The organism is Lysobacter sp. Hz25 (assembly GCF_046097045.1).
GTDB lineage: Bacteria > Pseudomonadota > Gammaproteobacteria > Xanthomonadales > Xanthomonadaceae > Lysobacter > Lysobacter antibioticus_B.
On the sequence record NZ_CP175666.1, the window covers coordinates 4,335,715 to 4,390,403 of the forward strand.

The following is a 54,689-nucleotide window of genomic DNA, read 5'->3' on the forward strand; positions in this document are numbered from 1 at the left end:
CGCATACTTTGGCGCTCAGGCACAAGTAATATTTGAGGCTGATCATGGCATTGCGGGCAGACTGGTTACCGGCCCTGGCGGCGTTCGAAGCGGCCGCGCGGCATCAGAATTTCGCCCACGCCGCCGAAGAGCTGCATTTGACCGCCAGCGCGGTCAGTCATCACGTGCGCAAGCTCGAAAGCCGGCTAGGCGTGAGCCTGTTCCAACGTCATGCGCGCGGCGTCGCCCTGACCCCGCAAGGGCGCCAGCTCGCCGATTCGGCCGGCACCGCCCTGGCCGACATGGACGGCGTGTTGCGCAGCCTGCGGGTCAGCCGCCAGGAGACCGACCGGGTGCGCGTCACCACCCTGCATTCGCTGGCCTACACCTGGCTGCTGCCGCGGCTGAGCGAGTTCACCAGCGCGAACCCGAAGATATTGCTCAGCCTCGACACCGAGATCGCGTTGGCGCGATTCGACGAAGGCGGCCCCGACCTCGGCATCCGCCACGGCGCCGGCCATTGGCCCGGGCTGACCGCGCACCATCTGATGGACGACGCTTTGTTCCCGGTCGCTTCGCCGACCATGCCCGGCATCGAGCGGATCACCGAGCCGGCGCAGATCGCCGACCTGCCGTTGATCGCCGACCACGCCCGCCAAGGCTGGCACGACTGGTTCCGCGCCGCCGACGTGCACGGCCGCAAGCTGGAGGAGCGCTACACCTTCAGCGATACCACCGACGCCATGATGGCCGCCGCCCACGGCATCGGCGTGGCCCTGGCGCGCGAACAGATCGCCGTGCCCTATCTGCGCTCCGGCCAGTTGGTGCGCCTGCCCGGCCCGTCGATGCCGGCGCGCTGGGGCTATTACGCGATCTACCCCGCCCACCGCCGCCTGCGCCCCGCGGCGCAGACCTTCCTCGATTGGTTGTTGGCGGTGAAGAAGGATTGAGGCATCGCCTGCATCGGCGCGCCCCCCGCTTTGTGTAGGAGCGATCGCGCTCAATCGTGCGCGGCAGGTTTGCGTCGTGATGCTTTCTTCACCGTGGTTTTCTTCGCCGCGACTTTCTTCACTGCGGCCTTCTTCGCTACGGCCCTCTTCGCCTTCGCTTTTCTCGGCGGCGCGGCATTGGCTTTGCGCAAGGCGGCCTGGTAGGCCAAGGTCAGCCAGGGCTTCATGTCCTGCGGCGAATCCATCGCCGACTCGGGCACCGACCAGAAACTGAGCTCGATCGGTTTGCGCTGGCGCGTGTAGACGAAGGGCTCGCAGCCGGCCGCGCGGAAATGCGGCGCGGTCTGCGTGTCGACCTTGAGGTAGACCGCCTCATCGGCGATCAAGGCGATCATCAGGCCATCGTGATAAATGCCATGGCCGCCGAACATGCTGCGCGCCGACAAGGCGCCGAAGCCGGAGGCCAGATCGCGCAGATGGGCGATGAAGGCCTCGCTCACGCGAGCGCCTCCATCGCCGCCTTGGCCTCGATCAGAAGCGGTGCCACAGACGCACGTAATACGCCGCGCCGTTGAGACCGAACTGGACGCTGTCGAAGATGTGGCCGTTGTCGGTTTCGTCGGCGTTCTGGCGGGTCGGCTTGACGTTGAAGATGTTGGCGCCGCCCACCGTCAGCTTCGTATTCTCGGAGAACGAATAGGTCGCGCTGAGGTCGGCCGAGGTCTTGGCCTTGTAACGCGCATTCGGCACGCCGCCGGCGGTGCCCGAGAACGTGCCCAGAGTCTGCGGTCCGAAGTGGATCACCTTGACGTTGCCGGCCCAGGGGCCGCGCGACAGGTCGAAGCCGAGCACGGCCTTCGACTTCGGCGCGCCCTGCTCGATGAACAAGCGCTCGCGCTCCGACAACAGCACGTCCTCGCGGCCGATCAACGCCGGCGGCGCGTGGATGGCATTGACCTTGGTGCGGTTGAGGTTGAGGGCGAAGAAGGTGCCGAGCTTGACGTCTTCGCCGAGCTGGCGTTCGTTGTTGAAGGTGAAGTCCAGGCCTTCGGTGCGGGTGTCGACCGAGTTGACGAAGAACTGCGCCTGGCCGACGCCGAGGTCGTCGAGAATGCTGCCGATGGTCGGGTCGGTGGTGTCGAAGCGGCCGCTCAGTACGATGCGGTCGTCGATGTCGATGCGGTAAGCATCAAGGGTCAGCGACGTATCGGCGGTCGGCGACCAGGTCAGGCCGAGGGTGTAGTTACGCGATTCTTCCTTGGTCAGCAGCGGCAGGCCGGCGGCGTTGGCGATGGTGCCGCCGTTGGGCGCGATGACCACGTCGACCGGTTCGCCGTTGACGAAGTCGGTGATGGTCGAGGAGAAGAACTTCTGCTGCAGCGACGGCGCGCGGAAACCGGTGCTGGCCGAGGCGCGCAGCATCAAGGTGTCAGTGGCGCGGAAGCCGGCGGCGAGCTTGCCGGTGGTGGTCTTGCCGAAGTCGCTGTAGTCCTCGTAACGCACCGCCACGCCGGCGGTGAAGCGGTCGGTGAAGTCGGCTTCGAGGTCGACGTAGGCGGCCCAGTTGTCGCGGCTGTGCGAGCCGGCGTCGGCCGGCTGGAAGCCCGGGAAGCCCTGGCTGCCGGCGTTGCCGCCCTCGCCGACGCCGTCGGCGTCGATGTAGGAACCCGGCTCGCCGGCGAAGATCTTGTAGCGCTCGTCGCGACGCTCCAGGCCGAAGGCGACGTTGAGGCCGTTGAAGACCTGGTCGTAGAAACGGCTGACGTCGAAATTGATCGTCTTCTGCTGGAACGAGAAGCCGCCGGCATCGAAGCTGTCGGCGCTGACGCCGCGGCCGCCGTTGAGCAGGTCGAGGTTGGCGATCGAGGCGTTGAGAGTGTTGTTGATGTCGTAACGCAGCTCGTTGAAGCCGTAGGTGTAGGACAAGTCCGCGTTCCACTCGCCCATCGTCCAGCGCAGGCCGAGGATGCCGTAGCGGTCCTTGAGTTCGCCGTCGATGAAGGGCACGAAACCGTCCGGGTACATCGCCGCGGAGTTGCGCGAGGGGATGTCTTCCGAGCCCAGGCCGTCGCGCGCGAACGCCGCCGAGGACGCATCGCGGTTCTGCACGCCGCCGGTGAAGTACAGGGTCAGGTTTTCGCCGAGGGGCTTTTCGCCGTTGACGAAGATGGTCTCGTTGCGGATCTTCGAGTCGCCGATGATGCGCGGGCTGCCGGCGGGCTCAGAGCGGTCGGAACGGCCGCGGTCCTGGTACTCGCCGGTGATGCCGATGGTGCCGTCGCTGCCGAGGCCGAAACCGCAGTAGGCCGTCGCCAGCCAGTTTTCGCCGTCGCCCTTGGAATACTGGCCGTAGCCGGCGACCGCTTCGCAGCCCTTGCGCTTCTTCAACGAGATGTTCATGACGCCGGCGATGGCGTCGGAGCCGTACTGGGCCGCGGCGCCGTCGCGCAGGATCTCGACACTGTCGATCGCCATCAAGGGGATGGTATTGAGGTCGGTGCCGGTGTTGCCGCGGTTGCGCGCGCCGAACAGGTTGAGCAAGGCGGTGGTGTGGTGGCGCTTGCCGTTGACCAGGACCAGGGTCTGGTCCGAACCCAGGCCGCGCAGCGCCGCCGAGTCGACCAGGTCGGCGCCGTCGGCGCCGCTCTGGCGGGTCGAGTTGAACGAGGGCGCGGCGTATTGCAGCGACTGGGCCAGGTCGAACTGGGCGCCTTCCTCGGTGTTCTTGGCCATCGGCAGCACGTCGACCGGCGAGATCGAGGTGGTGTCGGAAGAGCGCTGGCTGCGGCGCGAACCGAGCACCGACACCGTCTCCAGGGTCCGGGCTTCGCTTTCCTGAGCCGGTGCGGCCTCGGTCTCCTGGGCGGCGGCGCTGCCGGCGAAGAGGCCGCCGGCGACCCACAGTGCGCAGTGGACGGCGCTGAACAGGCGGGCACGGCAGAGGGGACGGAGAGGACGGCGGCTGGCTTGCGTCATAGCGAGGATCCTTGGCGAGGCGGGCTGGGCATCCCCTTAGCCTAAAGCCAAGACGCCAGTTCGTGCACAGTCGGCGACGCGGAAATGCAAACAAACAGTGCTGGGGGCCGCGCAATGGATAGCGCGGCACAGGGGTTTGGGGATGGGCTGCGAGCCCGGGCCGCCGGTCCATCGCGCCCGAATGACGGCCCGGCTGGGCCGGCGCGGCGCGGCGATCGGGCGGGTGCGCGGTCGCTGCTTGTGACCGAAGGAAATCCAGTCGGACGCCGCTCCTACCCCTTGGTTACGCGGCTCCTGAGTAGGAGCGGCGCAAGCCTCCTGAGTAGGAGCGGCGCAAGCCGCGACCGCGAAACTTCGATCCGCGACGAGGGCTTCAATAGGCCCGAGAACACAGGGACGGGGCGGTTCGCACGAGAACAAGGCCGGTTCTCTTTTACCCAACGCCAGCGTTTGAAACGGCGCGGTCGCGGCTTACGCCGCTCCTACATTGGGCTGCGTCGGATGCCCTGCCGCACTCACTTCGCAGGCGCCGCCGGCTTCGCCGCGACGTCCGCCGATTCGACCCAGCGCGCGAAAAACTCGCGCAGGTCGCGGCCGCTCGCGCGTTCCATCGCCCGGCGGAAATCCGCGGTCACCACCGAATGGCCGTAGTGCGCGCGGGTGTAGGCGCGGATGCCGCCCCAGAACGCGCGCTCGCCGAGCTCTTCGCGCAGCAGGTGCAGAACGTAGGCACCCTTCTGGTACACCACGGCGCGATCGTCGGCGCTCGGCTTGGTCCAGTATTCGTAGATCAAGGCGTGGTCCTTGCCGCTCTCGCGCAGCTTGTCCAGGCGCCGCTTCCAGCCGTCGACTTGTTTGCGATAGGCCTCGTCGCCGAAACGGTGCTGCAGATAGGCCGCGGCCATGAAATTGGCGAAGCCCTCGTTGAGCCAGAAATGGCCCCAATCGCGGCAGGTGACGTAATTGCCCCACCACTGGTGCGCGGCTTCGTGCGCGATCAAGGCCTGCGCGCTCGGGTCGTCGAGCACTTCGCGGCCGTAGGCCTCCGACATCAGCGACAAGCCGGCGAGTTCCTGGCCGATGGTCTTGGCGACCAGCACCTGGCTGTAGGTGCCGTTGTAACGGATGCCGGCGCGGCGGCCGAAGAAACGCATCATGTCGGGCGTGTCGGCGAATACACGCCGCAGTTGCGGCGCCTGCAGGTCGCTCGACAGATAACGCAGCGCGGCGTTTTCGCTGGTACCGCCGGCTTCGTTGTAGCGGCCGGCGGCGAAGCCATAGACATAGCTCGGCATCGCCGCGTCCTGGCGCCAGCGATAGGCCTCGCGGCGGCCGCCGAGCGCCGACTTCGACATCAGGCGACCGTTGCCGACCGCTTTCAAGCCTTCCGGCAGGGTCACGGTGAGATCGAGCGTGGCCCGTTCCTGCGGCGCATCGATGCAGACCAGCCATTGGCTGGTCGAGAACACCGTATACAGCTCGCTACGCTCGGGATGGAATTCCAGGCCGAAACGCGGCGCGCCGCGGTAAGCGATTTCGATCTCATGGCGCGAACCGGCCGCGGCCGGCGCCGCCAGGCGTACGCTCAGGCGCTTGTCGAGCTTCTCGAAACTCAGCGGCTTCTTGTCTTCGCTGACCGCGACGATGTCGAGGTCGCCGGCGTCGAAATCGAAACGCTGCGCGCCCTGGGTGCGGACGATGAAACGGATCGCGACATGGCCGCGCAAGCTCTTGGCTGCCAGGTCCGGCTCGATGCGCGCGGTGTAATGCAATACGTCGATGTCGGCGCCGGCGCGCGCGACTTCGCTCGAGGCCTTGGTCGCTGCGGCGAGGCTGGCGAAGGCCGCACAGGCGAGGACGCCGGCCGCGATCGTGCGCCGCAGCAAGCGGCTGCGCGCACGGGATTGGCCGACCTGGTTTACTGCATCGCGCATCGCTTGCTCCATCCCTTCCCCTGCCGATCGCGGTCCTGCGATTCGTGTCCGCTCGGGCCGATCCACCGGATCGGGCGTCGATCATCGCCGATGCGGACGCTGCGCTGAACCCATCGGCCGTTCATGGTTTGTCTGCGGTTAGGGATTGCGCCGGATCTGCGCCCCCGATCACTGACAGCGCTGTCATTTACGGCCAAGGTGCGGATCGTGAGCGCAGGCGCGCGGGCGATCGCGTCGCGGGCGGTCACGCCCACCCACGCCAAGCACGCGCTTTCCCGCGGCACTGCGCCGCCCGGGCCCGCCTGGGCACGGGAAGCCGAAGGCTTGCCCCTGCTCAGGAGCCACCCAGATGGTCACTCGCCGTAGTTTCCTCAGCGCCTCCGCCGCCGCGATGGCGGCCGGCGTCGTCGCGCCCTTCGCCTCTCGCGAGGCCGTCGCGGCCGCACCGCAACGCTTCACCCTCAACCTGGTCAATGCCTCGGGGCAGAACACCGCCTATGCCTATGTGGTCGGCCTGTCGGGCGGACGCCCCTTGTTCGTGCGCGCCGACGGCGGCAGCTATTACCCGCCCTCGCCGTCGTCGCCGGTGACGCCGCTGGGCCAGGACTGCGCGATCCCGCTCGGTGGCCACGGCTCGTCGACGCGGGTCTCGATCCCGCGCATGTACGGCGCGCGCATCTACGTGGTCACCGGCAGCAAGCTCGATTTCTTCGTCAATCCGGGCCCGGCCATCGTCCACCCCAGCTTTCTCAACACTGGCGATCCGAACTTCAACAAGAACTGGACCTTCGCCGAATTCACCTTCAACGAATACGAGCTGTTCTCCAACATCAGCTACGTCGATTTCGTCGCCGCGCCCCTGGGTTTGTCGCTGCGCTCGCTGTCGGGCCGGGTCGAAACCATCCCCGGCCTGCCCGCCGGCGCGCTCGATCCGATCTGCTACGCGCTGCAACAACAGGCCAGCCGCGAGGGTTCGGCCTGGGATTCGCTGATCCAGCGCGGCAGCAACGGCCTCAACCTGCGCGCGATGAGCGCCCACTACCAGGCCGGCCGCTTCCAGAACTATCTGAGCGGCTACATCAATGCGGTCTGGAGCAAGTACGCCTCGACCACCCTGAGCGTCGACACCCAGTCCGGCTTCGGCCGCCTGACCGCGCGCGTCGGCGGCGACGGTCTATTGCGTTTCAACAACGGCGAGAGCTTCGCCCGCCCAAGCACCGCCGACGTGCTGAGCTGCGACAGCGGCCCCTTCAGCCTCGCCGGCGCCAGCGAGGCGCGCAAGGCGATCATTCCGCGCCTGGCCGCGGCCTTGAACCGCACCACCCTGCTCGACAACGCGGACCAGCCCAACGGCGAAATCGCCAGCCGCTTCTATCGCAATGCCCAGACCAATCACTACGCGCGCCTGGTGCACGAGCGCCTGCCCGACAACCGCGGTTACGCCTTTCCGTACGACGACGTCTCGCCGAGCGGCGGTCAGGACTTCAGCGGCGCGGCGCGTTCGGGCGACCCGGACACGCTGACCGTGACCTTACGCGCCCTGCGCTGACCGACCCGCTGCGACGCTCAGCGCGCCAGGCCGGCCGTGCCCCCAGCACGGCCGGCCTGGCCATACCGCAGCGCAGCAAGCGCCGCCCAGGCCTGGCCTATGATGCGGGCGACCCGCCCTCGCGGCGGCCCGCATCGGAGACGCCATGAACGCCGACAAGCACCAGGACCTGGGCAAGCTGATTCTTCGTCTCGCGCTAGGCGTGCTGATCCTCCTGCACGGCATCGCCAAGCTGCGCGGCGGCACCGCCGGCATCGTCGGTCTGGTCGAATCGCAGGGCTTGCCGGGTTTCCTCGGCTACGGCGTGTTGATCGGCGAGGTGCTTGCGCCGGTGTTGCTGATCGTCGGCTATCACGCCCGCATCGGTGCGGCCTTGATCGCGGCCAATATGTTGGTCGCGCTGGGCCTGGTGCACCTGGGCCAGATCGGCCAGCTCAACGAGCAAGGCGGTTGGGCGCTGGAACTGCAGGCGATGTTCCTGGCCAGCGCGGTCGCGCTGGCCTTGTTCGGCCCTGGCAAGTACAGCCTCAACGGCAAGTAGCGAGTGCGGCGCTGCGGCCGGTCGGCTCGACCGGCTCGCTTGCGTTCGCCCATGCCGATCGGATCGCATCGATCCGATCGCGCAGCTCGGATCAACCCGATCGAATCAACCCGATCGGCTCATCCTGCTCAGACCATCCTGACTAGATCCGGTTGACCCGGAATTTGCGGCCCTTGATCTTGCCTTCGCGCAGGCGCGCGAGCGCGGCGCCGGCCTGCGCGCGCGCCACCGCCACGTACGAGCGCGTCGCGTAGACGTTGATCTTGCCGATCGCATCGGCCTTGAGCCCGGCATCGCCGGTCAGGGCGCCGAGGATGTCGCCCGGCCGCAGCTTGTCGGTCTTGCCGGCATCGATGCGCAGGGTTTCCATCGGCGCGACCGGCGCGTTCTTGGCCTTGCCGGCCAGCGGCACGGCGCGGCGCCAGGCCAGCGGCGCGCCCTGGCGTTCCTGGATCTGCTCGGCACGCCCGCCCTCGCGCGGCCCGCACAGGCTCAGGGCGATGCCGCCGCGCCCGGCGCGGCCGGTGCGGCCGATGCGGTGCACGTATACGTCCGGGTCGGTCGGCAGGTCGTAGTTCACCACCGCCGCGAGTTCCTCGACATCGAGCCCGCGCGCGGCCACGTCGCTGGCGACCAGCACGTTGCAGCTGCGGTTGGCGAAGCGCACCAGCACCTCGTCGCGGTCGCGCTGTTCCATCTCGCCGTGCAGGGCCAGCGCGGTGAAGCCGTAGTGGCTCAGCGAGCCCACGACTTCCTCGGTGTCCTTGCGCATATTGCAGAACACCACGCAGGAATCCGGGCGGTACTCCAGCAGCAGCGCCGCCAGCAACGGGGTCTTCTTGGCCGCTTCGACTTCGTAGAAATACTGTTCGATCTGCAGCGCGGAGGCTTCGCCCTCGACCGTGACTTCGGCCGGCTCGCGCATCGCGCCGCGGGCGAGGTCGCGGATCGCATCCGGGAAAGTCGCCGAGAACAGCAGGCTCTGGCGGGTCTTCGGGGTCTTGGCGACGATCTCGCGCATCGGCTCTTCGAAGCCCATGTCGAGCATGCGGTCGGCCTCGTCGAACACCAGGGTGCGCACGCCGTCGAGCTTCAAGGCCTTCTTGCGCAGCAGTTCCTGCAAGCGGCCGGGCGTGCCGACCACCACGTGCGGCGCGTGCTCCAGCGAGGCCAGTTGCGGCCCCAAGGCCATGCCGCCGCACAGCACCGACACTTTCAGATTCGGGATCGCGAAGGCGAGTTTGCGCAGCTGCTGGCCGACCTGGTCGGCGAGTTCGCGGGTCGGGCACAGCACCAGCGCCTGGGTCTTGATCGCGGCGGGGTCGAGCCGCTGCAGCAGGCCCAGGCCGAAGGCGGCGGTCTTGCCGCTGCCGGTCGGCGCCTGCGCGATCAGGTCGCGGCCATCGAGGATCGCCGGCAGCGCGCGCGCCTGGATCGGCGTCATCGTGGTGTAGCCGAGCGCGGCCACGCCCTGCAGCAGGGCCGGCGAAAGGGAGAGGGAGTCGAAGGCCAAGGAGTCGGCAGTCGCCAAGGCCGCGGTGGGCGAGATCGGATCGTTCATGCGCCATGATCGCAGCTTCGGGCCGAGCTTGGGCTCGGCAGCACGCTTTTCCGCCGTCGCCGCACCGGATCGGGGCGGTCCGGCCTATGCTGCTGCGGTCGCCGGCGCCGCCACAGCGCCGGCCCGGCATGCTCGCCAGCTCATGCTCAGTCGAACATGCTCGCCCGCTCATGCTCACACAAACATGCTCGCCCGAGCCGGCCTGGAGGCCCGCCATGGATCAGTTCCTGCATATCCGCGTTCTGCTCGGCATCGTCCTGGGCCTGGCCATCACCACCCTGCTCAAGGGCCTGGCCCGCTTCGTCCAGCACCCGGGCCGCGACCGCGTCTACGGTGTGCACATCGCCTGGGCGATCTCGATGTTCACCCTGCTCGCGCATTTCTGGTGGTGGGAGTTCCGCCTGGTCCACCACGTGCACTGGAGCTTCGTCGCCTACGCCTTCCTGATCCTGTACGTGGTGGTGCTGTATCTGTTGTGCACCTTGCTGTTTCCCGACGATATCGGCGACTACGGCAGTTGGCGGGAGTATTTCCAGTCGCGGCGCAAATGGTTCTTCGGGATCATGGCGGTGTCCTACCTGATCGATTTCGGCGACACCCTGATCAAGGGCCGCGCCTATTTCGACAGCTTCGGCATCGAGTACCCGCTGCGCAACCTGAGCTACGTGCTGCTGTGCCTGGTCGCCATCCGCACCCGCTCGGAAACCTTCCATCGCGTCTTCGTCGCCGCCAGCCTGATTTACCAGGTGTCGTGGATCTATCGCCTGTTCGACTTCGTCCAATAAGCGCGAGTGCCGCGCTATGGAGCGCACCCGCTGTCGCGCGCTCACCCGGCGGCAACGCGGCGCCGCCTATGCTGGCCGCATGATTCCGTCTTGCGTACACCCATGAGCCGAGCTTTCGTGAAAGAAGGCGACGGCGACGAAAACGCCGGCGATCTGCCCGAACTGCCGATCAGCGAGCATCCCAACTACGTCACGCCGCGCGGCATGGCCTTGCTGCGCACGCGCCTGGACGATGCCGGCCGGCGCCTGGGCGAGATCGACGCGAACGCGGTCGGGGCCCGGCTCGAAGCCGCCCACATCGAACGCGAACTGCGCTGGCTGCAGGCGCGCATCCTCGGCGCGATCACCATCGCGCCCGAGCGCCAGCCGGCCGAACTGATCGCGTTCGGCGCGCGGGTCGAGGTGGTCGACGACGACGGCCGCGAATACCGCTACCGCATCGTCGGCGAAGACGAAGCCGACCCGGAGCTCGACCTGATCAGCTGGGTGTCGCCGCTCGCGCGCGCCCTGCACGGCGCGCGCGTCGGCGACAGCGTGGTCTGGAAGCGGCCTGCCGGCGATCTCGCGATCGAAGTGCTGGCGATCGATTACGGCTGAGCCGCGCCGCGGTATCCGCATCAGCAAGACAGCCTCGACGCAAGCCGTCGGCGACGCGTCGCCGGCATCGCGCGACGACAAGAGCACGCGATCGCGCGCCCGCTTACCCCTGCCGCCCTGCCCCGACCGCTCGTCGGCAAGCGCTTGACGCTGCCCGATGGCGGAAGAATCATTTAGCAAATTAGTTAATTGCTGAATACCTGCAGCGGTACGGGGCTCGGGCCGCAGCGGCTCTCGCCCGCTCGGCAGGCTCGGCGTCACCGCTCGATACCACCGCACGACACGTTCACCAGGGAGAGGTCATGAACGCATTGCCCGACAGCCTGCGATCGCATCGCGTCCAGTCGCAGGCCGACCGACTCGACTCGATCCGCAGCGTCAGCGACGGCCGCGTGGTCTGGGAGCCGGTGCGCTCGCTGTGGTTCACCACGATGGCGCTGGGCGCGGTGGTCGGCGGCATCGCCACCTTCAGCTGGCCGGCGTTCGCCTTGTTCGTGGTGTCGACCGCGACCGTGCTCCTGCTGGGCCATTCGCTCGGCATGCATCGCAAGCTGATCCACGACAGTTTCGGCTGCCCGAAGTGGCTGGAATATCTGCTGGTGTACTGCGGCGTGCAGGTCGGCCTGGCCGGTCCGATCGGCCTGGTGCGCACCCACGACCTGCGCGACTACGCCCAGCGCCTGCCCGGCTGTCACGACTACCTCGCCCATCGCCAGCCCTTCGCCATCGATGCCTGGTGGCAACTGCATTGCGAGCTGCGCCTGAGCGCGCCGCCGCGCATCGAGATCGAGGCGCGCATCGGCGACGATCGCTACTACCGTTTCCTGCAACGCACCTGGATGTGGCAGCACCTGCCATGGGCGCTGGCCTTCTTCGCCATCGGCGGTTGGGGCTGGGTGTTCTGGGGCGTCTGCGCCCGGGTCACCGCCGGCGTGTTCGGCCATTGGCTGGTCGGCTACTTCGCCCACAACCACGGCGGCATGCACCACGAGGTCCGCGGCGCCGCGGTGCAGGGCCGCAACGTGCGCTTCGTGTCGCTGCTGACCATGGGCGAGTGCTGGCACAACAATCACCACGCCTTTCCGGGTTCGGCGCGGCTCGGCCTGTATGCCGGCGAATGGGACCCGGGCTGGTGGTTCCTGCGCGCGTGCGAACGCATCGGCCTGGTCTGGCGCTTGCGCCTGCCCGAGGACCTGCCGCCGCGCGAGGAACTGCATCGCCTGGAACCGACCTCCGCGGCGGCATTCGCCGATACCGCGCCCACTCGACTCACCCGGACCGTCCCATGAGCACCGAACCGCCCGAACTGCCGCCGTTGCCTGCCCCGCCACCGCTGCCCAGACCTTTGCCGCAACCTGCGACTGCACCGCCGTCGCGGCGCCTGAGTCCCGGCCTTGCCGTCTTGGCCGGCATCGCGCCGGTACTGGGCGGCGCCCTGATCGGGCTGCTGCTGCGCTTGGCCTTCGATGGTGAACCCGGCAGCGCCTTCGCGACCATGCTGTGGGTGTTCATCGTGCTTGCGCCGTTCGCGATCGGCGCGGTCACCGTGTATCTGGCCGAGCGGATCAAACCGCGCGGCATCGGGTATCACTTCTTCATGCCGATGCTCAGCGTGTCGCTTTGCGTGCTCGGCAGCATGTTCATGATGCTGGAGGGGCTGATTTGCGTGCTGATGGCCCTGCCCTTGTTCGCAGTCATGGGCGGGCTGGGGGGCGTGGTGATGGGAGCGATCTGCCGCCTCAACAAACGCTCCACCACCCCGACGGTCTACAGCTTCGTCGCCCTGCCGGTGGTGCTGGCGGCGTTCGGCGTCGGCCACGAGACGCCGCAACGCTTCGAACACGTCGAGCGCAGCGCGGTGATCCAGGCGACGCCGGCCGAGGTCTGGAAGCACCTGCTCGATGCCGACCATATCCAGTCGGCCGAAGTCGATCGCGCCTGGATGTACCGCATCGGCGTGCCCACCCCGCTCGCCGGCGTCACCCATCGCACCGACACCGGCCTGGTGCGCGAGGTGCGCATGGGCAAGGGCATCCACTTCCGCCAGATGTCCAGCGACTGGCAGCCGCAACGCTACGTGCGCTGGCAGTACCTGTTCGAGGAAGATTCGGTGCCGGCCGGCGCGCTCGACGACCACGTCCGCATCGGCGGCGATTACTTCGACCTGCGCGACACCACCTACACCCTGACCCCGCGCGGCGACGCGACCGTGCTGACGATCCGCATGGACTATCGGGTCAGCACCGGCTTCAACTGGTATGCGGTGCCGCTGGCCGATTGGCTGATCGGCGATTTCAGCGAGGTCATCCTCGACTTCTACCGCCACCGCGCGCAGGCGCGGCCGGCGACCTGAGCCACCAGTCAGGGGTCAGGGGTCAGGGGTCAGCAACGAGACTCAGCCGGCCGCTTTCTTGGCGCGCCGGCTTTCGCGTTTGAGCGGCCCGCCGACCGGGCAGATCTCGAAGGCGAACTGGGTCAGGGTGTTGACCAGGTTGTCGGGCACCAGCTTGTAGACCACGAACTGGCCGCGGCGCTCGCTGCTGATCAGCCCGGCGTTGACCAGCACCGACAGATGCCGCGAGATCGCCGGCGCGCTCATCTCGAAGCGCGCCGCGATGTCGCCGGCGCTGAGTTCGCGCTCGGACAGAAAGGCCAGGATCTGCCGTCGCGGCGACGAGGCCAGGGCTTCGAAGATCTTGTCCTGCATGAGGCGGGAACCGCGGCCCCGGATATTTGTTTAATTAACTAAAATACTAATTCCGACCCACTCGAAGTCAAGCGCCGCCGGTCGGGCCGGTGCCTGGCACGGCTATCGGATCGGAAGGCAAGCAGCACGCAGGCGGCCGCACAACACGGCTCGCGAAGGCGAGCGCCGCTGGCGAGGCAGTGTCGCCAGACTTCACAGGGGTGGTATCGATCAGGCCGCTCGCGCCGCGGCATCAAGCCGGCGCTCACGCCCTGGCGACGCCTCGCGTCGCCGGGCAGCGGCCCAGACCGTGCAGCCTTGCGCTGCACGGCACCGCGGCCAGCCTCAGGCGCCGGCGGCCTGGACGCGTGCGCGCTTCGGGAAACCGACCATGCGCTTGAGCTCTTCGTCCCACAGCTTCAGCTGCGCGCACTTCAGGCTCGACCAGATGGTCAGGCGTGGTGCGGCCTGCAGCAGCGGGCTGGATTCGTACGCCTCGCGCAGGCGGTAGTTCGGGATGCGGCTGGAAAGGTGATGGATGTGGTGGTAACCGATGTTGCCGGTGAACCAATGCACGATATGCGGCAGGTCGTAGAACGAGCTGCCGGCGATCGCGGCTTCGTGCGAGTTCCAATCGTCCTTGCGGGTCCAGTACGCGTCTTCGAAGGTGTGCTGGACGTAGAACAGCCACACGCCGACCGCGCCGGCGATCAACACCACCGGCAGATGCACCATCAGCACGGTGTGCCAGCCGATCGCAAAGCCCATCGACAGCAGGATCAGGCCCAACGCCAGGTTGTTGAACAGCACGCTCGCCCACTCGCGCTTCCAGGTGAAGGGCAGATCGAACGGGAAACGGTGCTTGATGACGAACTGGTACAGCGGGCCGACGCCCAGCAGCACCGGGGTGCTGCGGTACAAGCGGTAGCACAGGCGCCCGAACCAGGAGCGCGAGCGGTATTCGGCCACGGTCAGGGTTTCGATGTCGCCCATCTCGCGGCGGTCGAGGTTGCCCGAGGTGCCGTGGTGGATGGCGTGGGTCTTCTTCCAGTAGCCGTAAGGGAACAGGGTGACCACGCCGAGGCAGCGGCCCACCAGGTCGTTGGCGCGGCTGCTGGCGAAGAACGAACCGTGGCCGCAGTCGTGCTGGATGATGAAGGTGCGCACGTACAGGCCGGCCGCCGGAATCGCCATCAGCAGGGTCCAGCCGTAGCCCCAGTTACCGACCACGCTCCAGGCCATTAGCGTCCACAGTGCAGCGAACGGCACCAGAGTGTTGACCAGTTGCCAGACGGCCCGTCCGAGGTGGGGCTTGGCGAAACGCGCGCAAAGCTGACGCAGGTTGGTGACGGTGGATTGCGGTTCGGCGTCGGCGTTCAAGCGGCAACTCCATGAAGGACGTTCCATTGTGGTGAGCGCTTCCTGACCTGGCAATGACGTTCGCAGGCGTATGGACGTGATCGCTATCGGGCTTCGGACTTTTGCCCTCCGGTTTCGGCCAGGCCGCCCCGGCCCCGGCTAGGCTATGCGGCATGTCCGCCTGGTACGTCTATCTGATCGAATGCCGCGACGGCAGCCTGTACACGGGTATTGCCGTCGATGTGGAGCGCCGCTATGCCGAACACGTCGCCGGCAAGGGCGCGCGCTACACCCGTTCGCACCCGCCGTTGCGACTGCTGGCGCAGTTTCCGCACCCGGACCGTTCGTCGGCGCTGCGTGCGGAGTACGCGATCAAGCAGCTGTCGCCGACCGCGAAACGCGCACTTTGCGCGAACGCGGCGGCCGCAACCGTCCCGGCCTGACTCAGATCGGCTCGACTCAGATCGGCTCGACTCAGAACAGCGCCCAGACCAGCTTGATCAGGCCCCACAGCGACACCGTCCACACCGCTGAACGCAGGTAGGGAATGCCGGCCGCATACACCGGCACGTAGACCAGCCGCGCCCAGAAGTAGAGCTGCGCACCCAGCGCGGTGTCGTCGTTGCCGCGGCCGGCCAGCCCGACCGCGAGCACCGCCGCGGCGAACAAAGGGAAGGTTTCGAGGAAATTGCGCCAGGCGCGGTCCACCCGCGCAGCCACGCCGGTCAGGGGCTCGGGAGTGCCGTCGCGGGCGCCGGCGTTCCAGCGCACCCCGCGTTGCTGGGTCATGAAGGTCGCCGCCGCCAGCAAATGCACGATCGCGAGCACGATCGACCAGGCCAGCATCTGCAGTTCGATGCTCATGCGCACGCCCTCATCAGACCGGGCCGTTGGGCAGGATCAGGATTTTGCCGTCGCGTTCGCCGGCGGCGGCCGCGGCGACCGCCTGTTTGATCTGGTCCAGGCCGTAGGTCGCCTGCACCCGTGCGGTCAGTTGCCCGCTCGCGACCAGGCGCCCGATCTCGCCGAACACCTCGGCGCGGCGCTGCGGCGTCGCCGCCTGGAACCAGCGCGACAGCCAGAAACCGCGCAGGGTCACGTCGCGGAACACGAAGGAGGCCGGCGAGATCGAACAGGCCTCGCCGCTCATCGCACCGTAATTGACCAGCACCCCGCCCTCGCCGAGCGATTGGGCGATGTGCTGGGTCGCGATGCCGCCGACCGCATCGATGCCGAGCCGGATCGGCACTTTCTCGGTGACTTCGCGCGCGCGCTTGGCGAGGTCGTCGCCGTCGACCAACACGACCTCGGCGCCGGCCGCGCGCACCGCCTCGACCGCCGACTCGCGCCGCACCACGTTGATGGTGCGCAGGCCGCGCAGCTTCGCCAGTTGGATCAGATAGCTGCCGACCGCGGAATTGGCTGCGTTCTGGATCACCCAGTCGCCGGGCTGCAGGTCGACGAACTCGCTCAGCATCAGCAGGGCGGTCGGCGGATTGATGGTGATCATCGCCAATTGCTTGGGATCGGCGCCGTCGGGTAAAGGCACCAGACCCTTGGCCGAGGCGACCAAGTGGGTGGCCCAGGTGCCGCCCTGGATCGGCAACAGCACGGTCTGCCCGACTTGCGGATGGACGACCTCGGGCCCGACCGCGGCGATCCGGCCCACGCCTTCGTTGCCGCCGACCGCGGGCAGCGGCGGCAGCAGACCGTACTCGCCGGTCAATGTGAGTACGTCGGAGGGGTTGATCGGCGATGCCAGCACCTCGATCAGCACCTGTCCGGCGCCCAGCGGCGGCGCCTCGAACTCGACCGCCTCGATGACGTCCTGCGGCACCGGGCCGCGCTGCGCGTACTGGGCTTTCTTCATAAAGATTAGGTCCTTCGAGGCGGTGGTCAGGGCAATGCGGCGTGGCCGGAATCCAATCCACACCGGCTCCGGCGGCCGACTGCATACGCGAGAGTACGCCCGCCACAGTGCAAACGTCTTGCGCCCAAGTCTCAGCACTGCGACCCTGCCCCACCCGCTCAGACCCCGCCCGCATGCAACCGATCCGTTTCGAACTCGACGCCCAGCACGAGCACGTCGAACTCAACCAATTGCTCAAGCTGGTCGGCCTGTGCGACAGCGGCGGCGCCGGCAAGGCGATGGTCGCCAGCGGCGTAGTCCGCGTCGACGGCCAGGTCGAGCTGCGCAAGACCTGCAAGATCCGCGCCGGTCAGACGGTGGCCTGCGAGGGCGTGACGATCGAGGTCGTCGCCGGCGCCTGAGCGCCGTTGATCAGGGCGGCCCATCGAAGGGCGGCCCATCGAGCGCGGCCGCGCCGGTCATCGCTTCAAGCCAACGGCAAGGTCGTCGTCGCTCTGCACCAATCGTCGTGGGCGCGCTGCACGCCGCGCGTGGCGGTGACGTAGTCGCTGCTGCCGAGCGCCTCGACGAAACGGCAGGAGGCGTAGCCCTCGGCCTTGCGCTCGTACTCGGCGACCCAGCGCTCGCGTTCGGGCAAGCGCTCGGCGGCGATCGGCCACACGCCGGGGCGCGGCCGCAGATAGGCGTGAATGCCGATACGCCAAGGCTTCGGGCTGACCCGTGCGCGGAAGCAATGCTGGCGCCGGCATAACAACGCGTAGTACGAATCGGCGCCGACCGCGTCGAAGAACTCGATCACCGCCGCTTCGTTCGGGTCGAACACGCGGTGCATGACCAGCAGCCGCAAGCCTTTCGGCGTGCGATACAAACGCAGATGCCAGTCCGGATGCGCGGCGACGAAGGCCTTGATGCGCGCCGTCGCGCGGCCTTCGGGTCCGCCGTCGGCGCGGTGCCTGCGCCGCGACTGCACGCTGGCGATCCAGGCGAACAGCCACAGCATCGCGATCATCGTCAGCACGCCCAAGCCCCAGTGCGTCGCCACGCCGACGCCGATGGCGAACGCGAGCGAAGTCCAGAAATAACTCTTGCGCCAGGCCGAGACCGGCTCGTCGAAATCGACGTCGGCGAACAAGACTTCGGGCGTGTTGAGGCAGCGCGCGCCGTAACTGTTGCGGGTGACGACGAGGTCGCCGTCGCGCTCGACGATCTGTTCGCGGATCGGCAGACCCTCGGCGTCGTAGGGCACGCGCGGCTCGCGCTTGAGCAGGCTCTCGCCGGCGAGGATGCGGTCGAAGGCGTCGCGCGCCCGCGCATCGGCCATCGCCTGCGCCTCGCCGAGGCTCGCGTCGGACCACCCGAAGCGACGCACCGTCAGCGCACGCCGCCCGCTCGCATGGCCTTTATCGAAGGCCTCGTGAACCCGGGCTTCGGCCCAGAACTCCGGAACGATCATCGCCATCGCTGCCTCCATGCAAAGTCGGCCGATTGTATGCGCAGCCTGCGGGCGACGCCGGCACTTGACGGCGCGCACCATCGGCGTAGCATTTTCTCCACGCCCTCGGACAGACCGGCGGCGACTCAACTCCGTGAGGGATTCTCATGGCAATCGAATTCGATTACCTCGTTTTCATCGGGCGCTTCGAGCCCTTCCATAACGGCCATGCCGCCGTCGCCCGCCACGCGCTGGGCAAGGCCCGCAAGGTCATCTTCCTGGTCGGTTCCGCCGACACCCCCCGCACCATCAAGAACCCCTTCACCGTCGCCGAGCGCGCGGTGATGATCCAGGCCACCCTGGCCGACGCCGGCGACCGTCTGATCGTGCAGCCGCTGCGCGACCATCTCTACAACGAGAGCCTGTGGATCGCCAGCGTGCAGCGTACCGTCGCCGAGGCGGTCCGCCACGACGGCGGCGGCAGCGAATCGCGGGTCGGCCTGATCGGCATGGACAAGGACGCCTCCAGCTATTACCTGCGCGAGTTTCCGCAGTGGCCGCTGGTCGACGTCAGCCACACCGCGACCTTGTCGGCGACCGAGCTGCGCCGCTATCTGTTCGAGGCCAACCAGATCGACAGCCACGGCGGCCTGATGCTGATCCGCGCCAACGTGCCCGGCCCGGTGTTCGACATGCTCGAAGCCTTCCGCAAGAGCTCGCCGGCGTTCACCCAACTGGTCGCCGAGTACCAGTTCATCGAGCAATACCGCGCGGCCTGGGCCGATGCGCCTTACCCGCCGACCTTCGTTACCACCGACGCGGTCGTGGTGCATTCCGGCCACGTGTTATTGGTGCGCCGCCGCGCCGAACCGGGCAAGGGCCTGTGGGCCTTGCCGGGCGGCTTCGTCGGCCAGGGCGAGAGCCTGCTCGATGCCTGCCTGCGCGAACTGCGCGAGGAAACCCGGCTCAAGCTGCCGCTGCCGGTATTGAAGGGTTCGCTGAAGAGCGAGCGCGTGTTCGATCACCCCGAGCGCAGTTCGCGCGGCCGCACCATCACCCACGCCTACCACTTCGATTTCCCGAGCGGCGAGCTGCCCCCGGTGCGCGGCGGCGACGACGCCGACAAGGCGCGCTGGATCGCGGTGGCCGAAGCGCTGGAGATGGGCCCGCAGCTCTACGAAGACCATCTGCACATCCTCGAATACTTTCTCGGCCGCGGCTGATCCACCCGGACCGCCCGGCTTTCCGCGCCGGTGGACAGACCGCCGGCCACCCTCGACGCGAAGGAGCTTCCCGTCATGCAATGCCTCGACAACCTGCTGCTCAACACCGACAGCTACAAAGCCAGCCACTGGCTGCAATACCCTCCCGGCACCGATGCCACCTTCTTCTATGTGGAATCGCGCGGCGGCGTGCACGACCGCACCGTGTTCTTCGGCCTGCAGGCGATCCTCAAGGAATACCTGGCCAAGCCGGTCACCCACGCCGACGTCGATGAGGCGCGCGACCTGTTCGCCGCCCACGGCGAGCCTTTCAACGAAGCCGGCTGGCGCTACATCGTCGACACCCACGGCGGCCTGTTGCCGATCCGCATCCGCGCCGTGCCCGAGGGCACGGTGGTGCCGACCCACCAGGCCCTGGTGACGATCGAATCGACCGACCCGCAGGCCTACTGGGTGCCGTCGTATCTGGAAACCCTGCTGCTGCGCCTGTGGTACCCGGTGACGGTGGCGACGATCAGCTGGCACGCCAAGCAGACCATCCGCCAGTTCCTCGAACGCACCAGCGACGACCCCGAAGGCCAGTTGCCGTTCAAGCTGCACGACTTCGGCGCGCGCGGCGTGTCGAGCACCGAATCGGCGGCGTTCGGCGGCGCCGCGCACCTGGTCAACTTCCTCGGCACCGACACCGTCTCCGGCCTGCTGTTGGCGCGCCGCTACTATCACGAGCCGATGGCGGGCTATTCGATTCCGGCGGCCGAGCACAGCACCATCACCAGTTGGGGCCGCGAGCACGAGGTCGACGCCTATCGCAACATGCTGACCCAGTTCGGCAAGCCCGGCGCGATCGTGGCCGTGGTCTCCGACAGCTACGACATCTTCCACGCGATCCGCGAGCATTGGGGCAAGACCCTGCGCGATGAAGTCATCGCCTCCGGAGCGACCCTGGTGGTGCGACCGGACTCGGGCGACCCGGTCGACGTCGTCCACCAATGCGTGAGCATGCTCGACGAAGCCTTCGGCCACACCGTCAACGGCAAGGGCTACAAGGTGCTCAACCACGTGCGGGTGATCCAGGGCGACGGCATCAACCCGACCAGCATCCGCGCGATCCTCGAACGCATCACCAGCTACGGCTATGCCACCGACAACCTCGCCTTCGGCATGGGCGGCGCGCTGCTGCAGCGCCTGGACCGCGATACGCAGAAGTTCGCGCTCAAGTGTTCGGCCGCGCGCATCGACGGCGAGTGGATCGACGTCTACAAGGACCCGATCACCGACAAGGGCAAGTCGAGCAAGCGCGGCCGCATGACCCTGGTGCGGCATCGCGAGTACGGCCATTTCAAGACCGTGCCGGTGCCGCCGGAAGCGGCTTCGCTGGAAGAAGCGGTCAAGCCGATGGGCTTCGACGATGCCATGGTAACGGTGTGGGAAGACGGTCGCATCGTCAACGACTGGACCTTCGCCCAGGTGCGCGCGCTGGCCAACGCGGCGCGGCTTTGAGGTGAGGCTTGGTTGAGTTGCTGCCGGGTGCGTCATTACAAGGCGCACTCCGTAGCCGCGCCTTCCTCGCTCTCGACCACCCGACCACGAACGCCCCAAACAGGACCCGCCCATGCCAGCCCCTCTCGAAGGGCTTGCCGCCGCCGATCCGGCCAGCCTGCCCCTCAGCGCCGCTTCGCCCTTGTTCGAGCGCCTGCGCGCCGCCACCCCGCAACTCGCCCGCCGCGCGCCCGGCGACGACGACGCTCGCTGGTATTCGCACCGCTTGAACGGCCGCGACTACCGCTTCGCCCAACCGATCACCTTCACTCCTTATGCTTCGGCGCGCGCCTGCTCGGCGCGGTGCCGGTTCTGTTCGGAAACCCTGCGTCCTCTCGACGGCGGCACGCTCGCACAAACTCTGCGGCCCGGCGCCGACTACTTCGCGAGCTTGTCGCAGGCGCTGGTGCAGCTGCGCGGCGTGCCACTGTCGTGGTCGCTGTCGGGGCTGGAAGCCAGCGACGACGAAGCCTGGTTCCTGCAATTGCTGAGCACGCTCGCCGCGGCCGAACGCGATGGCGTCGTCGTCGAGGAACGCGTGCTCTACAGCAACGGCGCCGGCTTCGCCCGCGGACGCGGCGCCGAACTGATCGCCGCGCTGCAAGCCTTCGGGCTGTCCTGGGTGGAGCTGTCGCGCCACCATCCCGACCCCTTGCGCAACCAGGCCATCATGCGTTTCCGCGAGCACGAGGCCATTGCCGATGCCGCGGTGTTCGAAGGCGTCGCGCGCGGCATCGCCGACGCCCTGCCGCTGCGTCAGGTCTGCATCCTCCAACACGGCGGCGTCGACGATGCCGCCGGCATCGACGCCTATCTGGACTGGGCGCAGCGCTGCGGAGCCGGTACGGTGATCTTCCGCGAGTTCTCGCGCCTCGGCCCGGACTATCGCGACAACGCCAGCCGCCGCTACATCGAACGCGAGCGCGTCGCCATCGAGGAGGTGCTGGCCGATTGCATGGCCGCGCCGTGGTGGCCGCGGATGATCCCGCAACGGATCACCGAGGGCTACTACTTCTGGAACCTGCGCCTGCGCGACGAGCGCCGCGGCCTGGAGGTGGTGTTCGAGTCCTCCGACTACACCGCGATGCATCGCCGCCATGCCAGCGGCGATCTCTACAAACTCGTCTTCCACGCCAACGGCCGCCTGTGCGCGGGTTGGCAGCCCGACCGCGACATTCTCTGGGAGCCCGCACATGGACAGCCGTAGTTGGTGGGTGCTCACGCCCGATCCGCCCGAGCATCGCCTGCCTGAGGATCTGCGCGAGCGCGACGGCCTGGCCGGGCGCGACTGCGGCTGGGTCAACCAGATGCGGCCGTTCGTGCGGCATTTCTCCCAACCCGGGCAATGCGTGTTCGATCCGTTCTGCGGCTTCGGCACGACCTTGCTCGCCGCCGCGCTCGAAGGCCGCAAGGGCTGCGGCACCGAAATCGACGCCGGCCGCGCCGAGCTCGCCCGCGAGCGCCTCGCGCGTCACGGCGTCGAAGCGCCGATCGCGGTCGGCGGCCTGCCGCAGGTCGAGATCCCTCGCCCGATCGACCTGTGCCTGACCAGCGTGCCCTACTTCGGCTGTCGCTGGCCGCAGGCCGGTGCAAACGCGGGCCAGCTCTACGACGAACGCGACTACGCCGCTTACCTGCAGCGTCTGCGCGACATCTTCCACGCCGTGCGCAAGGCCTTGCCCGATGGCGGCTTGTGCATCGCGATGGCCGAGAACGTGGTCGTGGAAGGGCGCATGTTGCCGCTGGCCTGGGACCTAGGCCGCGTGCTCGGCGAGTTGTTCGTGGCGCGCGAAGAACGGCTGCTGTGCTACGAACGCGACGCCGAACCGCTGCCCGCTGCCTCGACCCGCAGCAACCGCAGCCACGAGTACGCGCTGGTGTTCCAGAAAGTCGCCGAGGCGGTCTGCCTCGACAGCACCCGCAGCGAACTCGAAGCGATGCGCGCGGCCGGTTTCGAGTACACGCTGTATGGCAGCTTCGCGCGTTGGCTCGAACAGGGGCCGCAGGCCTCGCCGCGTCCGCCGGCCGATGCCGACCTGTGCCTGCCCGACGATGCGGCCGAACTCGATCGCCTGCTGTATTGGCTGCACGAACGCCATTACGAACTCACGCTGTGGGGCGAGCCGGTGCGGCCGCCGCTGCGGCTCGAACGGCTCGCGCAACATTGGTATCTGCGTGCGCAACGGCGCGATCGCCTCGGCCGTTTGGTGCGCCTGGACCTGGGATTGGCTAGCCAGCAACCAGCCGGCAACGTCTGAGTCAGCCGCCCGCTACGCCATGGGTCGCGAGGTCGAGATACCAGAACAAGGCGGTCTCGTGCCTCACCGCCGCATCGTGGCGGTAATGGAATCGGTCGAAACCGCCGAGGACGAAGCCGTGACGTTCGTAGAAGCGACAGGCGGCGACGTTATGGTCCTGGGTTTCCAGCATCAGGCCCGGGTGCCCGCGCTCGCGCGCCCAGGCGATGGCGCGATCGAGCAAGGCCGCACCCGCGCCGCTGCGCCGGCGGCCCGCGTCGACGGCGATGTCGTCGATCAAGGCATAGCCGTTCCAGTTCGTCGACACCAGCACGCGGCCGACGACCTCGCCGCGCTCGATCGCGACGAAGGCGATGCGATCCTCGGCAACGAGATAATCGTGCAGGTCGTCATCCTCGGCCTCGTCGCCGTAACGCTTGCGGTACGGCGTCAGCGGCACCGCTTCGTAAGCGATGACGCCGTCGCGCGCCTGCAGGCTCAGCCGCGAATCGACCAGGAAACTGCCGTCCAGGCTCAACGCCGCCTCGATGCGCCCGGCGCTGAGGCGCTCGACGAGGACGCTCATCGGCGCAGGTCCAGCGCCAGGATGGCGTCGCCGTAGGTGTTGCCGCCGACCTGGAAGCGGCGTTCGCCGACGTGCTCGAAACCGTTACGGGCATAGAACGCCAAAGCCCGTGCGTTGCCGGCATAGACGCCGAGCAGCAAGCGCCGCGCACCGCGCACGCGCGCCTCGGCGACCGCCTGCTCCATCAACTCGCGGCCGACGCCGCCGCCATGGAAACGCGAGAGCAGGTAGATGCGCTTGAGTTCGAGGTCGTCCTCGCTCAGATCGTGCAGCGGCAACTTCGGCGGCGCGATCACCGCATAGCCGACCGGGGCCGCGCCTTCGGCCGTTTCGGCCAGCCACAGCGCGGCGCCGGCGTCCTCCAGCCAATCGGCATAGACCTCCTGCGCGTGTTGCTTGCGGCAGTGCTCGACGATGTCGCGCCCGTGCAGGATGCCGGCGAAGGTTTCCAGGAAGGTGGCCGCACCGGCCAGCGCGAGCGCGCCGGCATCGTCGGCGCCGGCGCGGCGGATCCGCACGGCATCGCCGGTCGCGGGCGATGTGGAGGTGGAGGCGGTATTCATGCGCGATCGAGGGCTGGCGGCGATGCGCTCAAGATCGCACACCGCCCGCGCCCCGCACATCGGCGAAAAGTCGCAGTCGCGCGACAACCGCGGCGCCGCGCATGCGAACGGCGACCGCGGAATGTTCCGCGGCCGCCGCAGGTAGTCCCGAGCGGACGAGGCTTAGCCGGCGACCTGGATCACGACCTTGCCGAAATGAGCGCCGCCGTCGAGATAGTCGTAGGCCTGGCGCGCCTGGTCGAAACCGAACACGCGATCGACCACCGGGACGATGCGGTTGACGCCGACGAAGCGCGACAAATCCTCGGCCATGCCGCGACTGCCGACGTAGATGCCCGACAGGCGCTTGGCGCCGGTGATCAGCGCGAACGGATCGAACTCGCCGGCGAAGCCGCTGACCCCGCCGATGACGGCGATGGTGCCGCCCATCGCGGCGGCATCGATCGAACGCTGCAAGGTGCCCTTGCCGCCGACTTCGAGCACCGCGTCGACGCCGCGGCCGCCGGTCAGCGCGCGCACTTCGTTCTGCCATTCCGGGGTGGTGCGGTAGTTGACGGTCGCATCGGCGCCGAGCGCCTTGGCGCGGACCAGCTTTTCATCGCTCGAGGATGTGACGATCGCCTGCAGGCCGGCGGCCTTGGCCAGTTGCAGGCCCCAGATCGACACGCCGCCGGTGCCGAGCAGCAGCACGCTGGCGCCGGGCTGCAGCTTCGCTTCGACGAACATCGCGTTCCAGGCGGTGACGCCGGCGCAGGTCAGGGTCGCGGCCTGGGCGTCGTCGAGATGCGCGGGCACCGCGAACACGGACTGCTCGGAGACCACGATCTCTTCGGCCAGCACGCCATCGACGACCGCACCGAAGGCGTCACGGGTGGCGTACGGCGTCGGCGCGCCCTGCAGCCAGTGCGGGAAGAAGCTGGTGGCGACGCGATCGCCGACTTTCCACAGCGAACTCGCCGCGCCGACTTCGACGATTTCGCCGACCGCATCGGAGGCCGGCACGAACGGAGCCACCGGGCCGCTCAGGTAGGTGCCTTTGGCGATCATCAGGTCGCGGAAGTTCAGCGACACCGCGCGCACCCGGACCCGGACCTGGCCGGCGCCCAGCGGCGCGGACGCGCGCTCGAACTGCTGCAACGCGCCGATGCCGGCGCCACTGTCGATGCGATAAGCCTTCATGTCTGTCTCTGTGTGTGAGGGGAGACGATCGCCGGCGGTCGGGAACAGGTGCCGGGACGATCGAGTGGCGCTACGATATCGCTTCCACTACATCCGCAGTGCCTCTTCTTAATCCACATTCTGTAGCGCATCAGGAACCAATATGGCCGTCAACGACCGATTGCTCGGCATCGTCGCCTTCGTCCAAGCCGCCGAGGCCGGCAGTTTCGCGGTCTCGGCCGAGCGCCTGGGCGTGACTCGTTCGGCGATCGGCAAACGCATCGCCCGGCTCGAACAGCAGCTCGGCGCGCGCCTGTTCAACCGCAGCACGCGCCGGCAGAGCCTGACCGACGACGGCCAAGCCTATTACGAACGTTGCGTCAAAGCCCTGGCCGAACTCGACGCCGCCGAGGCCGCGCTGGACAGCGGCCGGCGCGAGCCGAGCGGGCGCCTGCGGGTCAGCGCATCGGTCCAGTTCGGCCGCCGTTGCGTGGCGCCGGTGATGCTGGAGCTGGCGCAGCGCCATCCGCGCCTCGACATCGATCTGTCCTTCAGCGACCGCGTCGTCGACCTGGTCGAGGACGGCTACGACCTGGCGATCCGCATCGGCCGTTTGCCCGACAGCTCGACCTTGGCGGCGCGTCAGCTGACCGAAGAACGGCTGGGCATTTGCGCTTCGCCCGATTACCTGGCGCGGTGCGGACGGCCGCGCAACGTCGACGAATTCGAGGGCCATCAGGCCGTCGTGTACGGACGCAACGGCCACACCGTGCCGTGGCGCTTGCGCGACGACGACGGCGAAGTGCGCGAACCGCGGGTCCAGACGCGCTTGCGTTTCGACGACCTGGAAGCCATCGCCGACGCCGCGGTCGCCGGTGCCGGCCTGGCCTTGCTGCCGTGCTGGATGCTGTCGCGTTACGTACGCAACGGCGAGCTGCAGATGGTGATGTACGCCGACCGCGTGATCGGCAGCCGCATCAATGCGGTCTGGCCGCACACGCATTACCTGCCGCTGCGCACGCGCGCGGCGATCGACTTGTTGGTGGAACGCATTCCGCAGTTGGTGGCGTGGGACCCGGCTAACCCGACGGTGGTTTGCGGTTAGGGCATGCGCGTCGTTGGAATACGCGATTGAGGGGGCCGTCTGCTCCGTTTTGAGCGGAACAGCAAGGGCAAATCCCCCCCTGCCCCCCCTTTTTCAAAGGGGGGGGAACAGCAAAGCCGTCTGAGCCGGCCACTCAAGCAGTCTCGTCGGATCCCACCGGCAACAGCCCAAGGACTTCCCCCCTTTGAGAAGGGGGGCCAAGGGGGGATTTGCTGTTGCTGTTGCTGTTGCTGTTGCTGTTGCTGTTGCCGTTGCTGTTGCCGTTGCCGTTGCCGTTGCCGTTGCCGCCGGCATTGCAATCGCTAACGCCACCACTTCCTACCGCTCCGGCCAATACCACGCCGGCGCATCCAGCATGCCCTGCCCCACCACTCCGGTCTGGCTGAACTGCTTTTCCAACTGGATGGTGTTGCACGCCGACTCGGCCTCCAGGGCCGCGATCAGACGCGAGGCATGCGAGACCACCCAGACCTGGGTGCGGGTCGCGGCGCGCGCGATCAGCCGCGCCAAGGCCGGCAACAGATCCGGATGCAGGCTGGTCTCGGGTTCGTTGAGCACCATCAACGGCGGCGGCCGCGGCGTGTGCAAGGCGGCGATCCACAGCAGATAACGCAAGGTGCCGTCGGACAATTCCGCCGCCGACAAGGGCCGCAACAGGCCGTGCTGGGAAAACTCCAACAGGAAACGTCCGCCATCCCCGACCACGCTCACGCGCGCGCCGGGAAACGCATCGCTCACCGCTGCGTCGAGCGCCTGCGGATCGCCGATTTCGCGAATGGTCTGCCAGGCCGCGGCCAGGTCGCGGCCGTCGTGGCTCAGCACCGGCGTGCGCGTGCCCAACTGCGGCTGCCGCGCCGGCGCTTGCGCGTCGCTGCGGAAATGGTCGTAGAAGCGCCAACCGCGGATGGTCTCGCGCAGGCTCAGCACTTCGGGCGCGGTCTGCGGGTCGGCGATCTGCCCGAACAGACTCTCGAACGGACTCAGGTGTTCGGCCGCCACGCGCCAGGCACGACCGTCGCGCACCCGCGCCATCGCCCCGCGCCGGTCGACCAGCACGCTGGCCGGACGCAGGAACGGCCCGCTCCAGATCACCTCGCGCTTGATCTCCGGGTCGTGAGCGAACAAGGAACGGCTCGGCACCGGCAGACCAAGGTCGATCGCATAACCGTATTCGTCGCCGGCGAAGCCGAGCCGCAGCGACACCGGTTCGGTGCGCGCCACGCCCTGCACCGGCACCTCGCCGCGCTTCATCCGCGGAGAGATCGTTTCCGGGCCGGCCCACAGGGTCGAGCCGAGCCCGCCCTCGCGCGCCAGCGCCGGCACCACCCCGCCCTGGGCGGTTTCGGCCAACAAGCGCAAGGCGCGATAGAGATTGGACTTGCCGCTGCCGTTGGCTCCGGTGACCAGATTCAAGCGGCCCATCGGCAGCGCGAGCTGGCGCAGGGACCGGTAATTGGCGACGGCCAGGGTGCTCAACATGGTTGGACGTGGACTCGATGGGAAACGGTGCGGCGCAAGGCGCTCGCCCTTGTAGGCCAGCCGCGTCTCGCCGGCCGCGACCGCCTGTCAGAGTAGACAGGTGGGGTGGCCTGAATAGAACGGCGATCACGTTAACATTGGCGGGCGAGTCTCCACTCGGGCGCGATCCATCGCGGCCGACTTCGTCTGGGGCCCCCGGCGACCTCCCGCTGCACGCGCAGCGCAAGCCGGGTGACGAACGGACTCCGTCAGGCGTCGCGATCATCGTGTCGCGGCAAACAGGAAAGCAGTATTAAGGAAGAAACGATGAAGACGGCAAGCAGGGGAATTCAAGCGGTGGCATGCGTGATCGGGCTGGGCATGGCGCTGAGCGCCGCGCCGAGCTGGGCGCAGAGAAAGAGCGCGCAGGATCTGCGTGCGGAAAAAATGAACCAGATTCCGACCTGCTCGAAGAACCTGGGCGCGATCTCGGTGATCGAGCCGGAAGACACGGTCAACTGGTGGAGCGGCCAGCAACTGCCGGCGCCGAGCAAGCTGATCAAGGTGTTCGTGCAGAAGTCGCGTTGCTTCACCCTGGTCGACCGCGGCGCCGGCATGGACATGGCGATGCGCGAACGCGAGCTCGCCTCCAGCGGCCAGCTGCGCAACAAGTCCAACATCGGCAAGGGCCAGGTCCGCGCCGCCGACTACGTGCTGGTGCCCGACCTGATCTCCAAGAACAGCAACGCCGGCGGCAACGCGATCGGCGGCCTGCTCGGCGGCCTGATCGGCGGCAAAGCCGGCGCGGTGGCGAGCAACCTCAACTTCAGCAAGAAGACCGCCGACGTGGTCCTGACCGTGACCGACGTGCGCTCGTCCGAGCAGGTCGCGATGGCCGAAGGCAGCGCCAAGAAGACCGACATCGGCTTCGGCGCCAGCGGCGCGCTGTTCGGCAGCAGCGGCCTCGGCGGCGCCGGCGTGTCGGGCTATGCCAACACCGAAGTCGGCCAGGTCATCACCATGGCCTACCTGCAGGCCTACACCAATCTGGTGACCGAACTCGGCGGCCTGTCGGGCAACCCGTCGGCATCGAACTCGCAGCAGGCCGTCACCGTGGTCAAGGCCGCGCGCCTGTTCGCCAACGCCTCCGGCAGCGGCAAGGTCGTGCGTCCGCTCGACCCGGGCATGATGCTCTACCCCACCGGCACCAAGCAGGGTGCGATGTGGGAAGTCGAAGACGAACTCGGCAACAAGGGCTGGGTCTCTTCGCTGGCGCTGGAACTGTCGAAGTAAGCCGCGATTCGTTCGCGTGCGCGAAGGCCGCCGGGAAACCGGCGGCCTTTTTCGTTGGCGCGTCACTCGCCGCACCGCATCGCCCGATCGCCCAGCCCTCCGGCCCACTTTCTTTCGGCCGGGCAATCGGCGATACATGCGAGCCGGCGCACAACGGCATCGTCCGCCGCGGGCCGGCCAGGCAACGCAGCGTCATTCTCAGGGAGGAACCATGCAGCTCGTCCGCCGTCTGTGTTCGTTGTGGCTCGTCGTCGGCCTGTCCGCCTGCACCTGGCACGTGCGCGAGGACAACATCGTGATCCCGCGCGCGGCGCCCTCGGCCGATCTGGCCGCATTGCGCGCCCAGCTTCCGGCTTATCGCATCGAGGAAACCCGTATCGCCGCCGCCGACGGCGCGCAGCTGTATTCGTTGCGTTTCCTGCGCAGCGACGCGGTCGCCTCGGTGCTGTATTTCGGCGGCAACGGCTACACCGTGGCCAAGCATGCCGCGACCACCGCCAAAGCCTATGCCGAAGCGCCGGTCAACTTCGTCCTGGTCGATCACCGCGGCTATGGCGCCAGCACCGGCACCGCCTCGCTGGAGGCCTTGCTGGCCGACGCGACCGCCGTCTACGACAGCCTGCGCGCGGAGCCCGAGCTGGGCGCCGTGCCGCTGATCGTGCACGGCCATTCGCTGGGCAGCTTCATGGCCGGCAAGTCGCCGCGGCGCGCCATCTCGACGGCTTGATCCTGGAAAGCTCGGTGACCAACTTCGAGGACTGGGGCGCGTACATGCGCTCTCGGCAGAAACTATGGGCGCGCATCCTGGTCCGGCGTGTCGCGCCGGCGGGCGCCTTGGCCGGCCAGGGCAACCACCACGTCGTCGCCACCCTGGACGAGCCGGTGCTGTTCGTCGCCGGCGAGAACGACACCGCCACGCCGCCGCGCTTCGCCGAGGCGCTGTACGAGGCGACGCCGCAGCCCGCAGAGCGCAAGCGGCTGCTGATCGTGCCCGCGCGCGATCATACGAACGCCGCCGACTCGCCGGAGTTCCGCCGCGCGCTGGGCGGATTTCTCGCCGAGCAAGTCCGTCCGCGCCCGGCCGGCTGATTCGCCATTCCCCTCCGACAGGAACCGCCATGACCGCTTCCGACCGCAATCTGCGCCTGGACTACCTCGAATTCACCGTCGCCGACATCGCCGCCTCCAAGGCCTTCTACGGCGCGGCCTTCGACTGGACCTTCACCGACTACGGCCCGGACTACTGCGAGTTCGACGACGGCCGCATGAAGGGCGGCTTCAGCACCCACGGCGCGCCGCGCCCGGGCGGCGCCTTGATCGTGCTGTACGCCGACGACCTCGCGCAGGCGCAAGGCCGCGTCGAAGCCACCGGCGCGAAGATCGTCGCCAGCCACGAATTCCCCGGCGGCCGCCGCTTCCATTTCATCGACCCGGACGGCTACGAACTGGCGGTGTGGTCGGACCGCTGAACCCGGCCGGCCCTGACGGCTGGGCAGCAGCGTTTCAGCCGGCGCTCACTCCGCAGCCCCGGCCAGGCTCTAAGCTCGGCGCTTGGACAGCGGCTGAGGGAACAGTGCATGGCCTTGGATTTCCTGGGGGAATTCGCCCTGCGCAGCGTGTTCGAGGCCGGTCTCGAGCTGGCGTGGAAAGCGATGCGGATGCTGTCGTACTGGACCGGCTGGTTGCTGCTGTTTCCGATGCTGCGCACGCGTGCGCCGAACCACCCCTTGTTCGCCTGGGCCGGAGGCCTCGCCTGGCTCGCCTTCATCGCCGCCTGCGCTGCGGCGTATTGGTATCTGCATTCCGGCGCGTGATCGCGCAGGCATCGGCCTGCGCGATCCATCGCGGATGACGGCACCCGATGACGGCGCCCGCCGCTACACCTGCGCCGTTTTCCAACGCCCGCGGGTGAACAGCCACAGCGTGAACACGCCGACCGAGGTCTCCGAGACGAACACGCCCCAGAACACCCCCGAGTGCTGCCAGTCCAGGGTGATCGCCAGCACGTAGGACAGCGGAATCTGGATCAGCCAGAAAAACACGACGTTGATCTTGGTCGGCGTCATCGTGTCGCCGGCGCCGTTGAAGGCCTGCACCGTCACCATCCACCAGCCGTAGATGAAGAACGAGTAGGACAGGATGCGCAGCCATTCGGCGCCGATCGTCACCACCTGCGGATCGTCGGTGAAGAACGCGACCAACTGCGTCGGAAAGAGGAAGAACAGCACCGACACCACGACCAGGTAGGCCATGTTGTACCAGCCGATATGCCACACCGAAGCCTCGGCGCGCTCCGGCTGGCCGGCGCCGAGGTTCTGGCCGACCAGGGTCGCGGCGGCATTGGACATGCCCCAGGCCGGCATCATCGTGAACATCATGATGCGGATGGCGATGGTCGCCCCGGCCACCGCCTCGCTGCCGATGCTGGCCAGGATGCGCATCAGGAAGATCCACGAGGTCATCGCCACGATCATCTGGCCGACGCCGCCGAGCGAGGTGCGCACGATGTTCCACAGCATCGCGCCGCGCCAGACGAACTGCGCCAGCGTCACCCGGATGTGCTTGCCGCCGCGGAACAACACCCACAGCTGAAACAGCACGCCGATGCCGCGGCCGATGTTGGTGGCGATGGCCGCGCCCTCGATGCCGAGCGCCGGCACCGGCCCGAGGCCGAAGATCAGCAGCGGGCACAGCAGGATGTTGAGGCCGTTCGACAACCACAGCACGCGCATCGCGATGGCCGCGTCGCCGGCGCCGCGGAAGATCGCGTTGATGACGAACAACAGCATGATCACCGCGTTGCCGCCGAGCATCCATTGGGTATAGCGATAACCGTGCTCGATGCTCCAGGCGTCGGCGCCCATCAGCCGCAGCAGGTCCTGGGCGTAGAAGATGCCGGCCAGCGCCGGCAGCAACGACACCAGCACGGCGATGAAGATCGCCTGCACCGCGGTGATCGCCGCGTCCTCGCGCTTGCCCTCGCCGATGCGCCGCGCCACCACCGCGGTCACCGCCATCGCCAGGCCCATGGCCAGCGCATACAGCAGGAACAGATAACTCTCGGTCAGGCCTACTGTCGCCACCGCCGACGGCCCCAGCTTGGCGACGAAGAAGATGTCGACCACGGCGAAGGTCGATTCCAGCACCAGCTCCAGCACCATCGGCACCGCGAGCAGGAACACCGCGCGCCGCAAGGGGATCTTGGTGTAGTCCGCATCGGTGCCGCGGACGGCGTCGCGCAGGTCGCTCCAAAGCGTGTGCGGCGCCGGCTCGGCCAGGGCGGCTGTGGGTTCTTGACTCATCGCGTGCTCCTGTTGGGTCGCACCGACGGATGATAGGGCGACCTGCCCGATGCGCCAGTGACAACAGTACGACGAACCGCAGGACTACAGATCGACACAGCGCCGGCTTTCCTCTTCCCTGCGCTGTGCGCTACAACCTGAACCCGCGCGCCGCCGCCTCGCGGCCGTCTGCGAGGCGATCCGATGCGAATGTCGATTCAGGCCCCTCGCGTTCGTCGGACACAGTGAGGGCTTCACCTCGTTACGGAGACTACCCATGCCTGGCACCGTCCGTTTGCACCGCGTATTCACCGCCCCGCCCGAGCGCATCTACCGCGCCTTCCTCGATGCCGCCGCCTTGGCGAAATGGCTGCCGCCGGACGGTTTCACCTGCACCGTGCACGAGCTGGATGCGCGGGTCGGCGGCAAGTACCGCATGGCCTTCACCAATTTCTCGAGCGGCGGCAGCCACGCTTTCGGCGGCACCTATCTGGAGCTGGTGGCGAACGAACGCATCGTCCACGACGACCGCTTCGACGACCTCAACCTGCCCGGCACCATGGTGACCACGATCACATTGCGCGCGGTGTCCTGCGGCACCGATGTGCAGATCGTGCAGGAAGGCATCCCCGACGTGATCCCGGCCGAGCAGTGCTACCTCGGCTGGCAGGAGTCGCTGACCCTGTTGGAGCGGTTGGTCGAGCCGACGATCCCGGGCTGAGCGGCGCGGCCCGGCGCCGCCATCGCGGATCCGACTGCGAACCACGAGCGGCCCGGGGAACCGGGCCGCCCGGGCATCGTGCGCCGCGGCGAACGCAAAGGCCGCAAGCGGCGAGTCCTGGTCTGGCCGCATAGCGCGCCGCTGCGGGTTCATCGCATCGGATCCGCCTCGTATCATGGCGTCACTGGCGAAGACCGACGACGCACCGGCCTTCGCTCGACTCCTCCGACACGGCGACGACATGGCCTACGAACGCGTGCACATGATCTGGGAGTATTGGGAAGGGCCGCGCAGCGGCATCGCCGATTACGGCGGCCGCCCCTTCCACTTCAGCGGCGTCTACGACGAGCACGAATACGCCTACACCGACAGCTTCGTGCTGACTCCGTTCGACGAGGGCACCTTCGCCCTGGCCCAGGAAGAGTGGGCGATCTGGCGGCGCTGGGAATCCGATTTCCACTCCGGCCGCGTGCTCCGGGAATCGCGCCCGTCCTATGGTCACTACGATCCGCGCTATAACGAACTCAGGCAGCTGTTGAATGGCGAGATCGAGCATCGCTCGGCGCAGGCCCTGAAGATGCGCGGCGAATTTCGCCCGGCGGTGTCCGAGCAAGAGGCCTTTCCGGGCCAGCGGCATCTGTTCGAAGTCGAGTGGTCGCCGGCGGACTGAGCAGGCGGTCGTGCAACGAAAACGGCCCGGAATCCGGGCCGTTTTCCATCCGCTGCGATCGGCCGGGCCGATCGATGGCGATCAGAGCATCGGCAGCTTCAGTCCGCGCTCCTTGGCGCACTGCTGGGCGATCTCGTAACCGGCATCGGCATGGCGCATGACGCCGGTGCCGGGGTCGTTCCACAGCACCCGGGCGATGCGCTGATCGGCTTCCTTGCTGCCGTCGCAGACGATGACCACGCCGGAGTGCTGCGAATACCCCATGCCCACGCCGCCGCCGTGGTGCAGCGAGACCCAGGTCGCGCCGCCGGCCACGTTGAGCATGGCGTTGAGCAGGGGCCAGTCGCTGACCGCGTCGCTGCCGTCCTTCATCGCCTCGGTCTCGCGGTTCGGCGAAGCCACCGAGCCGCTGTCGAGATGATCGCGGCCGATGACCACCGGCGCCTTCAACTCGCCGTTGCGCACCATCTCGTTGAAAGCCAGGCCGAGCTTGTCGCGCAAGCCCAGGCCGACCCAGCAGATGCGCGCCGGCAAGCCCTGGAAGCTGATGCGCTCGCGCGCCATGTCGAGCCAGCGGTGCAGGTGCTCGTCGTCGGGAATCAGTTCCTTGACCTTGGCGTCGGTCTTGTAGATGTCCTCGGGATCGCCGCTCAGCGCGACCCAGCGGAACGGGCCGACGCCGCGGCAGAACAGCGGCCGCACGTAGGCCGGCACGAAGCCGGGGAAATCGAAGGCGTTGCTGCAGCCTTCGTCTTGCGCCATCTGGCGGATGTTGTTGCCGTAGTCGAAGGTCGGAATGCCCTGCTGCTGGAACGCCAGCATCGCCTCGACGTGCACGCGCATCGACTTCTTGGCCGCGTCGCGCACGCCTTCGGGGTTGTTCTTCTGTTCGCTCAGCCACTTATCGACCGTCCAGCCGATCGGCAGATAGCCGTGGACCGGATCGTGGGCGCTGGTCTGGTCGGTCACCGCGTCCGGACGCACGCCGCGGCGGACCAGCTCGGGCAGCACTTCGGCGGCATTGCCGAGCAAGGCGATCGACTTGGCTTCGCTGGCGGCGGTGTACTTGGCGATGCGCGCGAGCGCGTCGTCGAGGTCGGTGGCCTGCTCGTCGACGTAACGCGTGCGCAGGCGCATGTCGATGCTGCTCTGCTTGCATTCGATGTTGAGCGAGCAGGCACCGGCCAACGAGGCGGCCAGCGGCTGCGCGCCGCCCATGCCGCCCAGGCCCGCGGTCAGGATCCACTTGCCGACCAGACTGCCGCCGTAATGCTGGCGGCCCATCTCGACGAAGGTCTCGTATGTGCCCTGGACGATGCCTTGCGAGCCGATATAGATCCAGCTGCCGGCGGTCATCTGGCCGTACATCATCAAGCCCTTCTTATCGAGCTCGTTGAAGTGCTCCCAGGTCGCCCAGTGCGGCACCAGGTTGGAATTGGCCAACAGCACGCGCGGCGCGTCGGCATGGGTGCGGAAAATGCCGACCGGCTTGCCCGACTGGATCAGCAGGGTTTCGCTGTCGTCGAGCTCGCGCAACGACTTGAGGATCGCATCGAAGGATTCCCAATCGCGCGCGGCGCGGCCGATGCCGCCGTAGACCACCAGCTCGGCCGGGTTCTCGGCCACGTCCGGGTCGAGGTTGTTCTGGATCATGCGGAACGCGGCTTCGCTGAGCCAGGACTTGCAGCTCTTCTCGCTGCCGCGCGGGGCGCGGACGACGCGGCTGGGATCGTTGCGGGTGGCGGCGGACATGGCGATTCCGATCTGCTTGAGAGACGGGAATTATCGCGCTGCGCTCTCGAGCCTAGCCAGCGCCGCGGCCGCCGCGAGACGCCGGCAAGCGCGTATTCCGCCCCGATTTGCCGCATCGGCGAGAAAATGTATACGCTGTATACATGAGCGCGCCCGCCACCGCCGACCGCATCCTGCGCGCCGCCCGCGCCCTGTTCGAGCGCAGCGGCGTCGAAGCGGTGACCATGCGCGCCATCGCCAAGGCGGTCGGCATCACGCCGATGGCGATCTATCGCCACTTCCCGAACCGCGAGGCCCTGCTCCAACGCATCAGCGACGACAGCTTCCACGAGATCGCCCGCCACTGGAGCGCACGCAACGACGGCAGCGACGTGATCGCGCGTCTGCTCGCGGTGCAACGCATCTACCTCGACTACGCCCTGGCCCATCCGCATCTGTTCGACCATGCATTCTCGATGCGGCGCGAGCAGGCGCGCAGGTTCCCGGAGGATTTCCGCGCGCGCCGTTCGCCGACCTTGAACGTGGTCGCCGACGTAGTGATCGAAGCGCAGCAAGCCGGCCGCCTGCGTGCGGGCGATGCCTGGGACATCGCGATGAGCTTGTGGGCGCATACCCACGGTTTGATCGCGCTGTATCGCGCCGGCCGCTTCAGTTACGACGAACGCGAGTTCCGCCGCTTCTACGAGGCCTCGCTGCAGCGGTTGCTCGACGGCATCGGGGCCTGACAGGCGCGCACAAAAAGGCCCGGCACGAGGCCGGGCATCGTGCATACAAAAAAGCCCGGCACGAGGCCGGGCTTCAGGACGGCCCGGACTCTCGTCCGGACCGGAACCGTTGCGCGATCCGCGCTGCGCTCGGGCGCTCAGTACAGGCGCGGATCGAGCTTGCGCAGCGCTTCGCCTACGTCGACTTCGCCGGTGCGGTCGAGGTCGTCGCGGCTGTAACTGCGGCCGGCGCCGCCGATGCAGCCGTCCTTGCCGCGCGGCTGCAAGCGCGAGCCGGTGTGGCGCAGGCAATTCGGGTCGTGTTTGCGCTGCTCGGTCTTCGCCGCGAGGCGGGTGTCGGCCTGAGCATCGACTTCGGCGACGGCCGGCACGGAAGCCTTCGCCTCGACCTGGGCATCGACCTGCGCGGCGGTGGTTTGCGCGGTCGCTGCGAACGCGAAAGCGCTCAGCAGCGCAGCGAACATCAGACGTTTCATGGGACGGCTCCTGTGGACGGGCACGGGCTTCGATACGCGTTTCGACTGGTGTGCCAAGCCACGATACGCCTCCGCCGCGACCCGGGAACCTGCCCGGGCGCCAGCCGTTTAGGCGCGTGTCAGCCTCGCGGACAAGCCTCGCGGCGGCCGTTCTGGAAGGCCATGGCCTCGGCCTCGGTGGCCGGCCGCGGAACCAGGTCGTCGTCGAACAACACCCGCCAGACCCCGTCCTGGCCGCGGTGCCAGACCGACTGATAGGCGCCGATCGAGTAACGCGGCTCGGCGCCGGGTTCCAGCTTCTGGTACAGCGCCGGCCCGGTCGACCAGGCGACATCGCGCGCGCCGCCGATCGTGACCCGGGTCGGGTACCAACGCAGGCGCAGAGTCTTGCCCTCGATCAGGCCGGCCCAACGCTGGGCGATCTCGTCGCGGCCGCGGGTCGGTTGCGGGCTGCCCGAACCGAACGCGGCCTGCTCGTGCAGATGCGCGGCGAAGGCCTTAGCGTCGTGCTCGGCGATCGAGGCGGCGAAACTGAGTTCGCGCGCCCACACCGCGCATTCGTCGTCGCTGAGCGGCGCCACCGGCAGCGGCTTCGGCGGCGTCTGCGCCGCGGCCGCTACCGCGATCAACGCGAACGACAACGGCAGGGACAAGCGGGCGGCGCGGACGACAGGGCGCATGGCGGCGACTCGGTGGCGGGCTGTGCCCACTATCGACTCGCCCCGGCCGGCCCGCCAGCGACGGAAGTCATGCCGAGGGTCATACCCAAAATCATGCCCAGAGCCGTGCCCAAAGCCGTGCCCAAAGCCATGCCGACTCTGGCCGCTCGCCGCGCGGCCGCCCTCGCCGCCGGCCTGACATCGGCCGGCAACCGGCTGCCGTTATCATGTCGCGATGCGTTCGATTCTTTCCGCGGCTGCGTCCGCCCTGCTCGTTCTCGTCCTCGCCGCCTGCGCTCCGCCCACCCGCGTGGCGCCGCCGGCCGATACCCCGCTGCTGCTGATCTCGATCGACGGTTTCCGCGCGAGCTATTTCGAGCTCGGCCTGACCCCGCACATCGAACGCTTCGCCGGCGAAGGCGTGCGCGCGCAGTGGATGACCCCGTCGTATCCCTCGCTGACCTTCCCGAACCACTACACCCTGGTCACCGGCCTGCGTCCCGACCACCACGGCGTCGTCCACAACAGCATGAGCGACGAACAACTGGGGCGCTTCAAGATTTCCGACCGCAACGCCGTCGGCGAAACGCGCTGGTGGAACGGCGGCGAGCCGATCTGGATCGGCGCGCAAAAAGCCGGCCTGCGCAGCGCGACCCTGTTCTGGCCCGGCAGCGAAGCGCCGATCCACGGCCTGCGCCCGAACCGCTGGCGCCCGTTCGACGCCGCCATCGACGAGAACGCCCGCGTCGACGAAGTGCTGGCCTGGCTCGGCGAACCCGCCTCGACGCGCCCGCATGTGGCGACCCTGTACTTCGACGCTCTCGACCACGAAGGCCACGACCACGGCCCGAACTCCCCGCAAGTGCGCGAGGCCCTGGCCCGCATCGACGCCGCCATCGGCCGCCTGCTCGACGGCCTGGCCGCACGCAAGCAACTCGACCAGGTCAATATCGTCCTGGTATCCGATCACGGCATGGCCGAAGTCGCCCCGGGCCAGCGCATCGCGGTCGAAGACATGGTCACCCCGGAACAAGCGGTGGTGACTTCGCTCGGCCAATCGATCGGCATCATCCCCAACCGCGGCCACGAAGCCGAAGTCGAACAACGCCTGCTCGGCCCTCATGTGACCTACGACTGCTGGCGCAAGGCCGAACTGCCCGAGCATTGGCACTACGGCACCCACCCGCGGGTCCCGCCGATCGTTTGCCAGATGCACGAAGGCTGGGATGCGATCGAACGCGAGAAACTGCCCAAGGACGGCCTCGGGCAAACGCGAGGCTCGCACGGCTTCGACCCCGCCCTGCCCTCGATGCGCGCGATCTTCGTCGCCCGAGGCCCCGCCTTCAAACGTGGCGCGACGATTCCGGCGATCGACAACGTCGACGTGTACCCGCTGCTGGCGCGCCTGATCGGCATCCCTGCCGCGCACAACGACGGCGATATCGCGCCGCTGCTGCCGGCGTTGCGGGAACCCTGAGCGCGAGCGCGGCGCGGACCTACACGGAACCGCAACGCGCCGAGCCGACAGCGCCTCTGCGGGGTCGCGGCTTATGATCGAAGGAAATCCAGTAGGACGCCGCTCCTACCAGGGCGACAGACGGCAGCGCCGCGAGAACGAAGCCTCGCGGTCGCGGCTCGCGCCGCTCCTACCCTAAAACCAAGCCCCGGCAATCGCGCTCGCCGTTGTCGTTGTCGTTGTCGTTGTCGTTGTCGTGAAAGCTTGGCGCAGTACCGAGCTCGCGAGAACACTTGGAGACCCGGAGGGCGCCGCACAGGACGTGCGGCGTTTTCCGATAAGACAGGGACGTCTTATCGGAAAATCCCGGCGACAGCACCGCACTCGTGGCCTGTGCCCTTGCAAGGAGAGCCCTTTTCTTTGGTTACCTTTCTTTTGGGCTTAGCAAAAGAAAGTAACCCGGCCGCGTTAGCGGACGGAAGCTTTGCTCTTGCCTGAAGAAGAAAGCGTCGCGAATCCTTCCCCTGTAGGAGCGACGTAAGTCGCGACCGCGTCGCATCAGTTTCGCATCGATGCCGGCCGCAGCCCACCAGGGTAGGAGCGACGCAAGTCGCGACCACGCTGTGGCGGCCTTGCGGCGCCTCACTCAAGCAAGATCAATATCTAAATCAAACGCCAAAAGCTTCCGCCACTAAAGCGGCGGGTTACTTTCTTTTGTCATAAGCAACAAAAGAAAGCTAACCAAAGAAAAATGCTTTTCTTTGAATCAAGGGCCCGCACGTTCGATGCATCCGCGGGGATTTTTCATACGGGACATCCCTGTCCCGATGAAAAACGGCGCGCATCCCTGCGCGCCGCCCTCCGGGTCTTCTTTAGCCTTCGCGAATACGTGGCGACGCACAGCAACAGCAACAGCTAGGACTAGAACTAGAACTAGAACTAGGACTAGGACTAGGACATAGGGCTAGAGCTAGAGCTAGAGCTAGTACGACAGCATCGGGCAACTGGACCGCGTCAGCTGGACACCCCGTGCTCGCGGCTCGCGTCGCTCCGACCGCTCCAGCCAAAGCCAGCTCCCGATCTCCCCCGCATATCGGCTCCGCAAGCCAAGTACACCCCCTTCAGTATTGATGTCCGAATCCGGCGAGTCCCGTCCCCTCGCCGGTGCTAGCCTTGCTTCATGGACGCCCCCATCACCCCCGCCCCGACCGCCTCGCTGCCGCATTGGCGCGTCTGCGAACAGGCACGCTTCAGCCGCGATCCGCGCTTCGACGGCCTGTTCTTCACCGCCGTCACCAGCACCGGCATCTATTGCCGGCCGGTCTGCCCGGCGCCCGCGGCCAAGCGCGAGAACGTGGTCTATTACGGCCATGCCGCGGCCGCGGAAGCCGCCGGTTTCCGGCCCTGTCTGCGCTGTCGTCCGGAGTTGTCGCCGGGCGAAGGCGCATGGCGCCGCGGCGACGCCGCGGTGGCGCGTGCGCTCAAGCTCATCGACGAAGGCTTGCTGGCCGATCAGCCGCTGGCCGCCTTGGCCGAACGCGTCGGCGTGGGCGAGCGCCAACTGCGGCGCTTGTTCGTCGAACGCCTCGGCGCGCCGCCGATCGGCGTGCACGGCACGCGGCGGTTGTTGTTCGCCAAGCAACTGTTGACCGAAACCCGCCTGCCGATCACCGAGGTGGCGATGGCCGCCGGCTTCGGCAGCCTGCGCCGTTTCAACACCACGTTCCGCGAGGCCTACCGGATGGCGCCGCGCGATCTGCGTCGGCGCCCGAACGAAAGCCCCGACGGCGACGGCAATACCCTGACCCTGCGCCTGGGCTATCGCCCGCCCTACGATTTCGCGGCGATGCTCGACTTCCTGCGCGGCCGCGCCCTGCCCGGCGTCGAAGTGGTCGACGCGCACAGCTACAGCCGGGTAATCGGGCCGATCGAAGCGCCCGGCTGGCTGCGCGTCAGCGCCTGGCCCGGCGGCGAGCACGCGCTGAAACTGGAACTGCACGGGCCGAAGCCGGCGCGTCTGCTCGAAATCACCAATCGCCTGCGCCGCATGTTCGATCTCGACGCCGATCCGAACGCGATCGCCGCAGCGCTCTCGGTCGATCCGCGCCTCAAGCCCTTGCTGGCGAAACGCCCAGGGCTGCGCCTGCCGAGCGGTTGGGACGGTTTCGAGATCTCGGTGCGCGCGATTCTCGGCCAACAGGTCAGCGTCGCCGCCGCGCGCACCCTGGCGACGCGGCTCGCACAGCAGTTCGGCCAGGCCCTGCCCAAGCCTTTCGCCGCCGGCCTCGAACATCTGTTCCCGACACCGGAAGCCTTGGCCGATGCCGATCTCACCCAGATCGGCCTGACCCGCGCCCGCGCCGATACCGTGCGCACGGTGGCGCGCGCCTTGCTCGAAGGCCGCGTCGATTTCCGCGCCGAACGCACCCTCGACGATTTCGTCGCTCGCTGGGTCGCCCTGCCCGGCATCGGCCCGTGGACCGCGCACTACGTCGCGATGCGCGCGCTCGGCCACCCCGATGCGTTCCCGGCCGACGACTTGGTGCTGCAGAAAGCGGTGCCCGAAGACGGCGTGCGGATGAGCGCGAAGGCGCTCAACGCGCGCGCCGAAGCCTGGCGCCCGTGGCGGGCCTATGCGGTGATCCACGTCTGGCGCGACAGCGTGCCGGTGCCGATCGGTCACGCTGTCGGCGACACTACTCGACCGGTCGCGGCACCAGCGCGCGCCACGAAGAAACCCCGGAAAGCCGCATGATCACGTTCCAGCACATCGACAGCCCGGTCGGCCAATTGCTGCTCGCCAGCGCCGACGACGGCCTGCGGGTGATCGAGTTCGAAGCACCCTGGCATCCGGTCAAGCGCGGCGCCGATTGGCACGAGGGCGATAACGGCGTGCTGCTCGAAACACGCAAGCAACTCGGCGAATACTTCGCCGGCACGCGCCAGGAATTCGATCTGCCGCTGGCGCCGCACGGCACGCCGTTCCAGTTGCAGGTGTGGCGCACGCTGATGCAGATCCGCTGGGGCGAGACCTGGAGCTATGCGCAGATGGCCCGCCATATCGGCCAACCGACCGCGACGCGCGCGGTCGGCGCGGCCAATGGCCGCAATCCGCTGCCGATCGTGCTGCCCTGCCATCGCGTGATCGGCTCCGACGGCAGCCTGACCGGTTTCGGTGGTGGCTTGCCGACCAAGGAATTCCTGCTGACCCTCGAAGGCGTGCTGCCTCGACGGGTACCGATCGACGATCTGTTCGCACCGGCCTGAGCGCGAGCGATCAACGCTCGCGCAAGACGCCGATCGGGACATCCCTCAATCCGCGAGCAAGGCCCGCAAGGTCCGTCCGTAACGCGCGGCGACCGCGTCGCGATCGCGATGACGGCCTTCGGCGACGACCTGGCGGCCGCCGACATGGACCTCGCGCACCAGATTGCGGTTGCCGCTGAACAACCAACGGTCGATGTAATCCTCGTCGGTCGCGCCGGCGAAGGCCGGGGCGTCGCGGTCGAGGGTGAGGAAATCGCCGGCCAGGCTGATCGCATCGAAGCCGGTCGAGCGCTCGGCGCTCGCGACCACGCCGCGCAGCAAAGTCTCGCCGACGCTGGTCGAATGCGTGCCGACCGCGATGTTGCGGCGACGCGTGATCAGGCGCTGGCCGTATTCGAGCCAACGCAGCTCCTCGACCGGCGATACCGAGATATGCGAATCCGAACCGACGCCCCAGGCGCCGCCGGCGTCGAGGTAATCGCGCAGCGAGAACAGACCGTCGCCGAGATTGGCCTCGGTGGTGGTGCAGATCGCCACGGTCGCGCCGCTGTCGGCGATGCCCCGCACTTCGCCGGCATCGAGATGGGTCGCGTGCACCAGGGTCCAGCGTTCGTCGACTTCGGCATGATCGAGCAACCAGCGCACCGGCCGCGCCTTGCGAATCGCCAGGCAGTCCTCGACTTCGGCGATTTGTTCGGCGATGTGCACGTGCACGCGGCTGTCGTCCGGCAACGCCGCCAGCACCTCGCGCATCGGCGCCTCCGGCACCGCGCGCAGGCTGTGCAGGCAGCAACCGACCTTCAGCAGTTCATCGGACTCGCTGCGCAAAGTGTCGAGCAAACGCAGATAAGCATCGACGTCATGGCCGAAACGGCGCTGACGCTCGCCGAGCGGGCGTTCGTCGAAACCGCCGGTCATGTACAGCACCGGCAGCAAGGTCATGCGGATGCCGGTTTCGCGCGCGGCCTCGATCAGGGCGCGCGACATCGCCGCCGGGTCGGCATAAGGACGGCCGTCCGGGGCGTGGTGCAGGTAGTGGAATTCGCAGACCGTGGTGTAGCCGGCTTCGAGCATCTCGACATAGAGCTGGCTGGCGACCGCGTGCAGCGACTCCGGCGTGAAACGCCCGGCGAAGCGGTACATGGTCTCGCGCCAGGTCCAGAAACTGTCCTTGGGGTCGCTCTGGCGCTCGGCCATGCCGGCCATCGCACGCTGGAAAGCATGCGAATGCAGGTTGGCGACGCCCGGCACGATGCGTTCGATGATGGTGTCGTCGCGGCGCCAGCCGGCGGGCGTCCAGAGAGCGGCTTGGTCTGAGGTGGTCATGCGCGCATTCTCGCCTGCGCGGGCGCGCGATGCGACCGTCGTGGCGCGGCGGCCAGGATCGGTTGGCCAAGGTCGGCTGGCTATGGTCGGCTGGCTGAAATCGGCCGGGCAGAATCGCCCATGTAGAATCGGCCCATGAGCACCGCATCCCATCCTGCCGGCGGCGGCCGCTACGACGGCCTCATCGTCGGCGCCTCGCTGGCCACCCTCGACGCCACGCAGGGCTACGGCGAGATCGCCGACGCCGCCCTGGCCTGGCGCGACGGCCGCATCGCCCACATCGGCCCGCGCAACGCGCTCGGCGCCGACCCGGCGAGCCTGGCCGAAAGCGTGATCGAAGCCGACGGCTGGATCACCCCGGGCCTGGTCGACTGCCACACCCACCTGGTCTTCGCCGGCGACCGCGCGCGCGAGTTCGAGCAGCGCCTGCAGGGCGCGAGCTATGAAGAAATCGCCCGCGCCGGCGGCGGCATCGTGTCCAGCGTGCGCGCGACCCGCGCGGCCGACGAAGCCGAATTGCTGCGCCAGTCGCTGCCGCGCGCCCGCGCCCTGCTCGCCGACGGCGCCACCACCCTGGAAATCAAGTCCGGCTACGGCCTGGACTTCGATAACGAACGCAAGATGCTGCGGGTGGCGCGCGCACTCGGCGAGGCTCTTGGCGTCGAGGTGCGCGCGACCTATCTGGCCGCGCATGCCTTGCCGCCCGAGTACGCCGGGCGCGCCGACGATTACATCGACGCGGTCTGCGCATGGATGCCGCGCCTGCACGCCGAAGGCCTGATCGACGCGGTCGATGCGTTCTGCGAGGGCATCGGCTTCAGCCCCGGGCAGACCCGTCGTGTGTTCGAGGCCGCGCGCGCGCTCGGCCTGCCGGTCAAACTGCACGCCGACCAGCTCAGCGATCTCGGCGGCGCCGCCCTGGCCGCGAGTTTCGACGGTCTGTCGGCCGACCATGTCGAACACACCTCGCTCGACAGCGTGCGTGCGATGGCCGCGCACGGCACGGTCGCGGTGCTGCTGCCGGGCGCGTTCCATGTCCTGCGCGAAACCAAACTGCCACCGCTCGACGCCTTCCGCGAACACGGCGTGGCGATGGCGGTGGCGACCGACTGCAACCCCGGCACCTCGCCCTTGCTGTCGATGCGCCAGGCCATGCAGTTGTCGTGCACGCATTTCCGCCTGACCCCGGAAGAAGCCCTGCGCGGCGCCACCGTGCATGCGGCGCGCGCCCTCGGCCTGGCCGATCGCGGCGTGCTGCGGGTCGGCGCGCGCGCCGATTTCGTGCAGTGGCGCATCGGCCACCCCTCGGAGCTGTGTTACTGGCTCGGTGGCGGTCTGGCGCAACGCGTGTTCGCGGGTGGGCGATTGCTGTCGGGTGCCCTTTAAGGTTCGGCCGTCTGGGATCTGCGGGTAGGAGCGGCGCGAGCCGCGACCGCGTCGGCTCCCTGCGGCGTTGGCCCGGTCCCGAATCGAATTTTGAGACTTCCACCGGGCTGCGCCGGCTTGCTCGCGCTTGCGCAGCGATCGGCCAGGAAACGGTCGCGGCTTGTGACCGAAGGAAATCCAGTAGGACGCCGCTCCTACCCTTGAGAAGCAGCGCAACCGCGTAGCCGCGAGCTGGCATCGGTGATTCTGCGCATACGCTGCGCCGCCGCAAGGCAGCCGCGGCGCGCTGTTGTAGGCTGGCTGCCCGATGCGGCATTACGCCGTCTTCGCTGTCTACCTGGAGGTACCGTGCGGACCGTTCTCGCTCTTGCCCTGCTCCTGTCGTCGCCTTTCGCGCTCGCCGACCAGCCTCTGAGCGCGGGCCAGCGCTTCGCCCAGGACGCGATCATCGTCGATACCCATATCGACGCGCCGAGCGGACTGCTGCGGCACTGGAACGACCTCGGCGTCGACACGCCGAAGGTCGAGTTCGACTATCCGCGCGCGCGCCAGGGCGGGCTCGACGTCGCCTTCATGTCGATCTACACCTCGCCCGGCGAAGATGCCGCCGGCACCGCGCAACAGACCGCGCACACCCAGATCGACGCGGTCGAAGCGATGATCGGCCGCCATCCGGACAAGTTCGCCCTGTTGCGTTCGCCGGCCGACCTGGAACGCCTACACGAACGCGGCCAACGGGTGCTGCTCGCGCTCGGCATGGAGAACGGCGCGCCGATCGGCGACGACCTCGCCCAGCTCGCGCGTTTCCACGACCGCGGCGTGCGCTACATCACGCTCGCCCATGGCCAGGACAACCGCATCAGCGATTCGTCCTACGACAAGCACCGCAAGTGGAAAGGCCTGAGCCCGTTCGGCGAACAGGTCGTCGACGAAATGAACCGGCTCGGCATCATGGTCGACGTCTCGCATCTGTCCGACGACGCCGTTCTCGATGTGCTCGCGCGCAGCAAGGCGCCGGTGATCGCCAGCCATTCCGGCCTGCGCCATTTCACCCCGGGCTTCGAGCGCAACCTCAGCGACGAGCTCGCCAAGGCGGTCGCGGCGAAGGGCGGCGTGGTCCAGATCGTGTTCGGCAACGCCTTCGTCGACCCGGCCTCGGCCGCCGACACCCAGGGTTATTTCGACGCCAACGCCAAGTTCGAAAAGGAACAGGCTGCCGCACGCGCACGCGGCGAAACCGTGCAGTCTCAGGAATCCTTCGACCAGGCCTGGGAGAAATCGCACCCGTCGCGCGCGGTCAAGATCGATGCGGTGCTGAACCAGATCGACTACGGCATCAAGCTGCTCGGCGCCGATCATGTCGGCATCGGCTCGGATTTCGACGGCGTCAGCGGCGCCTTGCCGGACGGCCTGAAGTCGGTCGCCGATTATCCGAATCTGATCGAGGGCCTGAAGGCGCGCGGCCACTCCGACGAAACCATCCGCAAGGTGCTCGGCGGCAATCTGCTGCGGGTATGGAGCGCGGTCGAGAAGCTGGCGCAGAAGTCGTAAGGCCGGCCGCGAACGCGGGACGTTCGCGGCATCGGCATTCGCGGCGGTTGCATTCGCACCAGGCACATCCGCACCAGTTACATCTGCACCAGTTACATCTGTGCCAATTACATCTGCGGCATCGCCACTGCGATGGCAAGACCGCTAGAACGCAGAAGCCCGGCTTGCGCCGGGCTTCCGCTATCGCACGTACGAGCCCGCTTAGAAGCTGGCGCGCACGCCCAGGTTGAACTGGCTGTTCTTGTCGCCGAATTCGGCTTCGCCGACGATGCCCCAGGTCTCGTTGAACTTGACCAGTGCGCCGATCGTGCCGCTGAATTCGCCGTCGTAGACGTCGCCGTCGGTGTAGTTGGCCTTGATCCAGCCTTCGAAGTTCGCCGCCAGGTCGCCGCGCAGGCCGAGCGAAGCGCGGTAGTCGTCGCCTTCGACGGCTTCTTCGTCTTCGACGTCGATTTCGGTGCGCAGGTAGCTCAGCTCACCGGTCCAGTCGACGCGGTCGGACAGCGTGTGGTGGTAGCCCAGGCCGATCTGGTACTGGGTGGAGTCGATGTCGACTTCGCCGAGGTAGCTGCCGGCGTAGCTGACTTCGATATCGTCGCTGCCCTGGCGGTAGCCGCCGAACAGGTGCATGGCATCGTTCAACGCGACCGAACCGGCGATGTAACCGCCAGCGGCCTTCGGGTCCTCGATATCGAGGTCTTCGTCAACGGTGACCAGTTCGATCTTCTGCACCGAGTAGCCGGCTTCGACGTGGGTGTAGCTCAGGCCGTCGGCAGCGGCGGCCGCAGACGAGGCCATGGCCAGCGCAAGCGCCAGCGCGAGTTGCTTCTTCATAAATCCCCTTGATCCTTCGAAATGTGATGACCGTTCCCTTCCTCGGGAACGCGCGCATCTTAATGAAAAAATTACATCTTGTCTTTGTGTGCCCGATGGCATGGCGCGGCGCGGAAAACCCGTTGAAACGGGTTTCCGCCGCCCCGTCGCCCGGGCCTTCGCCGGCAAACAAAAGGACAAAAAAAAGCCCCGCGATGCGGGGCTTTCTCGAACAGCGTCGGCGTTGAGGCCGGCTTATTCCTTGGCAGCGGTCTTCTTGGCCACGACCTTCTTGGCCGGTGCCTTGGTCGCGCTCTTGACGGCGGTCTTCTTCGCTGCCGGCGCGGCGGCGGTGCCGGTCGCCTTGCTCACGGCCTTGCGGGCGTTGCCGTAGCTGGAGTTGTAGCGCTTGCCCTTGGCGGTCTTGCGGTCGCCTTTACCCATGGTCGTGCTCCTAATTAAGACGTTCTACAGTTGAATCGAATGGTGGTCCGCGCAGGCTGCAGGCGATTTCGCCGGGGGCCGAGGCCGGGTGTCCGGCGCTGCGCGGCCGCGCGCGAGGCTGCGAAGCCTAGCACAAGCGTCGATCCGAGGCGTCCGCAGCCGCTCCGGCGGGCGCTCAGTGGGCGCAGCTGGCGTCGTGGACGTGGCTGTGGTTCAGGCGCAGGTTGGCCAGGTGGGCCAGGCCGACCAGGGTGCCGCCGAAGGTCATGGCGATGGCGTGCGGCAGGGTCGAGCCGTGCAGCGGCGGGTACAACACGCCGATCCACAGCACGCTCAAGCCCGGAACCAACAGCGACAGCGCGCGCACGGCGTGGTGGCGGCGATAGCCGGAGATCAGGCTGGCGGTGCCGAGCATGGTGGCGAAGATGACGAAGGCCAGTTCGAAGCCGTCGTCGAACCAACCGGCGAAGCCCAACGAGGGCAGCACCGCGATCAGCAACGGCAATGCCGCGCAATGAACGGCGCAGGCCAGCGAGCCGAAGGCGCCGATCCGGTCGATTAAGCCGCGTAGCAATGAAGACATGGGGGGATGACTTCTGGGATGGTTGTCAATCGGTAAACGTTACTTTATAACATTTCACCATCCCCCGCCAGTTCATCGTCAGCCGGTTCATCATGCCCAAGCCCATCCGTTCATTCCTCGGCGCACGTCGCAGCGCGCTCACCATCGCCCTTACCCTGGCCCTGCCGGCCGCGCTGGCCACCGCCCAGGCCAATGCCCAGGAGCCGCCTGCGGGCACCGCCAGCGACACCCGCCACGACAAGGCTACCAGCCTCGACGCCGTTGTCGTCACGGCCACCCCGCTGCAGTCCAGCGCCGAGGAACTGGCCCAGCCGGTCGAGGTGCTGGCCGGCGAGAAGCTCGACGAAGCGCGCGGCACCACCCTCGGCGAGACCATCGGCAAGCTGCCCGGCGTGCAGAGCTCCAACTTCGGCGCCGGCGTGGGCCGCCCGATCATCCGCGGCCTGGAAGGCCCGCGCGTCGGCGTGCTGACCGGCGGCCTGGCCAGCCAGGACGTGTCCACCGTCAGCCAGGATCACAACGTCACCGTCGAGCCCTTCCTCGCCGACCAGATCGAAGTGCTCAAGGGCCCGGCCACCCTGCTCTACGGCAGCGGCGCGATCGGCGGCGTGGTCAACGTGGTCGACGGCCGCATCGCCGAGCGCCCGCTCGACGAAACCGTGTCCGGCCGCGCCGAGATCCGCCACGACACCGTCAACGACGGCGTCACCGGCATGGCCCGCGTCGATGCGATGGGCGCCGACGGCGCCCTGGTGCTGCATGCCGACGGCGTGTACCGCAACAACAAGGATTACGAAACCCCGCTCGGCCGCCAGCGCAACAGCTTCGTCGACACCAAGACCGGCGCGCTCGGCGCCTCGCTGGTCGGCGACCTGGGCTTCCTCGGCTTCTCCGCCGCGCGCTATGAAGACCGTTACGGCAACCCCGGCGAACCCGGCGATGCGCTCGAAGGCGAAGCGCCGGTACACATCGACATGAAGCAGAACCGCTTCGAGCTGAAAGGCGGCATCAACCAGGCCTTCGGCATTTTCAGCGGCCTGCGCGCGAGCGTGGCCAACACCGAATACGAGCACATCGAATTCGAAGGCGACGAAGTCGGCACGCGCTTTCTCAGCGACGCCACCGAAGGCCGCCTGGAACTGACCCACAAGCCGTTCGGCGGCTGGGTCGGCGCGGTCGGCGTGCAGGGCTACGAGCGCAAGTTCCAGGCGATCGGCGAAGAGGCCTTCGTGCCCAAGACCAAGACCCGCGCCGCTGGTTTGTTCGTCACCGAACAGCGCACCTGGGACCCGCTGCAGCTCGAACTCGGCGCGCGCGTCGACAAGATCGAAAGCTCGCCGTTCGGCGCGGCCAAGCGCGACTTCACCCCGGTCAGCCTGTCGGCCGGCGCATTGTGGAAATTCAGCGACGCCTGGCGCCTGAGCCTCAACCTCGACCGCGCCGAACGCGCGCCGGCCGAAGAGGAATTGTTCGCCCACGGCCTGCACGCAGCCACCGCCTCGTTCGAGATCGGCGACGCCGATCTGCGCAAGGAGCGCGCCAACCAGGTCGAACTGGGCGTGCATTACCACGGCGCGAAATTCGAGGCCAAGCTCGCCGCCTACCAGACCCGCTTCGACGGCTTCATCTATCTGCTCGACACCGGCGAGATCGAAGACGACAGCCCGGTGCGCCAGTGGAGCCAGGCCGACGCCAAGTTCACCGGTTTCGAGGGCGAAGCGATCGCGCACCTGTTCGACGGCGACGCCGGCAAGTTCGACGTGCGCGTGTTCGGCGACAGCGTCCGCGCCAAGCTCGACAACGGCGGCAACCTGCCGCGCATCGCGCCGGGCCGCGTCGGCGGCGAATTGCGCTGGGACGCCGATTCCTGGCGCGCCTCGCTCGGTGCGACCCGTTACATGAAGCAGGACAAGGTCGCGGCCAACGAAACCCCGACCGACGGCTACACCCTCGTCGACGCCCACCTGGCCTACCACTGGGACGCGGGCAACCTGGGTTACGAGGTCTTCCTCAACGGCAGCAACCTGACCGACCAGGAAGCGCGGGTGCACACCTCCTTCCTCAAGGACAGCGTGGTGTTGCCCGGCCGCGGCGTCGACTTCGGCGTGCGGGTGTTCTTCTGACGGCGCTTTCCTGCATCGGCGCCACCTGACTTCGGGGTTCTCAACGATCTCTCTCCCAGTCGTGTCGTGACCTATCCCCGTGGCCCAGACGCCGACCTCGTGTCGGCGTTTGCGGTAGCGAAGCAAATAGGTGTATATACACCTAATGAGCGCCCGAACCGAGCCCGCCGCCGTCCCGACCCAGAGCGTCTGCACCTGCTTTCGCATGCGCAAGCTGGCGCGGCTGATGAGCCAGCGCTACGACCAGGCCCTGGCGCCAGCGGGGATCAACCTCAACCAGTATTCGATCTTGCGCCGCACCGGCGGCAAGGGCCGTCCGCTCGGCGAAATCGCCCGCGAGCTCGGCATGGACCGCACCACCCTGAGCCGCGACCTCAAGCCGCTGGTCGAATCGAACTGGATCGAGAGCGTGCCCGGCCTGGATGCACGTCAGCGCCGCCTGCGCATCACCGACGAAGGCCGGCGGGTGATCGAACGCGCGCAACCGCTATGGCGACAGGCGCAGGACCGGATCGATCAAGGCCTGGGCGCCGAAGGCGTCGCCGCCCTGCATGCGCAGTTGGACCGCGCGATCGCGCAGTTGCAGGACGATGGCGCATGAGCGCCCGGCCGCCATTGAAGCGACGCAAACGAGTGCATGCGCGTACGACCGCGGCATCGCGTCCAGAGGCCTGGCCTCGCCCTTCGCATCACGTCGTGAGCGACCGCACTGATCCGATCCTTCTGAATCGCCGCCCGTCCCCTTCCCCGCCGTGATCCCCACCTACGCAGGATCCCCATGAACGCCACGCCGCCCTCGACCACGATCAAGCCCGCTTCCTATTGGCCGCTGTTGCTTGCCGCCACCGCGACGCTGATGATCACCATGGGCATCCGCCAGTCGCAGGGCTTGTTCGTCAAACCGATCGGCCAAAGCACCGGGCTCGGCATCGCCGAGATCAGTTTCGCCCTGGCAATCGGCCAGTTCGTCTGGGGCGCGGTGCAACCGGTGTTCGGCGCGCTGGCCGATCAACGCGGGCCGGGGCGCGTGCTCGTATTCGGCGGCGTGCTGTTGATCGCCGGCATGGGGCTGACGCCGTTCGTGTCGTCGCAATGGGGCTTGATGGTGACGCTCGGCCTGCTCGGCGCGGCCGGTGCCGGCGCCGGCAGTTTCTCGATCCTAATCGGCGCCACCGCGCAGCGTTTGCCGGCGGAAAAACGCTCGATGGCGGCCGGTTTCATCAATGCCGGCGGCTCGCTCGGCCAGTTCGTGTTCGCGCCGCTGGTGCAGGCGGTGATCGCCGCCTCGGGCTGGATGATGGCGATGTGGACGCTCGCCGCCGCGGCCGTCGCGACCTTGCCGCTGGCCTGGCCGTTGCGTCGCCGTACGCCGCCCGCCGCTGCGCATGGAAGCGTCGCCGCCGCGCCCGCGGCCGAGCTCGGCCTGCGCGCGCAGTTGCGCATCGCCTTGCGCGACCCGAGTTATTGGATGCTGCACGTGGGCTTTTTCACTTGCGGCTTCCACATCGCCTTCCTGGTCACCCATCTGCCCGGCGAGATCGCCCTGTGCGGTTTGTCCGACAACGTCTCGGCGGTGGCGTTGGCCTTGATCGGTTTGTTCAACATCGCCGGCAGCCTCGCCGCCGGCTGGCTCGGTCAGCGCTATCGCATGAAGCATCTGCTTGCGCTGATGTACGCCAGCCGCGCGGCGATGATCGCGATCTATCTGATCTCGCCGCCGACGCCGTTGACCTTCTACCTGTTCGCCGCCGGCCTGGGCCTGACCTGGCTGGCGACGGTGCCGCCGACCGCGGGCCTGGTCGGCAAACTGTTCGGGCCGCGTTACCTGGGCACCCTGTTCGGCCTGACCCTGTTCTCGCACCAGATCGGCGGCTTTTTCGGCGCCTGGTTCGGCGGCATCGCGATGGCGAAGTTCGGCGACTACACCTGGATGTGGTACGCCGACATCGTGCTCGCCTTGTTGGCGGCGGTGGCGAATCTGCCGATCCGCGAAGCGAAACCGGTCATGACGGGATTAGCGCCGGCGAAGGCATGAGTTGTCCCCTCGTCGGAGGGAACGAATCATCAAGGCAAGACGTTCCCCCTTTTGAGAAAGGGGCCGGGGGATTTGCTTTTGCCTGCTGATGACAACGAAGCCACAGCAAGAACAAATCCCCCTCGCCAGTCGTCGCTAATCTGGCTTCGTGCCGCGCAGGGCTCAGCCCCCTTTGCTTAAGGGGGCGAATTCACGGTGGCCGCTCAGCTAAGGGAGGTTCGCGCGACTACGCTGTCACGCAAATCCCGAATCCCGAATCCCGAATCCCGAATCCCGAATCCCGAATCCCGAATCCCGAATCCAGCTTAAGCCTTCGCCTGCACGCAATCGGCGCACATGCCGTGCACTTCCAGGGTTTGCGCCTGCGGCACGAAGCCGAGCGCGCGGGCGCGGCCTTCGAGCAGGTCGACGATGCGCTCGTCTTCCAACTCGGTCGCCGACTGGCAGCTGTCGCAGATCAGGAACGGCACCGCGTGCTGGGCGCCGCCCGGGTGATGGCAGCCCACATAGGCGTTGATCGAGGCGAGCTTGTGGATGAAACCGTGCTCGAGCAGGAAATCCAACGCGCGGTAGATCGTCGGCGGCGCGGCGGCGTCGTGGGTGGCCTTCATCTGGTCGAGCAGATCGTAGGCCTTCATCGGCTTGCCGGCGTCGGCGATCAGGCGCAGGGCATGGGCGCGGATGGGAGTCAGCCGCAAGCCGCGCTGTTCGCAGGCCCGCTCCACCTCCTGCACGAAGGCGTTGCCGTCGTGGACGTGGTGCTGGGGGTCGGTACAGGCGTGGCTGGTGCTCATGGCGGACTCCATTATCGCGGCGCGATGCTTCCTACGCAGGGAGTTTAGTGAGGGCGGCGTCGATGCGTTGCAAGGCCTGGGCCTGGCCGGCCAGGTACACCGTATGCGAAATGTCCGGGCTGACCTGGGTGCCGGTGATCGCCACCCGCAGCGGCTGGGCGACCTTGCCCATGCCGATGGCCAGGGCTTCGGCGGTCTCGTGCAGGGCTGCCGACACGGTCTCGGCGGTCCAGGCGCTGAGCTGGCCCAGGCGGGTGCGGGCCTCGGCTAGCGGCGCGCGGGCATTCGCGGTCAGATGCTTGGCGACTGCCGCATCGTCGTACTCGGTCAGCGGCCGGTACCAGACCGAGGCGCGCTCGGCCATGTCCTTCAGGGTCTGCACGCGGTCGCGCAGGGCGATCACCACGTCGGCCGGCGCCGGGCCGCTGGCCAGGTCGTAGCCGTTGTCGAGCAAATGCCATTCCAGGTGCTTGCCGACCGCCACCGGGTCGTCGCTCTTGAGGTATTGCTGGTTGAGCCAGCCGAGCTTGGCCGAGTCCAGGCGCGAGGCCTTGGAATTGACGTCCTTGAGCTCGAACAAACGGGTCATCTCCTCGATCGAGAAGATCTCCTGGTCGCCGTGCGACCAGCCCAGGCGGACCAGATAATTCAGCAGCGCGTGCGGCAGATAACCGGCGTCGCGGTACTGCATGACGTCGGCCGCGCCGGTGCGCTTGGAGAGCTTGTTGCCCTCCTCGTCCAGGATCATCGGCAGGTGCGAGAAATGCGGCACCGGCGCGCCCAGCGCCCGATAGATGTTGATCTGGCGCGGGGTGTTGTTGACGTGGTCGTCGCCGCGCACGACATCGCTGATGCGCATGTCGAGGTCGTCGACGACGACGGCGAAGTTGTAGGTCGGGTAGCCGTCGGCGCGGAAGATCACCAGATCGTCGAGTTCGTTGTTGGCGATCTCGATGCGCCCCTTGACCTTATCCTCGAACACCACCGTGCCGTCGAGCGGGTTCTTGAAGCGGATCACCCGGTTCGGGTCGTTGCGGAAGGGTTCGTTGCGGTCGCGGTAGGCGCCGCTGTAACGCGGCTTCTCCTTCGCCGCCATCGCCGCATCGCGCGCCGCGGCCAACTCTTCCTTGGTCTCGTAGGCGTAATAAGCCGTGCCGGCCGCGACCATCTGCTCGGCGACCTCGCGATAGCGCTGCAGGCGGTGGGTCTGGTAGATCGGGCCTTCGTCGTAGTCCAGGCCCAGCCA

Annotated in this window: 54 protein-coding genes (1 of these 54 running past the window's edge); 31 read left to right on the top strand and 23 right to left on the bottom strand. The window is 67.8% G+C overall.

All coding sequences use genetic code 11. The features are described from left to right. Positions 1–44 precede the first annotated feature (44 nt). Positions 45–929 carry a LysR substrate-binding domain-containing protein gene (locus tag ACKN61_RS17810; RefSeq protein ID WP_408950648.1) on the top strand — a complete coding sequence of 295 codons (885 nt, stop codon included), beginning with the start codon at positions 45–47 and terminating at the stop codon, positions 927–929. Positions 930–979: 50 nt separating this feature from the next. On the opposite strand, the gene ACKN61_RS17815 is transcribed toward ACKN61_RS17810, so the two are convergent. The 3 genes from ACKN61_RS17815 to ACKN61_RS17825 form a co-directional block, all read right to left on the bottom strand. Beyond that, a complete protein-coding gene (locus tag ACKN61_RS17815) occupies positions 980–1,429 on the bottom strand; it encodes a TfoX/Sxy family protein (RefSeq protein WP_408950649.1) in 450 nt (149 codons plus the stop codon). A 31-nt stretch (positions 1,430–1,460) separates the two neighbouring features. Next, positions 1,461–3,905: a TonB-dependent receptor plug domain-containing protein gene (locus tag ACKN61_RS17820; protein ID WP_408950650.1), complete on the bottom strand. Its 2,445-nt coding sequence runs from the start codon at positions 3,903–3,905 to the stop codon at positions 1,461–1,463. Between the two features lie 515 nt (positions 3,906–4,420). Beyond that, entirely contained in the window at positions 4,421–5,839 is a 1,419-nt protein-coding gene (locus tag ACKN61_RS17825) for a M1 family metallopeptidase (protein WP_408950651.1), read from the bottom strand. Positions 5,840–6,188: 349 nt separating this feature from the next. Between ACKN61_RS17825 and ACKN61_RS17830 the strand changes: the two genes are divergently transcribed. After that, positions 6,189–7,388 (top strand): glycoside hydrolase family 64 protein, encoded by a 1,200-nt coding sequence (locus tag ACKN61_RS17830; protein WP_408950652.1) that lies wholly within the window; start codon positions 6,189–6,191, stop codon positions 7,386–7,388. Between the two features lie 145 nt (positions 7,389–7,533). Continuing rightward, entirely contained in the window at positions 7,534–7,929 is a 396-nt protein-coding gene (locus ACKN61_RS17835; RefSeq protein ID WP_408950653.1) for a DoxX family protein, read from the top strand. Between the two features lie 142 nt (positions 7,930–8,071). Here ACKN61_RS17835 and dbpA read toward each other — a convergent pair whose 3' ends face one another. Next, positions 8,072–9,490, bottom strand: a complete 1,419-nt coding sequence (gene dbpA / locus ACKN61_RS17840; RefSeq protein ID WP_408950654.1) for an ATP-dependent RNA helicase DbpA — start codon at positions 9,488–9,490, stop codon at positions 8,072–8,074. A gap of 215 nt (positions 9,491–9,705) precedes the next feature. On the opposite strand from dbpA, the gene ACKN61_RS17845 reads away from it, so the two are divergent. The 4 genes from ACKN61_RS17845 to ACKN61_RS17860 all read left to right on the top strand — a co-directional run bounded on the left by ACKN61_RS17845 (position 9,706) and on the right by ACKN61_RS17860 (position 13,225). Beyond that, on the top strand, positions 9,706–10,275 hold the full coding sequence (locus tag ACKN61_RS17845) for a hypothetical protein (protein WP_408950655.1): 570 nt from the start codon (positions 9,706–9,708) through the stop codon (positions 10,273–10,275). Positions 10,276–10,377: 102 nt separating this feature from the next. Continuing rightward, a complete protein-coding gene (locus tag ACKN61_RS17850) occupies positions 10,378–10,872 on the top strand; it encodes a GreA/GreB family elongation factor (protein ID WP_408950656.1) in 495 nt (164 codons plus the stop codon). A 302-nt stretch (positions 10,873–11,174) separates the two neighbouring features. Then, positions 11,175–12,161 (top strand): acyl-CoA desaturase, encoded by a 987-nt coding sequence (locus tag ACKN61_RS17855; protein WP_408950657.1) that lies wholly within the window; start codon positions 11,175–11,177, stop codon positions 12,159–12,161. Continuing rightward, a complete protein-coding gene (locus ACKN61_RS17860) occupies positions 12,158–13,225 on the top strand; it encodes an SRPBCC family protein (RefSeq protein WP_408950658.1) in 1,068 nt (355 codons plus the stop codon). The genes ACKN61_RS17855 and ACKN61_RS17860 overlap by 4 nt, the downstream gene beginning before the upstream one ends. Positions 13,226–13,267: 42 nt before the next feature. Here ACKN61_RS17860 and ACKN61_RS17865 read toward each other — a convergent pair whose 3' ends face one another. Together ACKN61_RS17865 and ACKN61_RS17870 are read right to left on the bottom strand one after the other, a co-directional pair. After that, complete coding sequence (locus ACKN61_RS17865) at positions 13,268–13,579, bottom strand: metalloregulator ArsR/SmtB family transcription factor (RefSeq protein ID WP_031373429.1); 312 nt, start codon at positions 13,577–13,579, stop codon at positions 13,268–13,270. Positions 13,580–13,903: 324 nt separating this feature from the next. Beyond that, complete coding sequence (locus ACKN61_RS17870; protein ID WP_031373428.1) at positions 13,904–14,938, bottom strand: fatty acid desaturase; 1,035 nt, start codon at positions 14,936–14,938, stop codon at positions 13,904–13,906. Positions 14,939–15,090: 152 nt separating this feature from the next. Between ACKN61_RS17870 and ACKN61_RS17875 the strand changes: the two genes are divergently transcribed. Beyond that, positions 15,091–15,360, top strand: a complete 270-nt coding sequence (locus ACKN61_RS17875; RefSeq protein WP_031373427.1) for a GIY-YIG nuclease family protein — start codon at positions 15,091–15,093, stop codon at positions 15,358–15,360. A gap of 31 nt (positions 15,361–15,391) precedes the next feature. Here ACKN61_RS17875 and ACKN61_RS17880 read toward each other — a convergent pair whose 3' ends face one another. Next, complete coding sequence (locus ACKN61_RS17880; RefSeq protein WP_408950659.1) at positions 15,392–15,787, bottom strand: MAPEG family protein; 396 nt, start codon at positions 15,785–15,787, stop codon at positions 15,392–15,394. A gap of 7 nt (positions 15,788–15,794) precedes the next feature. After that, positions 15,795–16,787, bottom strand: a complete 993-nt coding sequence (locus ACKN61_RS17885) for a zinc-dependent alcohol dehydrogenase family protein (protein ID WP_408950660.1) — start codon at positions 16,785–16,787, stop codon at positions 15,795–15,797. 173 nt (positions 16,788–16,960) lie between these two features. On the opposite strand from ACKN61_RS17885, the gene ACKN61_RS17890 reads away from it, so the two are divergent. After that, positions 16,961–17,188, top strand: coding sequence for an RNA-binding S4 domain-containing protein (locus tag ACKN61_RS17890; protein ID WP_031373424.1), 228 nt, complete (start codon positions 16,961–16,963; stop codon positions 17,186–17,188). Between the two features lie 65 nt (positions 17,189–17,253). Here the strand turns inward: ACKN61_RS17890 and ACKN61_RS17895 are convergent, their stop codons facing one another. Beyond that, positions 17,254–18,246 carry a hypothetical protein gene (locus ACKN61_RS17895; RefSeq protein WP_408950661.1) on the bottom strand — a complete coding sequence of 331 codons (993 nt, stop codon included), beginning with the start codon at positions 18,244–18,246 and terminating at the stop codon, positions 17,254–17,256. Positions 18,247–18,386: 140 nt separating this feature from the next. Here ACKN61_RS17895 and ACKN61_RS17900 point away from each other — a divergent pair, with 140 nt between their 5' ends. The 4 genes from ACKN61_RS17900 to ACKN61_RS17915 all read left to right on the top strand — a co-directional run bounded on the left by ACKN61_RS17900 (position 18,387) and on the right by ACKN61_RS17915 (position 23,239). Next, on the top strand, positions 18,387–19,442 hold the full coding sequence (locus tag ACKN61_RS17900; RefSeq protein ID WP_408950662.1) for a bifunctional nicotinamide-nucleotide adenylyltransferase/Nudix hydroxylase: 1,056 nt from the start codon (positions 18,387–18,389) through the stop codon (positions 19,440–19,442). A gap of 75 nt (positions 19,443–19,517) precedes the next feature. Beyond that, the gene (locus ACKN61_RS17905; RefSeq protein ID WP_408950663.1) at positions 19,518–20,942 is read left to right on the top strand and encodes a nicotinate phosphoribosyltransferase; all 1,425 of its coding nucleotides are present in this window, start codon (positions 19,518–19,520) and stop codon (positions 20,940–20,942) included. Positions 20,943–21,054: 112 nt separating this feature from the next. After that, the gene (locus ACKN61_RS17910) at positions 21,055–22,188 is read left to right on the top strand and encodes a hypothetical protein (RefSeq protein WP_408950664.1); all 1,134 of its coding nucleotides are present in this window, start codon (positions 21,055–21,057) and stop codon (positions 22,186–22,188) included. Beyond that, complete coding sequence (locus tag ACKN61_RS17915) at positions 22,175–23,239, top strand: DNA methyltransferase (protein ID WP_408950665.1); 1,065 nt, start codon at positions 22,175–22,177, stop codon at positions 23,237–23,239. Before ACKN61_RS17910 ends, ACKN61_RS17915 begins: the two co-directional genes overlap by 14 nt. 1 nt (position 23,240) lies before the next feature. Here ACKN61_RS17915 and ACKN61_RS17920 read toward each other — a convergent pair whose 3' ends face one another. The 3 genes from ACKN61_RS17920 to ACKN61_RS17930 form a co-directional block, all read right to left on the bottom strand. Next, a complete protein-coding gene (locus ACKN61_RS17920; RefSeq protein WP_408950666.1) occupies positions 23,241–23,804 on the bottom strand; it encodes a GNAT family N-acetyltransferase in 564 nt (187 codons plus the stop codon). Then, complete coding sequence (locus ACKN61_RS17925; RefSeq protein ID WP_408950667.1) at positions 23,801–24,367, bottom strand: N-acetyltransferase family protein; 567 nt, start codon at positions 24,365–24,367, stop codon at positions 23,801–23,803. Before ACKN61_RS17925 ends, ACKN61_RS17920 begins: the two co-directional genes overlap by 4 nt. A gap of 162 nt (positions 24,368–24,529) precedes the next feature. Next, entirely contained in the window at positions 24,530–25,546 is a 1,017-nt protein-coding gene (locus ACKN61_RS17930) for a zinc-dependent alcohol dehydrogenase family protein (RefSeq protein WP_408950668.1), read from the bottom strand. Positions 25,547–25,688: 142 nt separating this feature from the next. Here ACKN61_RS17930 and ACKN61_RS17935 point away from each other — a divergent pair, with 142 nt between their 5' ends. Further along, complete coding sequence (locus tag ACKN61_RS17935) at positions 25,689–26,630, top strand: LysR substrate-binding domain-containing protein (protein WP_408950669.1); 942 nt, start codon at positions 25,689–25,691, stop codon at positions 26,628–26,630. Between the two features lie 318 nt (positions 26,631–26,948). On the opposite strand, the gene ACKN61_RS17940 is transcribed toward ACKN61_RS17935, so the two are convergent. After that, entirely contained in the window at positions 26,949–28,109 is a 1,161-nt protein-coding gene (locus ACKN61_RS17940; protein ID WP_408950670.1) for an AAA family ATPase, read from the bottom strand. 306 nt (positions 28,110–28,415) lie between these two features. On the opposite strand from ACKN61_RS17940, the gene ACKN61_RS17945 reads away from it, so the two are divergent. The 5 genes from ACKN61_RS17945 (at position 28,416) to ACKN61_RS17965 (ending at position 31,195) form a co-directional block, all read left to right on the top strand. Beyond that, positions 28,416–29,381 carry a CsgG/HfaB family protein gene (locus tag ACKN61_RS17945; RefSeq protein WP_408950671.1) on the top strand — a complete coding sequence of 322 codons (966 nt, stop codon included), beginning with the start codon at positions 28,416–28,418 and terminating at the stop codon, positions 29,379–29,381. Between the two features lie 211 nt (positions 29,382–29,592). Further along, a complete protein-coding gene (locus ACKN61_RS17950; RefSeq protein ID WP_408950672.1) occupies positions 29,593–30,108 on the top strand; it encodes a serine aminopeptidase domain-containing protein in 516 nt (171 codons plus the stop codon). Then, positions 30,105–30,470 carry an alpha/beta hydrolase gene (locus tag ACKN61_RS17955; protein WP_408950673.1) on the top strand — a complete coding sequence of 122 codons (366 nt, stop codon included), beginning with the start codon at positions 30,105–30,107 and terminating at the stop codon, positions 30,468–30,470. The genes ACKN61_RS17950 and ACKN61_RS17955 overlap by 4 nt, the downstream gene beginning before the upstream one ends. A 29-nt stretch (positions 30,471–30,499) precedes the next feature. Next, positions 30,500–30,850 (top strand): VOC family protein, encoded by a 351-nt coding sequence (locus ACKN61_RS17960; RefSeq protein WP_408950674.1) that lies wholly within the window; start codon positions 30,500–30,502, stop codon positions 30,848–30,850. A gap of 108 nt (positions 30,851–30,958) precedes the next feature. After that, positions 30,959–31,195: a hypothetical protein gene (locus ACKN61_RS17965; RefSeq protein ID WP_408950675.1), complete on the top strand. Its 237-nt coding sequence runs from the start codon at positions 30,959–30,961 to the stop codon at positions 31,193–31,195. A 63-nt stretch (positions 31,196–31,258) separates the two neighbouring features. On the opposite strand, the gene ACKN61_RS17970 is transcribed toward ACKN61_RS17965, so the two are convergent. Next, positions 31,259–32,683, bottom strand: coding sequence for an MATE family efflux transporter (locus ACKN61_RS17970; protein ID WP_408950676.1), 1,425 nt, complete (start codon positions 32,681–32,683; stop codon positions 31,259–31,261). Between the two features lie 256 nt (positions 32,684–32,939). Here ACKN61_RS17970 and ACKN61_RS17975 point away from each other — a divergent pair, with 256 nt between their 5' ends. Together ACKN61_RS17975 and ACKN61_RS17980 are read left to right on the top strand one after the other, a co-directional pair. Continuing rightward, the gene (locus ACKN61_RS17975) at positions 32,940–33,383 is read left to right on the top strand and encodes an SRPBCC family protein (RefSeq protein ID WP_408950677.1); all 444 of its coding nucleotides are present in this window, start codon (positions 32,940–32,942) and stop codon (positions 33,381–33,383) included. A gap of 175 nt (positions 33,384–33,558) precedes the next feature. Next, positions 33,559–34,053 (top strand): hypothetical protein, encoded by a 495-nt coding sequence (locus tag ACKN61_RS17980; RefSeq protein WP_408950678.1) that lies wholly within the window; start codon positions 33,559–33,561, stop codon positions 34,051–34,053. An 81-nt stretch (positions 34,054–34,134) separates the two neighbouring features. On the opposite strand, the gene hutU is transcribed toward ACKN61_RS17980, so the two are convergent. Beyond that, positions 34,135–35,805, bottom strand: a complete 1,671-nt coding sequence (gene hutU, locus ACKN61_RS17985) for a urocanate hydratase (protein ID WP_408950679.1) — start codon at positions 35,803–35,805, stop codon at positions 34,135–34,137. Between the two features lie 143 nt (positions 35,806–35,948). Here hutU and ACKN61_RS17990 point away from each other — a divergent pair, with 143 nt between their 5' ends. Further along, the gene (locus ACKN61_RS17990; RefSeq protein ID WP_408950680.1) at positions 35,949–36,530 is read left to right on the top strand and encodes a TetR/AcrR family transcriptional regulator; all 582 of its coding nucleotides are present in this window, start codon (positions 35,949–35,951) and stop codon (positions 36,528–36,530) included. Between the two features lie 137 nt (positions 36,531–36,667). On the opposite strand, the gene ACKN61_RS17995 is transcribed toward ACKN61_RS17990, so the two are convergent. Both ACKN61_RS17995 and ACKN61_RS18000 read right to left on the bottom strand, forming a co-directional pair. Continuing rightward, a complete protein-coding gene (locus tag ACKN61_RS17995) occupies positions 36,668–37,006 on the bottom strand; it encodes a hypothetical protein (RefSeq protein WP_408950681.1) in 339 nt (112 codons plus the stop codon). Positions 37,007–37,125: 119 nt separating this feature from the next. Beyond that, a complete protein-coding gene (locus ACKN61_RS18000; RefSeq protein WP_408950682.1) occupies positions 37,126–37,686 on the bottom strand; it encodes a YybH family protein in 561 nt (186 codons plus the stop codon). Between the two features lie 214 nt (positions 37,687–37,900). Between ACKN61_RS18000 and ACKN61_RS18005 the strand changes: the two genes are divergently transcribed. The 3 genes from ACKN61_RS18005 (at position 37,901) to ACKN61_RS18015 (ending at position 42,388) form a co-directional block, all read left to right on the top strand. Next, complete coding sequence (locus tag ACKN61_RS18005) at positions 37,901–39,142, top strand: ectonucleotide pyrophosphatase/phosphodiesterase (protein WP_408950683.1); 1,242 nt, start codon at positions 37,901–37,903, stop codon at positions 39,140–39,142. Between the two features lie 1,159 nt (positions 39,143–40,301). After that, entirely contained in the window at positions 40,302–41,876 is a 1,575-nt protein-coding gene (locus ACKN61_RS18010) for an AlkA N-terminal domain-containing protein (RefSeq protein ID WP_408950684.1), read from the top strand. Then, complete coding sequence (locus tag ACKN61_RS18015; RefSeq protein WP_031373015.1) at positions 41,876–42,388, top strand: methylated-DNA--[protein]-cysteine S-methyltransferase; 513 nt, start codon at positions 41,876–41,878, stop codon at positions 42,386–42,388. The genes ACKN61_RS18010 and ACKN61_RS18015 overlap by 1 nt, the downstream gene beginning before the upstream one ends. 45 nt (positions 42,389–42,433) lie before the next feature. Here ACKN61_RS18015 and ACKN61_RS18020 read toward each other — a convergent pair whose 3' ends face one another. Further along, positions 42,434–43,714, bottom strand: coding sequence for a formimidoylglutamate deiminase (locus ACKN61_RS18020; RefSeq protein WP_408950685.1), 1,281 nt, complete (start codon positions 43,712–43,714; stop codon positions 42,434–42,436). 135 nt (positions 43,715–43,849) lie between these two features. On the opposite strand from ACKN61_RS18020, the gene hutI reads away from it, so the two are divergent. After that, positions 43,850–45,100 (top strand): imidazolonepropionase, encoded by a 1,251-nt coding sequence (hutI, locus tag ACKN61_RS18025; protein WP_408950686.1) that lies wholly within the window; start codon positions 43,850–43,852, stop codon positions 45,098–45,100. A gap of 348 nt (positions 45,101–45,448) precedes the next feature. Beyond that, entirely contained in the window at positions 45,449–46,651 is a 1,203-nt protein-coding gene (locus ACKN61_RS18030; RefSeq protein WP_408950687.1) for a dipeptidase, read from the top strand. Between the two features lie 201 nt (positions 46,652–46,852). Here ACKN61_RS18030 and ACKN61_RS18035 read toward each other — a convergent pair whose 3' ends face one another. Next, positions 46,853–47,485, bottom strand: coding sequence for an outer membrane beta-barrel protein (locus ACKN61_RS18035; RefSeq protein ID WP_223620381.1), 633 nt, complete (start codon positions 47,483–47,485; stop codon positions 46,853–46,855). Positions 47,486–47,511: 26 nt separating this feature from the next. On the opposite strand from ACKN61_RS18035, the gene ACKN61_RS18040 reads away from it, so the two are divergent. Continuing rightward, on the top strand, positions 47,512–47,712 hold the full coding sequence (locus ACKN61_RS18040; protein WP_408950688.1) for a hypothetical protein: 201 nt from the start codon (positions 47,512–47,514) through the stop codon (positions 47,710–47,712). A gap of 7 nt (positions 47,713–47,719) precedes the next feature. Here ACKN61_RS18040 and ACKN61_RS18045 read toward each other — a convergent pair whose 3' ends face one another. Further along, positions 47,720–47,908 carry a 30S ribosomal protein THX gene (locus ACKN61_RS18045; RefSeq protein ID WP_031373010.1) on the bottom strand — a complete coding sequence of 63 codons (189 nt, stop codon included), beginning with the start codon at positions 47,906–47,908 and terminating at the stop codon, positions 47,720–47,722. Positions 47,909–48,083: 175 nt separating this feature from the next. Next, positions 48,084–48,491 (bottom strand): MerC domain-containing protein, encoded by a 408-nt coding sequence (locus ACKN61_RS18050; RefSeq protein ID WP_408950689.1) that lies wholly within the window; start codon positions 48,489–48,491, stop codon positions 48,084–48,086. Positions 48,492–48,583: 92 nt separating this feature from the next. On the opposite strand from ACKN61_RS18050, the gene ACKN61_RS18055 reads away from it, so the two are divergent. The 3 genes from ACKN61_RS18055 (at position 48,584) to ACKN61_RS18065 (ending at position 52,649) form a co-directional block, all read left to right on the top strand. Beyond that, positions 48,584–50,614, top strand: coding sequence for a TonB-dependent receptor (locus ACKN61_RS18055; protein ID WP_408950690.1), 2,031 nt, complete (start codon positions 48,584–48,586; stop codon positions 50,612–50,614). Positions 50,615–50,759: 145 nt separating this feature from the next. After that, positions 50,760–51,215 carry a MarR family winged helix-turn-helix transcriptional regulator gene (locus ACKN61_RS18060; RefSeq protein WP_408950691.1) on the top strand — a complete coding sequence of 152 codons (456 nt, stop codon included), beginning with the start codon at positions 50,760–50,762 and terminating at the stop codon, positions 51,213–51,215. Between the two features lie 177 nt (positions 51,216–51,392). Next, complete coding sequence (locus tag ACKN61_RS18065; protein ID WP_408950692.1) at positions 51,393–52,649, top strand: MFS transporter; 1,257 nt, start codon at positions 51,393–51,395, stop codon at positions 52,647–52,649. 305 nt (positions 52,650–52,954) lie between these two features. Here the strand turns inward: ACKN61_RS18065 and ACKN61_RS18070 are convergent, their stop codons facing one another. Beyond that, positions 52,955–53,443, bottom strand: a complete 489-nt coding sequence (locus ACKN61_RS18070) for a transcriptional repressor (RefSeq protein WP_036149149.1) — start codon at positions 53,441–53,443, stop codon at positions 52,955–52,957. Positions 53,444–53,474: 31 nt separating this feature from the next. Next, a protein-coding gene (gltX, locus tag ACKN61_RS18075) for a glutamate--tRNA ligase (protein ID WP_408950693.1) crosses the window boundary here: on the bottom strand, positions 53,475–54,689 show its 3' portion. It continues 186 nt past the right edge of the window; only the last 1,215 of its 1,401 coding nucleotides appear in the window; its start codon lies off the right edge, out of view; its stop codon occupies positions 53,475–53,477.

Bases quoted from the DNA above. Each gene is read 5' to 3' on its own strand.
- ACKN61_RS17810 (WP_408950648.1), top strand. From the start codon at position 45: ATGGCATTGCGGGCAGACTGGTTACCGGCCCTGGCGGCGTTCGAAGCG.
- ACKN61_RS17820 (WP_408950650.1), bottom strand. From the start codon at position 3,905: ATGACGCAAGCCAGCCGCCGTCCTCTCCGTCCCCTCTGCCGTGCCCGC.
- ACKN61_RS17825 (WP_408950651.1), bottom strand. From the start codon at position 5,839: ATGCGCGATGCAGTAAACCAGGTCGGCCAATCCCGTGCGCGCAGCCGC.
- ACKN61_RS17830 (WP_408950652.1), top strand. From the start codon at position 6,189: ATGGTCACTCGCCGTAGTTTCCTCAGCGCCTCCGCCGCCGCGATGGCG.
- ACKN61_RS17835 (WP_408950653.1), top strand. From the start codon at position 7,534: ATGAACGCCGACAAGCACCAGGACCTGGGCAAGCTGATTCTTCGTCTC.
- dbpA (WP_408950654.1), bottom strand. From the start codon at position 9,490: ATGAACGATCCGATCTCGCCCACCGCGGCCTTGGCGACTGCCGACTCC.
- ACKN61_RS17845 (WP_408950655.1), top strand. From the start codon at position 9,706: ATGGATCAGTTCCTGCATATCCGCGTTCTGCTCGGCATCGTCCTGGGC.
- ACKN61_RS17850 (WP_408950656.1), top strand. From the start codon at position 10,378: ATGAGCCGAGCTTTCGTGAAAGAAGGCGACGGCGACGAAAACGCCGGC.
- ACKN61_RS17855 (WP_408950657.1), top strand. From the start codon at position 11,175: ATGAACGCATTGCCCGACAGCCTGCGATCGCATCGCGTCCAGTCGCAG.
- ACKN61_RS17860 (WP_408950658.1), top strand. From the start codon at position 12,158: ATGAGCACCGAACCGCCCGAACTGCCGCCGTTGCCTGCCCCGCCACCG.
- ACKN61_RS17865 (WP_031373429.1), bottom strand. From the start codon at position 13,579: ATGCAGGACAAGATCTTCGAAGCCCTGGCCTCGTCGCCGCGACGGCAG.
- ACKN61_RS17875 (WP_031373427.1), top strand. From the start codon at position 15,091: ATGTCCGCCTGGTACGTCTATCTGATCGAATGCCGCGACGGCAGCCTG.
- ACKN61_RS17885 (WP_408950660.1), bottom strand. From the start codon at position 16,787: ATGAAGAAAGCCCAGTACGCGCAGCGCGGCCCGGTGCCGCAGGACGTC.
- ACKN61_RS17890 (WP_031373424.1), top strand. From the start codon at position 16,961: ATGCAACCGATCCGTTTCGAACTCGACGCCCAGCACGAGCACGTCGAA.
- ACKN61_RS17895 (WP_408950661.1), bottom strand. From the start codon at position 18,246: ATGGCGATGATCGTTCCGGAGTTCTGGGCCGAAGCCCGGGTTCACGAG.
- ACKN61_RS17900 (WP_408950662.1), top strand. From the start codon at position 18,387: ATGGCAATCGAATTCGATTACCTCGTTTTCATCGGGCGCTTCGAGCCC.
- ACKN61_RS17905 (WP_408950663.1), top strand. From the start codon at position 19,518: ATGCAATGCCTCGACAACCTGCTGCTCAACACCGACAGCTACAAAGCC.
- ACKN61_RS17910 (WP_408950664.1), top strand. From the start codon at position 21,055: ATGCCAGCCCCTCTCGAAGGGCTTGCCGCCGCCGATCCGGCCAGCCTG.
- ACKN61_RS17915 (WP_408950665.1), top strand. From the start codon at position 22,175: ATGGACAGCCGTAGTTGGTGGGTGCTCACGCCCGATCCGCCCGAGCAT.
- ACKN61_RS17920 (WP_408950666.1), bottom strand. From the start codon at position 23,804: ATGAGCGTCCTCGTCGAGCGCCTCAGCGCCGGGCGCATCGAGGCGGCG.
- ACKN61_RS17925 (WP_408950667.1), bottom strand. From the start codon at position 24,367: ATGAATACCGCCTCCACCTCCACATCGCCCGCGACCGGCGATGCCGTG.
- ACKN61_RS17930 (WP_408950668.1), bottom strand. From the start codon at position 25,546: ATGAAGGCTTATCGCATCGACAGTGGCGCCGGCATCGGCGCGTTGCAG.
- ACKN61_RS17935 (WP_408950669.1), top strand. From the start codon at position 25,689: ATGGCCGTCAACGACCGATTGCTCGGCATCGTCGCCTTCGTCCAAGCC.
- ACKN61_RS17940 (WP_408950670.1), bottom strand. From the start codon at position 28,109: ATGTTGAGCACCCTGGCCGTCGCCAATTACCGGTCCCTGCGCCAGCTC.
- ACKN61_RS17945 (WP_408950671.1), top strand. From the start codon at position 28,416: ATGAAGACGGCAAGCAGGGGAATTCAAGCGGTGGCATGCGTGATCGGG.
- ACKN61_RS17950 (WP_408950672.1), top strand. From the start codon at position 29,593: ATGCAGCTCGTCCGCCGTCTGTGTTCGTTGTGGCTCGTCGTCGGCCTG.
- ACKN61_RS17960 (WP_408950674.1), top strand. From the start codon at position 30,500: ATGACCGCTTCCGACCGCAATCTGCGCCTGGACTACCTCGAATTCACC.
- ACKN61_RS17965 (WP_408950675.1), top strand. From the start codon at position 30,959: ATGGCCTTGGATTTCCTGGGGGAATTCGCCCTGCGCAGCGTGTTCGAG.
- ACKN61_RS17970 (WP_408950676.1), bottom strand. From the start codon at position 32,683: ATGAGTCAAGAACCCACAGCCGCCCTGGCCGAGCCGGCGCCGCACACG.
- ACKN61_RS17975 (WP_408950677.1), top strand. From the start codon at position 32,940: ATGCCTGGCACCGTCCGTTTGCACCGCGTATTCACCGCCCCGCCCGAG.
- ACKN61_RS17980 (WP_408950678.1), top strand. From the start codon at position 33,559: ATGGCGTCACTGGCGAAGACCGACGACGCACCGGCCTTCGCTCGACTC.
- hutU (WP_408950679.1), bottom strand. From the start codon at position 35,805: ATGTCCGCCGCCACCCGCAACGATCCCAGCCGCGTCGTCCGCGCCCCG.
- ACKN61_RS17990 (WP_408950680.1), top strand. From the start codon at position 35,949: ATGAGCGCGCCCGCCACCGCCGACCGCATCCTGCGCGCCGCCCGCGCC.
- ACKN61_RS17995 (WP_408950681.1), bottom strand. From the start codon at position 37,006: ATGAAACGTCTGATGTTCGCTGCGCTGCTGAGCGCTTTCGCGTTCGCA.
- ACKN61_RS18000 (WP_408950682.1), bottom strand. From the start codon at position 37,686: ATGCGCCCTGTCGTCCGCGCCGCCCGCTTGTCCCTGCCGTTGTCGTTC.
- ACKN61_RS18005 (WP_408950683.1), top strand. From the start codon at position 37,901: ATGCGTTCGATTCTTTCCGCGGCTGCGTCCGCCCTGCTCGTTCTCGTC.
- ACKN61_RS18010 (WP_408950684.1), top strand. From the start codon at position 40,302: ATGGACGCCCCCATCACCCCCGCCCCGACCGCCTCGCTGCCGCATTGG.
- ACKN61_RS18020 (WP_408950685.1), bottom strand. From the start codon at position 43,714: ATGACCACCTCAGACCAAGCCGCTCTCTGGACGCCCGCCGGCTGGCGC.
- hutI (WP_408950686.1), top strand. From the start codon at position 43,850: ATGAGCACCGCATCCCATCCTGCCGGCGGCGGCCGCTACGACGGCCTC.
- ACKN61_RS18035 (WP_223620381.1), bottom strand. From the start codon at position 47,485: ATGAAGAAGCAACTCGCGCTGGCGCTTGCGCTGGCCATGGCCTCGTCT.
- ACKN61_RS18040 (WP_408950688.1), top strand. From the start codon at position 47,512: ATGACCGTTCCCTTCCTCGGGAACGCGCGCATCTTAATGAAAAAATTA.
- ACKN61_RS18045 (WP_031373010.1), bottom strand. From the start codon at position 47,908: ATGGGTAAAGGCGACCGCAAGACCGCCAAGGGCAAGCGCTACAACTCC.
- ACKN61_RS18050 (WP_408950689.1), bottom strand. From the start codon at position 48,491: ATGTCTTCATTGCTACGCGGCTTAATCGACCGGATCGGCGCCTTCGGC.
- ACKN61_RS18055 (WP_408950690.1), top strand. From the start codon at position 48,584: ATGCCCAAGCCCATCCGTTCATTCCTCGGCGCACGTCGCAGCGCGCTC.
- ACKN61_RS18060 (WP_408950691.1), top strand. From the start codon at position 50,760: ATGAGCGCCCGAACCGAGCCCGCCGCCGTCCCGACCCAGAGCGTCTGC.
- ACKN61_RS18065 (WP_408950692.1), top strand. From the start codon at position 51,393: ATGAACGCCACGCCGCCCTCGACCACGATCAAGCCCGCTTCCTATTGG.
- ACKN61_RS18070 (WP_036149149.1), bottom strand. From the start codon at position 53,443: ATGAGCACCAGCCACGCCTGTACCGACCCCCAGCACCACGTCCACGAC.